Here is a 57,671-nt window from a genome sequence, read left to right on the forward strand (position 1 = left end):
ATGTCGATTGGCGGCACGAATACCCACAAACAAATCAATATCGCCATCTTGGTCGAAATCAGCAGGCTTTATACAAGCTGAGTTTTCAAACTTAATTGTTGGTAAAAACTGGAATGATTTTGTAAAATTCCCTTTGCCATCATTAAAATACAATCGGTCGCTTAGTTCATTACTTTGCTCGCCTGCCTCACTCCCACCGCTTGCCACGTACAAATCCAAATCATGGTCTTGGTCGGCATCAAAGAAAACAGCATCTACATCTTCTGCATTTTTGTCTATTTCCCAAAGCTTTTGATTGGTCTGTACAAAACTGCCATCTGCTTTTTGTTGCAATAATTTAGCAGGAAAACCTTTCCCAGTACCTATAAAAACATCTTCCAAACCATCGCCATTGACATCTGCTACTGCCAAATGTGGCCCTTCGGTCGAAAGCATTTGAAAGAGTAAAGGCACATCGTCAAAATCGCTATATGTATTTTCTTGATGCGAAAAATCTTCTGAAAAATCCATAGAAATGTCTTTCCAGAAAGTACTATTTTGCTTGTTTGGTTCTGGTTTTTGCGGAACAGTTGAAGCTGTTTTTTCATCAAAAACTAGGGTTTGGTTTACTTTCACTTGATACATTTTAGTAAACAAACCTCTTGGCCAACGAATCAGCAAGGAGTCAATTTTAGCATTTTTTCCCACACCAATTTGTAAGATATTACTTACCGAAGATTGAAAACCACGAGACGGAATTTGCTCTACCATATACTGTTTTCCTGCCGAAAAGGCTATTACTTTTGCTCCAATCGCTGCGGTATTGGCATCTTTTCCGTTGAGTTGTATTTTCAGAAAATTGCCTTTTTCTGGCACTGTATTACTTTCATTTCTATACACAAAAGCAGGCATATTGACATTGTTTACGACTAAATCTAAATCGCCATCGTTGTCTAAATCGCCATAAGCCGAGCCATTTGAAAAACTGGGCTTATTCAGTCCCCAAGCTTTGGTTTTGTCTTCAAAAGCTAAATCTGCTTTACCTGCAAAAACATAGTTTTCAATGGGTTTCGACGGAATAATATCAATTAATTTCTTGTAATCCACGCCATCTTTTGAGATAACAGTTTTGGCAAAAGCATCACTTGAAATGAATTTCAAATAATCTTGATTCAAAATATCTTTATAAATACCGTTACTCACATAAATATCTCGCCAACCGTCATTATCAAAATCTACCATCAAAGCACCCCAACTCCAGTCGGTCGCTTCTACGCCTGCAAATCTACCAATTTCACTAAATGAGCCTTTTGAAAGCTCGTTTGTTCCATTGTTGAGCTGCAACATATTGCGTGTAAATTGCTGATGATAGCCATACTTTTGGTTGTATTGATACTTATTCCAGTTCTCGAAAGTCATAGAAGTTTTCAGCCTTTCTTCGTCTTTGGGCAACATTTCTGTTACAAACAATTCGGGCAAAGCATCATGGTTTAAATCGGCGGCATCTGCACCCATACTTGCCTGAGAAATGGAAGGCATTTGCTGAGTAAGTTCTTCGGAAAAAGTACCATCGTGCTGATTGATGTAGAGATAATCTCGTTCAAAAAAATCGTTACAAACATACATATCCAACCAACCATCGTTATTGAAATCGGAAACAACCAAGCCCAAACCAAAGCCAATCGCACTGCCATAAATATGTGCTTCCTGACTAACGTCTTTAAATTTCCCGTCATCATTTCTGTACAATTTATCGCCTCCTAATTCATCTCTTGTATCTCTATCAATGGTTGCCAAATTGAATGAACCTATCGGACGATAGGAATTATTCAGAATATATACATCCAAATCGCCATCTTGGTCATAGTCAAAAAAAGAAGCGTGCGTCGATAAACCCTTGTCTGCCAAGCCATATTCTTCGGCTTTTTCGCTAAAAGTACCGTTTTGATTATTGATAAAAAGTTCGTTTTGTTTGTCGTCGCCTTTTACATCGCCAGAATTACAGACATAAATATCTAACCAACCATCGCCATTTATATCTGCCATCGTCACGCCAGTTGACCATGCTTTTGTGCCTTCTACGCCTGCTTTTTTAGCTATATCTTCAAATTTTCCATTGCCTTTGTTCAAGTATAATTTGTTTTTCCCCATGTTGGCAGTGAAATAAATATCTTGCCAACCATCGTTGTTGATGTCACCAATGGCTACGCCACCGCCATTATAAAAATTTCGGTAAGTATAAATATTGAACTCTTTGGTGTCAGTCACGGTATTCTGAAAATCAATACCTGTTTCGGCGGCCGACAATTCGGTAAACAAAGGTTTTTCACTTTGATTCCACTGACAAGCCCAACCAATAAATGATAGCATCAGAACCCCTATATTTCTTTTCAAACCTTGCATAAACTACTGTTTTGGGGCTAATAAATCAATAAATCTTACATTGATGACATTGCTTTGGGCTTCTTCCGAAACTACCACCCTACAATTGCCCCGAACCGTAACAAAAACATCATTTTTAAAAAAGTAAGGACTATTTATCTTGATAAATTTTCGTTGATACCACGATTCTAAAAGCTGTATGACATCGCTCAAAAGTTTATCATTACTTGCTCCAACTTTCCAAGCTACGGCATCCTGATAATAGAAAGCTGCATTTACTTCGGCTATTTTTTGGGCTTTAAAGGTTGGAAAAAAGTTGATTTCTAAGGTTTTGTGATTGGGTGATTTTATTTTTGTTGTAATCCAAGCACTATTTTTTTGTCCGCCCTGAAAAAAATCTTTATGAATGTTTTTCTTCAAACAAAAATCAAAAAAAGTAGAATCTTTCATGCCCAAGTAAAGTCCTTTAAAGAGTTTATCATAGCGAACTTTTGTTGCTAATTCTTCCGACTCTAAGCTTAGATATTGTTCTTCTGGCGTTTGTTTACAAGCTCCCAAAAGCAATACAAACAGCAAAGACAAAATATATAATTGATTGATTTTCATAAATTTCCCTATTACAAAGTATGCTTGATAATACTTATTTTTTCGTTCTTCTTAGCAATTAGCCAATGTACTTTTCCTTTGACGGCTATTTTGTTGATACTTCTAATCTCTCCTTTGATACACAAACCAGACTTTGCCATTGAATAAACTTTGAAATGTCCTTTGCCATCGCCTTTTAATAATTGTCCAACGCTGGCATCGTAAATACCGATTTCTGGCTTGGCGGTATGTAAATTTCCGCCACAGAGTATATCTAATTGTTTATCACCGTCAAAATCATTGATAACTAAAGCATAAATCGGGGCTGTTTGGGCTTCAATCGGTAAAGCTTTTGCGATAAATTTCCCTCGCTGATTGATAAAACAAGTAGATGCCGCTGTAAACACAGAAAACTTTTGGGCTTGATGTAAAATATTTTCATCCAATAAATCTTCTATTTTGGCATGAGCATAATCTTTTGATAAAGGCAATTTGTGTTTTAGCGAAGGGAGTTCCGCCAATAAATCTTTACGAGTTGCCAAAGGATAGGCTTCTTTGCCATTATATGCTGTAATGATTTGTTCGTTTTTGCCATTCTGGTCAAAATCGTAGGCGTACATGGTCAACGGTTTGTCTAATGAGGCTTTCAAGCGGGTATTTTCGCCTAAATTTCCTGCTACAATATCTGGAAAGCCGTCTTGGTTTATATCAGCTACCGCAAGACAATTCCAAAAACCATTACTATTTTCAAAACCTAATACTTTACTTTTTTCGGTAAATTTCCCTTTGTTATTTTCAAATAATTTGATGCCCATCCATTCGCCTACGAGTACAAAATCCAAATCATGGTCTTGGTCATAATCCAGCCAAGCGGCATCGGTCACCATACCAATTTCTTGTAAAGCAGGGGCAATTTGCTTACTTACTTCCCTGAAATTTCCTTTGCCATCATTTTGTAAAAGATGTGCATTCACAGGAAATCCATAATAAAAAGCTTTCGCTCTTGTGCAGACCAGCAAATCTTCGTCGCCGTCTTGGTCAAAATCACCTGCTTTTACGCAAGAAGTATTTTCTAAAATATTCGGTAAAGCATTTTCTACCAATTGAAAATTTCCTTTTCCATCATTGATAAAAAGTCTATCTTTCAATTCGGGAGCATTATCAATAAATGCCGTTCCGCCACTGGCAATGTATAAATCTGGAAAAGTATCGCCATTGGCATCAAAGAAAAGTATGGCGGTATCTTCATGAAATTGAGCTTTTTCAAAACAAGTTTGTGCTGATACTTCAAATTTCCCTACTTTGGTTTGGAGGTATAATTGTCCCGCTTTTCCGAAAGAGCCAGCCACAAAAAAGTCGTCTAAACCATCGCCATTTACGTCTGCCACTGCCGTCTGAGCACTCTTATTTTCTATGCCATGAAAAAGTAATGGTTCACGATTGAAATCAATAAAAGTACTTTTTTGATGCTGATAATTCAGCCTAAAACTCTTGGTAACGTCTTGGAAAATTGTATTTCCAACTATCTGTTTCTGAGCTTGAATAGATTTAGATACTTCTTGCTTAATCGTTAAAAACTGATTCGTTTTTACTTTTTTCAGTACTTGCGACCTCTGATTTTCCCAAAGAATTTGGATAGAATCTACTTCTTGAATATCGCCTAAACCAAAATGCAGTCTGTTATCTACGGTAGATTGATAGCCTCGCATGGGTGCTAATTCTTGGTAAAAACTTTTCCCTTGTTCGTAAACCGTTACTTGTGTGCCTAAAGCAGCGGTGTTTTTTCCTAAACCTTTGAGTTTGATACTTAAAAAATGTTGGTTAGGATTTACCGCTCTGGCATTATTTCGCAAAACCATTGCGGGCATATTTACATTATTGATGACCAAATCTAAATCACCATCATTGTCTAAATCTCCATAAGCCGAACCATTTGAAAAGCTTGGAATATCCAAACCCCAATCTTTGGCAACATTACTAAACTGAAAAGCTGAAGCTTTATTTCCTTGATTATGAAACACATAATTTGGCAAAGCATTGGAAGGAATAGCATCAATCAATTCCTTTAAAAACTTCCCTTTTTCCTTCATCAATCTTTTAATGGTAATAGGGTCGGCGTAATAATTGATATAATCTAAATCGGTTAAATCTTTGAAAATGCCATTTGCTACATAAATATCTTTGAACCCATCGTTGTCTAAATCTACCATCAAAGCCCCCCAACTCCAGTCGGTGGCACTTACGCCTGCCAATCGAGAAATCTCGCTAAATGCCATTTCGCCTGTTTGGTTTTGCCCTAAACTGAGCTGTAATACATTGCGAGGGAATTGCTTGTAATAGCCCGTTGCGATATTACTTTGGTATTTGTTCCAATCTTCAAAAGCTGTTTTTGTTTTAATTCGCTCGTTACTTTCGGGCAACATTTCGGTGACAAATACATCTGGATAGGTATCGTTGTTAATATCTGCCATGTCTGCTCCCATCGAGCCGAGACTAATTTCGCCCATATACTGTTCTAAGGACTCTGAAAAAGTACCGTCTTTTTGATTGATATAGAGGTAATCTTTTTCAAAGAAATCGTTTGAAACATAAATGTCTTGCCAGCCGTCTTTATTAATATCGCCAATGGTTACGCCCAAACCAAACCCAATAGCACTGCCATAAATTCCTGCTTGTTCGCTAACATCCTCAAAAGTATTTCCATTGTTTCGGTAGAGTTTATTTGCTCCTTTGGGGTCACGAATCTTACGTTGGTCTTTGATTAAATCATAAATACCAACCGTTCTGATAGAGTTATTGAGCAAATACATATCCAAATCCCCATCTTTATCATAATCAAAAAAGGCTGCGTGGGTCGATAACCCATAATCTGCAATGCCGTATTCTGTAGCCTTATCTGTAAAAGTGGGAATATTTGTTCCTGCTTTTACGCCGTTGTTGATGTATAATGAATTTTTACGTTCAGCTCCGCCTGGTTTTCCCGATTTACAAACATAAATATCTAACCAACCATCGCCATTTACATCTGCCATGCTTACTCCTGTTGACCATACATCTTGGGTAGTTAAGCCTGCATTTTGGGTAATGTCTTCAAAACTTAAATCGCCTTGATTGAGGTACAATTTGTTGCTGACCATATTACCACAGAAAAAAACATCAGGCAAACCATCATTATTCAAATCGCCAATGGCTACACCGCCGCCATTATAAAAATTTCGATAGGTATAAGTATTAAATGCTTCGGTATAAGTAAGGTTATTTTCAAAATCAATGTGGGTTTCAGAAGCGGGTAAATTGCTAAACATCTTTTGTTTGCCAAAAAAGGATGGCATTTTTTCGCAAGAAAAAAACAAGCACCAAAGTGGAATCAGCCAACAAAATCGTTTTTGAACAAACATGTATTTCTTTGTTTTGGTATTTTGACAATCTCTTGTCATTACTTGTGTCTTCACAAGCAATTTATAAATTATGTTAGAACGCATTGTCACCCGTGACAACACAGGCAAGGGCATAAGGGTAAATCCATCTTTAGGATAGGAAATCTCATTTTTTATATAGCTCAATCCATCTCGGAGATAGAAGAACCTATCATTTTGATGGCTTGTCCCATCCCTGAGATAGCTTGTTGATTCATCATTGCGGTTTTTTGCGTGAAAAAGATAGAAAATCCTATCTCGGAGATAGGTTAACCTATTTTTTTTCACGCAACTTCCCGTGTAAAAAATGAAGAAGACCGCAAATGCACAATGAAAGTAAGTTGTGAATTGTGAATGAGTGAATCAAAATTGAATAAATAGGAATACACAATTCTCTAAATCACAATTCTCTAAATCATAATTCACTAAATCACAATTCACTAAATCACAATTCTCTAAATCACAATTCTCTAAATCATAATTCACTAAATCACAATTCTCTAAATCACAATTCTCTAAATCATAATTCACTAAATCACAATTCTCTAAATCATAATTCTCTAAATCACAATTCACTAAATCACTCAATATCAATACCCTGTATTCTGCTTAAAGTTTGGATTACCATTCAGCTGACTTGTTGGAACAGGAAAAACAGTCTTATTAGGCGTAGACTCTGGTTTTTCCCAACGAGCTCTTGTAAATCTTCCAAAGCGAATAGCATTCGTTCTTGAATGACCTTCATAAGCCATTTCACGCATGATTTCTTTGTAAAGATTATCTTCGTTCAAAGGTGTTAAAGCTGGCAATGAAGCTCTGCTACGAATTTGGTTAATCAAAGTAGCAGCTTCGACACTATTATTATCCAAACGCCAAAGTGCTTCGGCACGCATTAAAATTACGTCAGCGAATCTCAATATTGGGAAATCATTATCCATGTTGGTTTGAATACCTTTTTGGAATTCAAATTTTCCTAACCTTGCCCCCGACTGACTGAAACATTTGGGTGTAAGCTCATTGATATATGGCGTAAAAATCAGTGGTGTTCCATCGGGGTCTTTAGCACCTCTTGAATCCACCTCAATTGCTCCATTCGGGTCTTGAATAGGCTTACCATCAGAAGTATATTGTTGCCCAACGATAAATTGTTTTTTACGAGCATCATTGTCAGGAAATGAATTATAAAATTCTTCCAAAGCCGTAAAACCATTCCAAGGCCCAGAAGCGAAATTATAAGTATCCTTATTCAATGGGTGCAATGTTTGCATGTGCAAACTGAAGCCGTTGGCATTTCCATTTTCGTAAGGAATGATAAAAATGTTTTCACGAGAAGCATTATTTTGTACAATGAAGTTATTGAAATAATTGCCCTCCAAAGCATATTTGTTACCATCAATTACTTGCTTTGCCGTTGAGGCAGCCAAAGCCCATTCTGTTTTGCCAGTATAAACGCCCGCATTCAAATAGAGTTTTGTCAGGATTGTTAATGCACTCCATTTGTTGATACGTCCATAAGTAGTAGCATTAACAGCTTCAGGCAACTTAGGGATAATTTCATTCAACTCCTTTACAATAAAAGCATACACTTCAGCACGTGGCTTTCTGGCTGGATTGGCCTCGGCCGCCGAAAAAGAAGTAATAAGCGGTGCATCACCAAACATATCTATCATCAAGAAATAATAGAATGCTCTTAATGCTCTTAATTCTGCCACAAAGGCGGCTGATTTATCAGGCGGAGCCAAAGCGGTGAGTTGTTCAATCAAACGGTTACAAGTAGAAATTCCACCAAAACCCATGTTCCAAGCCGTATTAAAAGCCCCAAAGTTAGGATTGAATTGATGTCTGTGTAAGGCTGCCCACACACCGCCATCGTCCCAAGGGCCAAACTTTGCTGGAGCAGCACTGGTTTCTGAACTCAGCTCTTGGATTGTCCAAGGGTCGCCTGCATAAGAATACAGTGGCGTGTACGCAGTACCAAGTGCGGCCACAAATTGGTCATCATTCTTAAAGAAATTGTTTGGCGTAAGTTCACTATATAATTTTGAGTCTAAATCAGTACACGACAAGCATAAAAATGCAAGTATTGGCATGACTGAAGCTTTATACCATCTTTTCATAATACAATTTTTTAAAGTTCTTAGAATCCGATATTTATACCAAAAGTGAACGTTTTAGTTCTGAAATATGAAGTACGTTGATCAATACCTGGTGCCAATGGAGACCCTGTTGTTCCTCCTTCGTTGTAGTGTACCTCAGGATCGACACCCGTGTAGCCTGAAATAACAAATAGATTTTGTCCAGAAGCATAAAATCTAATTTTCTTGAAAGCTGATTTTTTGCTTAAATTCACATTATACCCCAATGTGATGTTATCAAGCTTTACAAAATCTGCTTTTTCTACGTAATAGCTATTCCAAGATTCTCCCTGTTTTAGGTTAGGTAAATAGTATTTCGTTCTTACAGGATTATAGTTATTGGATGCCGCTGGACTTTCATAGTAAGCTCTGTTGATATTTACTAAACTATGTCCAAATGCACCACGGATTAAGAAATTCAAATCGAAATTTTTGTATTCAAGGCTGTTGTTCCAAGCTAACTCAAACTTAGGCAAACCATTTCCGACTACCACATAGTCCGCTCTGGTGATTTGTCCATCGCCATTTTGGTCTTTGATAATTCTTGCTCCCTTGTCATCTACTCCTTCAAAAATAGGTGCCATAATATCTCCTATTTTCTCTCCTTCTTTCAAGCGAACAACCAAAGTTCCATTCAAGCCTGGAGGGCCTAGGTTGGCCAAATAAATCTCAGACTGTTTGCCATCAAAACTCACAAGCTGAGTATTGTAAGTAGAATAAACCAAACCAGTATTATAAACCAAACCTTTGATTTCTTTAGGCATTACGGCATAATTCAGTCCTACTTCCAAGCCATTACTTTTTAATTTTCCGATATTCAATAAAGATGTTCCGAAGAAATTGGGTGGCACAGAAACGCTTACAGTTTGCAATACGTCTTTGGTATTACGAACATAATAATCAACCGAACCTGTTAATCTATTGTCGATTAAGCCGAAGTCTAAACCAATGTTTGTTTCTGCCTTTTGTTCCCATTTCAAATCTGGATTGGGGTTTGAAGCTACCGCAACACTTGGCACAAAATTTCCTTCAAACAAAAATCTTGGACCAGTTCCCAAACGTTGTAAATACTCATAATTTTGGTTTGGTAAAGCTCCCGTTACACCATAACCTGCTCTTAGTTTAAGCGTAGTTAATGCCGAAATTTTCAAGGCTTTCAATAAATCTGCCCCACCACTTACTGAATAAAAATTTCCCCATCTATGATTCGGGCCAAATTTAGAAGAACCTTCATGCCTTAATGCCGCCGATAAAAAGTAACTATCTTTAAAATTCAACATTGCTCTACCAAAAAAAGCCACTAACCTAGACTCTTCTTTAGCACTTCCTACGCTGGCTAATTTATTGGCAATGTCAAGACCCAAACCTAAGTTATTGTAGGACAAATCGTCGGTAATAAAGTTGCCATTAGCCGCACTTACATTTTCAAAAGAAAGGGTCTGTCTTGAATATCCTCCTACTAAATTTATCTTTAAATCGTTAAATGTTTTTTTGTAAGAAGTGGTCATTTCAAACAATTCGTTATTACCGTCTTGCGAAAACTTAGTTGCTAAACCACCTCGTCCACTTGCAGTACCATATCTAATTTTTGAGCTCAGATAAGTGGATGCCATATTGTTATCAATTTGATTTGAATAGAACGCTCCTACATTCCAGCCATCCAACACTTCAAAATCAGCTCTGATACTTCCTACTAGTGTTTTAATTTTTCCGTCTGAAGTAGCTTCTTTGGCAATAGCTACTGGATTATGAAATTCTGGACTATTGGGTTCTAAATATCCTTGAGCAGGGTCATTATTGATATACACAGGAGCAGTTGGGTTAGCAATAATAGCAAAACGAAGACCATCGGTAAAACCATAACTTGCCGCACGATTAGTAACCCCAACATTGAATGATAACGTTAAACGGTCGTTGATGGCTCTTTGTGTCAAATTCAAGCGAGCATTAATTTGCTTGAAACCTGTTCCAATATAAATCCCTTCAACATTTCTGTAGTTGATAGACCCCGTATAACTTGTTGAACCAGAAGAGTTTGAAAATGACAAATTGTGTACATTCGAAATACCTTTTCTTGTTACTAAATCTAACCAATTAGTTTTGAAACCAAGGTCTTGTCCACCTGCTTCTACAAATTGCTCAGGCGTTGAGTTTTGAACAAACCTTGCTACTTCTTCGCTAGAAACATAAGTGTTGTATTCGATACTTGCTTTACCATCGGTTGTTCCTCTTTTTGTGGTTACGATAATTACCCCCGACGAACCCCTTGTACCATAAATTGCTGCAGCAGAAGCATCTTTTAGTACCTCAATAGATTTAATATCATTAGGGTCTAAGGCATTCAATGACCCACCAATTACTCCGTCGATTACAATCAAAGGCTGAGAGTTCGCTCCAAAAGTAGAAAGCCCTCTTAATCTGATACTAAAATCTTCGTTGGGGTTACCGCCTGGTCTTACAATTGATAAACCCGCCACTTTTCCTTGTAATAATTGTGCAGGATTGTTTACGTTTCCTCTATTGAAATTTTTAGCATCAATTTTGGCAACAGAACTGGTTAATTCTTTTCTTTCAACTGTTCCATAACCAATTACCACTACTTCATTGAGTTGTGTATTATCATCTTCAAGAACAATATTGAATACTTTCTGTGAGCCAACTGCGGCCTGAAAAGGTTTATAGCCTACAGATGTAAATATCAATACTGATTTTTCATTTTTTACAGCAATCGTATATTTTCCACTTGCATCCGACACTACCCCATTTCCTGTTCCTTCTTCTCTGATGCTTACTCCTGGAATGGTCTCTCCTTTACTGTTAGTAACTGTTCCAGTTACTTCGGTCAATATAGGAGTATTTTCTATTGTATTATCAGCGGGGTCTTCGTTTTTTGGCGACTCAGAGACTTCGTTTGAACTTAATAAAATTCTCTTTTTACTTACTTCATAACTAATTTTGAGAGGTAAAAGAAGTCTATCTAATACTTCAGAAAGTTTCTCGTTTCTCGCCGAAAACGATACTTTCCTCTTTGCCTGAATTACTTCGGCACTATACATAAACTTGACATCCGTCAGTTTTTCTACCTGTGTTAAAATTGTTTTGATATCTCGATTCTCAATAGTCAAAGAAATTTGCTGATTGAGTACCTCTTGTGCATGAGAATCCCGAGCAAAAACAAAGCTCGTGAATAAAACAACCATGCAAATTTGAATCAACGTCACCTTCATAATTCTCAATAGTAATCGTTGTAAATTGTGCTTTTTTTTCATACTTTTGACTGTTTTGTACGGTTTTTAGACATATCTGGACAAAATATTCCCTTGAGGTTTTGTGCAAAAAAACCTCGAATTTCAAATCCGTTTGGGGGGAGACGTAATGGAATGGAGTCGGTAGTGGTGCAAACACTATCGGCTTTTTCAAGTAAAGTAAACTTATGTCTTCATAATTAATTGGGGGGTTTAAGGTTTGTATTTATTAATGGTATTGAAAAATAATTCAGCTTGTAAATTGCCAAAAATAAGTAACGTTTCTTTTATACGTTATTGTTATTCCAGATATTCATCATTCTGCAATTTTGTTTTCTATTGCTCGCCTAAGGTATCTGCTATTTCTTACAACTCTTCACATTCATGACAATCTGTCCGTCAATCATTTCATAGTTGCCATGAATAATTTTACTGATAAGATTGAGTTTTTCAATCAAAGGCTCATCCGATAAAGTAGCAGTAAGCGTACAATTGGCTACTTGATTTTCATCAACCACGATTTTGATACCGTAAGCCTTCTCCAATTTTTCAAAAACATCTATCAATGGCGTTTCCTCAAAAGTAAAATCATTTTCAGAAAGGACAGGATTGATAATGGCTGGGCTATCAACTAATTTCTTTTCAAACTTGGCCGTTTCTTTAAGATACTCTACTTTTTGATTGGCTGTAATGATTACCCCATGAACAGCAGGATTGATATTATCTTTTAGTTTTTGCCATTCATTATTTTCAAAAACTGATACTTTCCCTGTTTTTACCAAAACCTGCATTTTGTTATCTCCCTTGGGTGCTCTAATAGTAAAACTAGTTCCTAATACTTTGACAACCAGCTCGTTAAAATGCACAATAAAAGGCTGATCTGGATTACGTACTACATCAAAAAAAGCTTCTCCTACTAAACTTACTTCTCTTAATTCTTTATCAAATTTTTCTGGATAACTCACCGAGCTATTAGGTTCAAGTGTTACCTCCGAGCCATCGGGCAAAAGTACCTTCATACTTGTTGTTCCCTTATTGGCTTTTTCTACTTGGTCTGACGACTCATTGTTTATAAATAATTCAGCAATTAAGCTATTCACACTTCGCTCTCTATTGGGTAGCCAAACCCATATCAGACCTATAATTAAGCAAACTGATGCTGCCGCCACAAGCCAATCTACAACTCGATATTTCTTTGTTGGTTCAGAATCCTCAATATTCAAGTTTTTTTCTTCTGCTTTTTTCCAAAAATCTTGTATTTTATCTTCTATGTATTCTTCCGAAATGTCAGGTTGTATATTATGAATATTCAATAGATATATTCTCGCTTTTTCTACTTCATGATGATTATTTTTGCTAGTTGACAACCAAAGCAATAAATCATTATTAGCATCAAATTCTTTGTTGAATACCCAAGCCCTAAATGCTTGATGATTTACAAAGTCAATTGCCTTGAAATTATCATAGTTATTCATATATAAATCAAAATTTGTACTTGTTTACTTAGATTAGAAAAAGGAAGAGCCGAGATACTCGTTTTTTGACAAAAAAAACGACAAATAATTATAAAAAATAATAATCGACTGAATATCAATCTATTAAACTCAATAAAAATATTGAAGCTAACCAGTTATTTCTAAGAATAACGATACTTTGTTGAAGAAGATTAGAAACCGACTGTTTGTTAATATCCATAATAACAGATATTTCCTCATGGCTGAGGTTCTCGTAGTATCGTAAATACAAGGCTTCTTTCTGGCGTTTGGTCAGTAATTTGAAGTATTCATTAAATTTAGAGAGCAATTCGTTCAGATTATCTTCTTGCAAAAGCATGAACTCGATGTTTTCAAATTCAATCATTTGCTCATCATCTTCTTCAAGCAAATCAGTCGATAAATTACTTTTATTGACTGCCCTAATTAAATTATTACGAAGTGCTTTAAATAAATAGTTTTTTACAGAAGCAGGCGTAGAAAGGTAGTCTTTACGTTCTAATAATTCTAAGAATAAATCTTGAATTGTATCTTCAATCAACGATTTATTCTTAGTGAATTTTGTACCATATTGCAAAAGAGAGCGAAAGTATCTTCTCATCAACTCGCTCAGGGCATCTCCATCTCCATTTTTGAAATTAAGCCATAAAAGGCTATCTGAAACATGCTCCTTTGTATGTAATGTTACAATTTTCATATTCAAATGATTCTTGGATGCTCAAACACAAAGGGCATCTGTAAATACCTACAGTTGCTCTGTTGTTTTTTTATACATTGAAAAGTTTAAATGTGTTTGATTGACACAAAACTATAAGTTTTTTTACAATTATAATACTTTTATCCAAAAATATATTTGTATAGTTAAATATCCTTTCAAAGAAACACATTCGATACTTTTGTACCGATATAGATGCTCAGTTATAATACAACAGAATCTATGTATTCATTCACCTCTTTTTATCTATCAAAGCGTGTGTTTTATTCAACTCAACAGTTACTCTGCCTTTATTTGTTTATTTTTTTCTCTAAACAAATTTACATTACAGCCTTTTATATGGAGGACTTTCTCTTTTAAATAGGTTTATCTAGCTCACAGCCAGTATCTACAATATTTTATAATTCTTATATTCTCCTATTCTCCAGCCTGTGGTTTGTTCTATCCACATCTTTATTTGGTTTTTCAGGTTGAGTTTTTTCTCTTGAATATCAAAATCAAATAGCCAATTCATTTTATCTACCCGAGCTTGCATTACTTTGGGGTGTGTGCCATTAAAGAGCGTCAAAGAATCTATTTCCGAATAATCAAAAGCTTCTAACTGTTGGGCTATTTTCTGCACTTTGTTTTCGTCATGCCAAAAACGACTCGAACTTTTAATTTTCTCTTTTTGAATCTCTGGAGGCTTTACCCAACCATAATGATACATATAAGCATCTATGAGTTTTACTTTTAGTTTTTGGTTATCGGCTGTCCTAAACCCCTGAGCATCACGATACGATACAACTTTGCCTGTATTCCGAACTACCCGAATTTCACGACGATACCAACGATGAGCATTGCCAACATAACGATAAGAACCATAAAAATGTAGGTATTTGAATAACAGCCCTTCTACCTCCTTATTGTTGAGGTTTTCTTGCATAGCTTTTTTTATCACAGGCAAATACTGCTCGTGTACCACCTCGTCGCCCTGAATATAAAAACACCAGTCTACATCGGGCGAAACAGCGGCCAATGCCTTATCGGTTTCAACAGCCAGAACCCTCCCTCCTTCACGCAACGAATCGTCCCAGATAGTTTCAATAATCTTGATTTTAGGTGAGTTTATGCTTTTTATCAAACCCAAAGTATCGTCTTCCGAATTACCCACGGCCACCACTACCTCGTCGCAAATAGGCAAAATAGAAGTAATAGCTTCTATAATTGGATAATCAAACTTAATGGCATTACGAACAAATGTAAATCCAGCTATTTTCATGAATCAAATAAAATTTTTAGTCTTTTAAAATACGCCACAACCTTTATAGTCAGCACATTATATACAAAAAAAGGACATTGAGCAATTATTCTGTAAAATCTCATACTCGGCATATCATTGATGCCTTAGAATTTGAGTATCTTTTATCAAGCTTCAAAAGGTAAATATTTAGGATAATTATATAGTGCCTTTGGAGCAATACTATTAATGGTTTTGCCCGATAACACTACCTCATAATACTCCAAATATTTTTGCATCATCTGCTTTGCCGAGAAGCTATCTTGTACATATTCATGGCAAATTTTGGGGTCAAATTGTTCGGTATTTTTGAGTTGTTCGGCCAAATCATTGGCATTGTCCGACAAAAATCCGACCTCAGGTATAATTAGTTCGGGCAGCGAACCATACGGCGTAGCCAATACACAACACCCCATATACAGACTTTCGATGATAGCAATACCAAAAGGCTCGTGCCAAAGTACAGGAAATAATAGTGCTTTTGAGCGGTGAATAAGGTCTAATTTGATTTTGCCCCCTACCATACCATAAAACCTTACATGGCGGTCGGGCGTAAACCGAAAGCCCATTTTAAAGTTTATTCTATGCCCGCCCATTACTACCAATTGCTGTTGGGCTTTTTTGGCTATTTGAATTGCCCCTTTTACATTTTTCACTTTCCAAGAAGCGTTTCCCAAAAAATGGGTATGTCGTCTTTCGTGGCTGTATGAGGGCTTAGGGTAATCTTCAAAATCAATACCATTGTACACAAATGCCTCTGAATTATGCCTTTCTGCATGATTTTTAGAAACAAATACAGAATTCAAATCCAATACTTCATCTGAACGAGGGTTGCCATGAATTGTAAGGACGTAAGGTTTGGAAAAATCATTGGGAGGACGTACACTCAGATGTGCCACATCAATATATGCGGGTACTTGTAGGCTCAACGCAACTGAAGGGTTATAAATCAGTACTTCGGCAAAAGGACAAACCGACCCCTCTGCCACCAGAAAACTCACTTTGTGTCCAGCCTTGACTAGCTCTTTGCCTAGCCACCAAATCATTCGCTCTGTACCACCATACTCAAGAGCAGGAATTATGGCATTATGTGCAATTAATACGTGCATATCTTCGAAAAACAGAGACTAATATCCCATTTATTAACAATTAAAACCAAATATCTCCGTTGGAGGCTAGGTATACATTCAAGTATTATTTATAACTTTAGGACTAATTTTAAACTTAATTACTCAAGCACATGCTTAATTATCTCAAGAAAAAATACACCAAATTTATTGCCAAAAGAAAATTCAGCGAATATGATAATGAAACCATTGTCATCAATATTCCGAATGTCGGCTCTATCAATTTTACTCGCTGGCTCAATCCACTCGAAAAAGAAAAAACCATTAGTAGTAGCCAAATCAACTTTTACAAAAAATTCCTCAAAAAAGGGGATTTTGTCATAGATATTGGTGCTCATATTGGCGATACCACTTTACCGATGGCTCTTGCTGTAGGAGCAGAAGGAACGGTTTTGGCCTTTGACCCAAACCCTTTGGTATTTAAAATTCTTCAGAAAAATGCCGACCTCAATCGTAGCATTTCCAATATTATTCCTATTCCTTATGCTATTGCTGTAGAAGAAGGCGAATATTCGTATAGCTCGTCTGAGGCTAGCTTCAATAACGGAGGAATCAGTGGAAAAAATGGCAAATTTGGCCTTGAGCAAAAAGTAAAAGGCGTTAACTTACAAAAATTTATCCATACCGAATACCCTAATACCAACAAAATATCGCTTATCAAGGTAGACGCAGAAGGATATGACATCCAAATTCTCCAATCAATCAGTGCTTTGATAGACCAGTACAAACCTAATCTTATTTTTGAATGTTTCAAAGATTTGCCCAAAGAAGAGCGTTTTGCGCTGTACGATTATATCGCTAATAAAGGATACCAAATCAATAAAATGGATGATTTTGAAGAAGATGCTGCTATTACGCCTCTCAAAAAAGAGAATATGATAGATTGGAAACACTTCGACATTATAGCATATCCTATTTAGGAAAATATACTCTGCCATGCTATCAGAGCGAGTTGTTCTAATAGCATGGCAACTTTTTAGTCAATCAATGCTTCATTTTTCATACTCAGCATATCCCAATGTACCCTTAGCCAAACCAATAACATCGGGAAAATCATAAGGGCATATTTACGAAGGTACTCGTTTCTTATAAATTTGGGCATGAGGTCGGTAGGGCCAAAACTGGTTACGACTAAGGCAAATATAAACAGGGCTTTTTCTACTGAACCTTGTTGGCTTTGCTGATACCAAATAATTACCCCAACAAATCCTATCAAAAGCGTAGAAGCTTCTGTACCCGAACTTGCCAAAACTACCATCATCAAAGCCGAAGACAACATCAATAATTGATAACGGATATTACTAAACAAGGGATAACGAGTATATCCCAAAGCAAAAATCAATACCGCAGGCAATACAAAATATAGGTTAGAAATAGTGGCATCGCTCATAATTCGGCGTACCATACCCATAACCGATAAATCTTGGTAAGGATTGTCTAGTACTACATTAATGGCGTTTTTCTTCACCAATATAGCCAACCATTCTTGATAACTCTGTAATACATAAGCTGGCGAACTAAAAGCCATTGGCAAAACAAACAATACCGCAATCCAAAACAAACCCGAAGCAATTAGTTTGAGTTTATTTTTTGAGAAAAAGAAGAACGCTAGCCCTACTACACCATAAAGCTTGGTCATTGTACCAAGCACAATACACAATGCCGCCCAAAAGTCTTTTTCTTTCTTGATAAAAATATATGAAAACAAAATCAGGGCAGTAACTATACCATGAAATTGTACATTGATAAGGCTAGTAATACTGCTATTGAGACAAAGCCACGATATAATAGCCTTTGTTTTGTCATCAAAAAATGGCAATTCAAATAAGGCATATACCAACAACACCGAGTTGGCAACGTTCCATAACACCACACCCGATAGCGTTGGTACTATAGCAAAAGGTGCTATCATAACTGTAAACGGGGGGCCATACAAAAACAAATCGACATACTCATTGGGATGATAATCGTAGAGGTGTTTTTGTTGGAGCAGATGATAAAAACTGGTTTTAAAAATAATGAAGTTGTTGATATGGGCGTGTGGGTTGTCACCTGCGAAATATTGTTTCATGGCCATTGCAACGCCCACGATGGCCCAGATAATATAAATGTTTCGCTTGTTCAAAAAAAACTCGAACTTACTATTTTTCATTTTGGTTAGGTATTTATTGTTTTGAAACTTGTTGAAGATATTCCTTCATGGTAATAAACTCTACGCCCAAACTTTTCAGCCAAAGAATATATTCTTCCAAACGTTGTAGCAGTACTTGGTCTGAATGCTTTTTTACATAATTGGGTATCTTATCATATTGCGACAAATCGGTAAACTCCCAAGGGTGAAAGTACAGATTAATAGCTCCGTAGGCATTCAAGGCATTTTTAGAAAATATTTTATACAAACCCAATGGAAGATTTTTAAAACTCAACCAAAACATCGGAAACCGAAGTGTTGGCGATACCGTAGCGGGAATCTGCCATAAATTATCTTGTAAAAAAGGCACTTTGGGTTTGTCTAAGTGATTATAACGACCTGGCAAAAAAGTAGGATTCAACGAGGCATTATACACGTATCCTGCTGTTAGTATATCTTGATTTTCTACGGGCATCATTCTGGCCATTCTAAAGCCATCTATCGACTGACCCGTAATTTCGGACAATAGTTGCTTCGACTTCAACAAATCTACTTTGGGGTCAAAGCTACTATGATACATACCATGCGATGCAATTTCATGATTTTCACCCAATTGCCTCAACAACTCTGGCTGTAACTGAGCATATTGACCTGTACAAAAAATAGTACTTTTTACCTGGTATTTTTCTAATAATGCCTTCAACAACAATGTTCCTTTGGTAGAAACTTCTATTTGTTCAGCCAGAGGAATAATTTGTCCATATTCGAGTGGTACATCAAATTCTTCTACATCAAAAGTTAATATTGCCTTGAACATCTGTGATTTGTTGATTTGAAAATATTTTATACATTAATTATCTACTCACTAGCTTAGTGTACATACTCCAAATAAATACCTACCTGACTACCAAACACTTACCAATCATTTCATTCGGCTACAGACAAGCTATTATTGCCTTTTTACCTGCAAAAAGCTTAGTAGTTCTTGTCGAATAGTTTTCCAGCTCATCGACGAAAAACTTATTCCATCACGCACATGCACCAATATTTTGGCCAAACGCAAATCTTTTCTTCTCGATGCCAATACCACAAATTCCATGTCAAAAAGAAAAGAGTTGATTTGAGTTTTCAAAAACACTTCTTTCCCTCGTTGGTTAAATCCTTTTAAGCCCGACTGTGTATCTTTCACAAACATATTAGGAAAGAAAATATGGTTCATGCTTCGAAGCGATAGCGAAAACACTTTTCTCAAAAAAGGTAACTGGCTGTAATAATGCTCGTCACGAACACCCAATACCACATCAAATTTTTCTTGGTACAAAAGTCGAAACATTTCCCAAGCATTTTCCATCCGATACGGATAATCGGCATCGGTATAAATCACCAAATCGCCTTTGGTTTGGGCAATGGCTGTCCTCAGAGCAAAGCCTTTACCACGATTTTGGGCATAAGTGATATACTGGAAAGAGGGTATGTTTTCATGGAGGAAATTGATATTTTCCTTGGTAACTCCCCGAAGTGAGCCATCATCGACAAGATAGAGATTGACCGCTACCTCTTGGGGTAACTTAGTCACGAAGATTTTAAAATAGTGTACCAGCTCTTGTTCCCAACCCTGATGGGGATTATAACAAGGATGCACTATATCCAATACAATTGTTCGATTCACTGTTTAAAGAGAGCATAAAAAATAAAGATGCAAGTTAGGCTTTTTCTTTCTGATTCATTTCATATAATTTCATGTATTTGAAAAAAGCTCCTTGAGCATTACAATATGAAATCAAATAACCTTCATAACCATACAAAAAACCTTTCTTGATAATGAAGTAATTCCAAAAATGAAAAGTTTTTTTCAGGTAAGCAATAATAGGATGTGTTTGCTTGAGATGCTGGTTTTGTTCGGCAAAAAGTGTGGAATAGTGGTTCATTTTGGCCAAAAGCTGGGTTGCATTTTCATAAGAATAATGATGAATTACGCCCAAGACATCTACCACCTGTAACCCGCTGGTTATTAATCCTTCATGTACATCTTTGTCGTTGAAAGAAGTACTATTTTTATTGAATAATCGGATTACCTTATCATTGCCCCAGCCTGCTCCGTTGATATACTTACCATGATAATATTGTTTTCGCAAAAAACGATACAATTGATGGGGATTTAATGGAAGCGACTCGACAGTATCGAGCAAGGCTTTGTCCAGAACCTCATCGGAATCTACCCACAAAATCCAGTCATTTTTACAAAAGCTCACCGACATATTTCGCATTTTTCCAAAGCCCAAAAAAGGATGCTCATAAATCTGAACATTGGTATACTCACGAGCAATAGCGAGGGTATTGTCGCTAGAACCGTTGTCTAAAATAACAACCTCGTCAAATCCTTGCAGAGCGTCTAGGCACTGGCGAAGTCTTGACGCACTATTTTTGGTAAGAATAGTGACCGATATATTTGAAAAATTTTGCATAAAAACAGCGATTAAGTTCTTTAATATACTTGAATTACGCTACCCTGTTCGGGGTCATTATATACATTAATATAGCGGTCGATTTCCTGCTGTAAATCTTCAACGTGCGAAATTACACCTACTATTCTATTTTCTTTCCTAAGCGATTTTAGGGTATCAAATACCTCTACCAAAGCATCTTTATCGAGCGAACCAAAGCCTTCGTCCAAAAAGAAAAAGTTATGTTGCGATTGCGTCTGAGCATGAATATTGTCGGCCAAGGCCAAAGCCAACGACAAAGCCACCTGGAATTTTTGCCCTCCTGAAAGGGTCTTAACGGCTCTGGTACGTCCTTCGTTGAGTAAATCACGTACTTGGAAGTCGTATTCGGCGGGGCGTACCTCATATATCTCTAATTGTAGCTGCTGACGAGTCATTTTGCTAAAACGCACATTGGCCTGATTACAAAGGTTTTGTAGGTACATAGCCGACACAAAGCTGACAAATCCTGAGCTTTTAAACAACTTTGCGAGGGTATCAATATCGGCTTTGCGGAGTTCTAAAGCCTCTTTTTGTTTGAGCAATTCGGCTTGGTCGGCTAGATCTTTTTTGAGTTTTTCTACCAAATTCCTTAAACCTCCCTCTTCCTTTCGCAAAGCATTCAGTTCTTCGCCAAGCAGGGCTATTTCTTGTTGGAGTTGTGTATGAATAGACTCGTCATAACGCAAGCCTTGGGTTTCGGCTTTCAACTCTTGCAGCCTTGTCCTGTTGGTATTTAGGTCAAGTTTGAAAGTATCAATAGCCGCTTGTTCTTGTTCTACAGCCAAATTGAGTGTTAGTACCGCTTGTACTTCTGCCAAATCCAAGAATGACGAAGCTCGTAACTGCTCTGTTATTTGCTGTTCGAGCGTATCGAGCGAAGTTTGATGTTGGGCAATATTTTTCTGTAAAGCCGTTATTTCGCCTTGCAAAATATGTTGCTGGTCTCGCTGCTGTTGGATTTGTACTTGCAAGGTTTCAAACTCTTTTGAAATTTGCTCATATTTCAGCAATACATTTTTGATTTGGGTTTCTATGGCATCATTAGTTTGATACTCAAAATCGGCCAAGGCAAACTGCTTTATTTGTTGTTCTGCCGTTTTCAACTCAGTATCTTTACTGGCTATTTCCAATGCAATTTTCTGTAAAGTAGCAATAATTTTTTCTTCCAGTTCTACCTGTGCCAGATTAATAGCTTGGTCTTTACTTACCAGACTTTCCTCAATTTGTTTAATTTGTTCGGCTTGATTTTTGGCCAAATCAAAGGCTTTTTGAACCGACTCTTCATCATCTTTTGCAAAATCCGACCACACAAAACCCTGCTCGTGTTCTTGCAATTGAGCCTGTACTGTTTTGTATTGAGCCAAATATTTAGTACGTTCGGCTACCCAAGAAGCAATATTTTCTTCCCAATGCAAACATTTGGTTTTGATAGCCTCTATTTTTTCAGCCTGTTGCTGCCATTGCTTTTGTAGGTTTTTCTCTTGTGCAATTTTTAGGGTAAAATCCTCCTCAGAAGTTAACTTAGCAGGATGATGCACCGCCCCACAAAGCGGACAAGGTTCGTTGTCGATAAGGGCTTGGGCATAGGCTTGTAATGCCTTTTGGGTTTCTAAATAGGATATATGCTGCTGTTGGAGTTCGGCTTTTGATACATAATCGGCCTTCAATTCGTGGAGAAAAGCTACCTTTTCGGCATTTGTGAGCAAGGTTTTGAGCTGTTCCTGTACTGCTTGTAATTCGTCGGAAAGCCACAAATCCTGTATTTGTTTTTCAAATTGGTCGATTTTCAGCTTGCAATCTTTGCCCGACTCTATGATAGTTGTTTGCTGATGCTGTATTTGTTTTTTTTGCGAAAACCAATTGGCAACCAACGACACCCGCTGCACATCTATCAGCTCTTTTTTAATTTTGGCCAAAGATTCGTCTAATACAATACGCTCGTTTTTAAGGGCTTGTATTTTTTGTTTTTGTAATTCTTCTGTTTTTTTACCCTTTTCACTTCTAACTTCAAGGGCTATTTTTTGCGTTTTATATTCCTTCCATTTCAGCACCCACTGCAACTCATCAGCCTCTTTTTTCAGGTTTTCACGGTGATTAAATACAGGTGTAAGAGCCAGCAAACGACTTTCTTCAGCCTGAATTTGGGTCAATGCCTCAGCCTGTTGTTGGATTTTGTGGGCGTATACCTGCTCGTCACGCTGTTTTTCGGCCAAACGGGTTTGTTGCTGCGAAAACAGCGGTTTGAAATGCAACAAACAAGCTTGGTATTGCTTCAAACGGTTTTCTTTATCCTGAAAATGAGGAGCTTGTTGTTCTAAAACCGACAGCCGTACAGTGGTTTCTTCTAACGACCTGAACAACTTAGCCAAAATATCAAGGTTTTTTTCATCAGCAACTTTCTCAGCCAAAGCACTATCCTTGATTTTGACAAGGGTCAAGTTAGCCTGCAACTCATTCTCTCGTTGAGCCAGTTGTTCGGGAGTACTTAGCCCCAACTGAGTGAGTTTTCCTGCCAGATTTTCTAACTGTTTTTCATTTTGTTCTTTGAGTACTTTTACTTTTGGTGCCAAGTCGTATTTACCTAGCTGAAAAATATCGTTCATCATTTGTGCCCGTTTCGACAAAGGCAAATCAATAAACTCTTGAAAACGACCTTGCGGAATAATAATAGTTCTTTTGAAGTTTTCGTAAGAAAGACCAATGATTTTTTCGGCCGAATCCTCCACCTCAATAGGAGCCCAATCGTTGATTTCGGACATCCATTGGTAAGATTTACGTTCAAAAGTTTTTACATCCGAAAACTTCTTGCTATTTCTACGCCCCTTTACAGTAAAGCGGTAAGTATTATTTTCTTTTCCAGCCTGACATACATAGTCTATCAACAACTCATCCGAACGCAGGTTCATCATGTTATAATTACGGTCGTCGCCCGACTTGTTCATGCGTTCGGTATCGCCATAAAGGGCAAACGTAATAGCCTCTAAAATAGACGATTTTCCAGAACCCACTTTTCCAAAAATACCGAAAATAGACGCTTCGGTAAGTTGGGTAAAATCAATAACCTGCGTTTCTCGATAAGAGTATAATCCTTTGAGGGACAACTTGATAGGTATCATAAGTAGCGTAATGAGTATTAAAGCAAATATTATTCTAAGCGTTTTATCTTAACAATTATTGGATAATCAAACTTCTAATCACTCAAGTATCAATACACTTATTTGCTTCATAGCTTTTCTATATTCATTTATTGTCTTTCTATATTGATGTAAAGTTAAAAATTTAAGAAGTTCTTCTGTCGGTCACGCGTTTTTTTAATATTACACCCTACATAGAAACATTGCCAAAAACCAACCCTCAATACTTTTCTAACATCAAATCAGGTGCAAATTAGTGCTAAAAAAGGAATAATAGGAATTATTGTTTTGACAATAAAATCAAAAAATAAGAGTCGACAGGGCAAAAGCAAGGTAGTTTTGAGTATAAAAGTATCTACCTTTAACTTGATAATAGAAATATTCACCCAAATTTTCTAATCCATGAAAAAAGTACTTTTAATGTTTTTGAGCCTCACTTGTTTTACAAATCTCAATGCTCAAAATCGCTATCCGATTATTCCTTTACCGAGCCATTTAGCACCACAAAAAGGGCAATTCAAGCTCAATGCAAAGGTAGGAATACAGGATTTGACCCACAACCCTATTACCCAAATCGCCCTCAAACCGCTCGTTGAAAAATGCCAATTGGCGGCTGGAATTTCGTTGAAAAAAGCCCCAAATGGAGCATCTAGCAACATTATTCGGATTACATTCGACAAGCACATTGACAATCCTGAAGGGTATCTACTACAGGTAAGTCCAACCAAAATAGAAATTAAAGCCAAAGAACCTGCGGGGGTATTTTATGCGGTACAAAGTATTTTGCAACTTTTGCCACCGAGTATCGAGCAAAAAGAAAAAGTAGTATCGACCCGTTGGGATATTCCTTGTGTAAAAATTGAGGATTCACCACGCTTTGGTTACAGAGGCATAATGCTCGATGTGTCGCGTCATTATATGCCATTTGATTTTTTGAAGAAATATATCGACGAGTTGGCAAGCCTCAAAATCAACCGTTTTCATTGGCACTTGACCGACGGTCAGGCATTTCGTTTTGAAAGTAAAAAATATCCGCTTTTGCACACCGCCAAGTCGCCACAATGGCCAACCAACGAAGGCTATTATTCGCAAGATGAAATGCGAGCATTGGTTAAATATGCACAAGACCGCTTCATTACTATTATTCCCGAAATAGACGTTCCTGCCCATTCAAATGCGGCCTTGGTAGCCTATCCGCAGTATGCTTGTCAGGATAGTACAGGCAAGCAACTGTTGTATCAAGGCGAATTTTGTCCGAAAGAAGAATCAGTAGCTTTTGTGAACGATATTATCGACGAAGTTATTAGTATTTTTCCAAGTGAATACATCCATATTGGAGGCGACGAAGCCAGTAAGCAAGCTTGGAAAAAATGCCCTAATTGTCAAAAAAGGATCAAGGAAAGAGGCTTGAAAAGTATTGAAGAATTACAGAGTGACTTTGTGGCTAACCTAGAAAAGCACATTAACGAGAAAGGACGTAAAATGATTGGCTGGGACGAAATATTGGAAGGTGGACTTGCTCCTAATGCTACCGTTATGGCGTGGCGAAGCTTGGAAAGTGGCGTTGAAGCTGCCAAAATGAAGCATAATGCCATTATGTCACCTACATCGCATTGTTATTTAGACTATTATCAGTCTGAAGACCCCAACGAACCCATTGCTTTTGCAGGTTTTATCAATCTACCTCGTATTTATAGCTTTGAACCCGTACCCGATGGCCTAACAGCCGAAGAAGAAAGCTATATTTTAGGCCCACAAGCCAACCTTTGGACCGAGCAAGTACCTGTTGGCTCGCATGCCGAATATATGACTTTTCCAAGGGGTGTTGCATTGGCAGAAGTAGGCTGGTCAAAAAAAGAGGCTCGTAATTACACAAATTTCCTCGACCGTTTGGGGAGCTACCTCACCCGCATGGACTACCGACAAGTGAATTATGCCAAGCATTTTTTTGAGATAAAAACCTCGACGACACGAGCAGCCGACCAAAGTATCCAGTTGGCTTTGCTTTGCGACAACAACAATGCTCCTATTTATTATACCCTAGACGGTAGCACACCAACCGTACAATCGTTTCGCTATGAGTCGCCAATTCCTATTAAGCAAAACACCAATATCAAGGTGGCTACCGTAATGAAAGATAGGATTGTCGATGAAATCAGCCGAACAATTACTTTTAATAAAGCTACAGGATTGCTTATGCAACTGACTACACCACCAAGCAAACGTTATCAGCGAGGGGGTATTGCAGCACTTACCAACGGAATGTTTGGGGGCAATGGTCGCTTCAACGACGAAGAGTGGCTTGGCTGGAACAACCAAGATTTTGAAGGAGTACTGACATGGCCTAATCAACAGTCTTTTAGCAAAATATCGCTTCGCTTTTTTCACAAACCCTCAAGCTGGGTGTGGATACCACGTTTGGTAGCCGTTTGGGGCTCGAACGACGGGCAAAACTTTGAACTTATCCACGAACAAAATGTGGCAGTTCCTAGTCAAGAAGGCGTACTAACGCTTGATTTGAATGTTGGGCAAAAGAGCTTTAAATACCTTAAATTTAAGGCCAATGTATACGGAACCATTCCTGCCAATTATACAGGTGCAGGCGACCCTGCATGGTTATTTGTGGATGAAATAGTGGTAGAGTAACCTAATCCCCCTTGCAGGTTTTTTTACGCTGCAAGGGGATTTATCTTTAAGCCACAATCTGAATAATCTTTACGGGACAAGCCTCCAAAGCTTGTTGATTTTCAGGAAATTCGTCTTCAGAAAGGGTTATTTGGTAAATCCCTTTCTTTTCAGTAGCTCCTAATAAAACAGCCTTTCCATCCTTTTTCGACATTCGCCAACGCTGAAAAGCTATTTCAACGCAAGCGTTGCAACCAATACAACGATTACGATAATGAATAAGCTTAAACATGAGCTGATACAATTTTATAAAGTTTATCAGAGGGCCTAATTTTTTCCTGAATAGGAATCGACACGGTATTGCCCTTTGCGGCCTTTTCAACCGAAATCCCCGACGCTATTCTGATTTCATGAGCTGTAGTTGCTACATAACCCGTTGTAGGCCCTGTTATAATCAGCTTGTCGCCCAGCATAATTTCGTTGCTTTCTAGTAAAAACTCGCCAACACCAATTTTTTCAAAATACTTTAGCCCCTTGCCCAAATACACCTTTTTTTGAGTAGCTACTGAGCCATATTGATTACTCCATTCACCCATTTTACGCCCCAAATAATACCCATCCCAAAAACCTCTATTATATACCTTGGTGAGTTCTTCTTGCCAGGCTGCTATTTTATCGGGTGTATAAGTACCTGTTTTTATGGCATCTACGGCCTCACGATAGCATTTTGTTGTACTATAGACATAGTCGGCGGCACGCCCACGACCTTCTATTTTGAGAACACTAACACCAGCTTCGACAATCTTATCCAAGAAATCAATGGTACACAAATCTTTGGCCGACATAATGTACTCGTTGTCGATTTCTAGCTCAATTCCCTCCTCTTTATCAATAACCGTATATTCTCGGCGACAATTCTGGATACATGCCCCCCGATTAGCCGAAGCGTTGTGCGAATGTAAACTCAGGTAACATTTGCCCGAAACCGCCATACATAAAGCCCCATGAGCAAAAATTTCGACTTCGACCAAACGCCCCGAAGGCCCTGTTATTTGATTTCGACGAATCGTTTTAACTATATCGCCTACCTGTTTGAGGGTAAGCTCACGAGCCAATACCACAACATCGGCATAATCTGCAAAAAGCTCGACAGTTTCTATATTGGTAATATTTGACTGGGTAGAAATATGCAACTCCATACCCCTTTTACGACAATAGTTCATCACCGCCAAATCTGAGGCAATCACAGCCGTAATACCAGCCTCTTTGGCTTGGTCGATAATCCGACGCATCAAAGATATATCGTGGTCATAAATAATGGTATTGAGGGTAATATAGCTTTTCACCCCCTTTTCTGAGCAAATACGAGCTACTTCGGGTAGGTCATCAACCGTAAAATTATTGGTTTGTCTGGCTCGCATATTCAATTGTTCTACACCAAAATATACAGAATTTGCTCCGGCCTTGATAGCTGCCATCATGGCCTCCCAAGAGCCCGCAGGAGCCATGATTTCGATGGTTGATTTTGTCATTTTTCAGATACTGATTTAAGGCAAAGCCTTTTGAGAAAGTCAGTTTTACCACTGATTTACCTTTTTAAAAACTTGCAAAAATATCTCAATCATCATTTTAGAAAAATAAGTTATACACAGCCTATACAATGATATTTATCAATCTTGTTTTTACCTCAATAACCCTTTTGGGTTATTTCCTCGTCATCAAAAATCAATAACGCACTTATTTACAATCATTTGGCACACCTATCAGGTAATTGTGGAAGCCTTGCATTTGGTCTAACTTTACGGTATGCCTTGTGACAGTAATAGTAATACCTTTAACAGCCGATATGTATGAAATCTCTTTCCATCCTTCCTTTATGTTTATTGCTTGTATTCATAGCTGCATGTAGCAAAAAAGTAGTCGAGAACCCTACCCCAACCGCCCAAGATATAGTGGGAGTACAAAGTGCAAAAAGCTATCTTTTTGAAAATAAAAATAGTACCGTAGGGCTTATAGTTATCAACAAAGAGGCTGGCTACACTTTTGTCATTTCGGGCAACAAAACCAACAGTGGGCGGCTCAAAAGTATAAAAGGCGTTATGGCAATTAGGCAGGCCGACCAACGCAAAATTTTGTATTGGCTCGATAACGAATATAGGCTTAGCAACATTATTTATAGCACTGGCGAACGCCTTGTTTTTAGTAATTATAACCTAGCCAAAAGCACAGTCGACCTACAATTTTATGGGTATAGTAATGCCCAATACGGTTTATTGGCACAAAAACAAGGCTTTGCTCTTACATCCGACTACTTCCAACTGGCTCTTTCCTACAAACAAATCACTACGATGGGTGTCAATAACTTTCCGAGTGGCAGAATTGCCGCACCCAATACCTGTAACGATGCCGTGTACAATGCTGTAGCAGGAGCATATATTGCCGCTGGGCTTGAGAGTTGTGCAGGTAATTTGAGTTCGGCTTTTGGGGGTGCTGTTGGTACAATTTTGGGTAAAAAGGAGGTTATTGATGCACTAAAAGGCGTTGGCTCTGATTGTGGCAAATTGGCAGTAGCCTTGGGGCGTGCAGCCGACGGCAAGCCAGCAATTGCCTGTGGTGGTAGCTCGGAGGCCTCGCCACCGCCTTGTGTTGACAACGCTTTTAACTTGGCCGAACAGGCCGTTAATGGGGTTGTTCCTTCGGATCCAGAAATGGCTAAAAAATTAGTCAATGCTCTCCAAGAAAACTGTGATACAGGTGGCGGTGCTATGGATGCCTTGGCCGACGCAGCTTGTCAATGCAATCCCGACGACAAGGATATACCAGAAGAAAACAAACCCGCCAATAGTGCTGGCGACCCACACATCAGAACTTTGGATGGCCTTGGTTATAGCTTTCAGGGATTTGGGGAGTTTATTGCAACGAAGGCTTCTAATGATAATTTAGAAATACAGGTACGCCAACAACCTTGGCAAAATAGTACCAATACCCTAGCAACTGTCAATACAGCCCTAGCAATTCGCCTCAATAACGATATTGTTTCGGTATATGTCAATCCTGCCAAAATCATTGTCAATGGCCAAGTATTAGACAATTCTTTTACCACAAAAACCCTAACCAACAAAGCCTATATTGCCAAAAATAGCTACGAAATCCATATTGTAACTGGCAATAAAGACGAAGTCGTGATTAGGCCCTACACCTATCACCTCGACTATCTGGTATCGCTTAATAGTACTCGGAAAGGCAAAGTAAATGGTATTTTGGGCAATTTTGATGGCAATACCACCAACGACCTACAATTGTCGAACGGCAAGGCTATTAGCTATTCTTTTGGCGAGTTGTATCCTAGCTATGCCGACAGTTGGCGTATTCAACAAAGCAATTCACTGTTTGTGTATGATGCTGGCAAAAATACCGATTCTTATACCAATAAGGCTTTTCCACAAGCTCCACCTAGCTTTTTGGCCAGCCAACAGCAGCAAGCTACCAATACTTGTAAAGCCGCAGGAATTTCAGAAGAGCCTTTTCTTAGCTATTGTGTCTATGATGTTCTGGTTACAGGCGACAACAGCCTCGTAAAATCTGCCAAATGGGCTATGGAAATAGAACCAACGGTTGTTTCGGCGATAAGTACCGATTTAACTCTATTCCAAAATGTTAGAATAGAAACGGGTAGTTCTCAGAAAGACACCGATGCCCTTTGTGCTTTGGATTTAGATAATGGAAAAGTCTACAGCCTTGCTACAGGTGTTGGGCAGAGTAAAAATATAGATTTGCTTGTTGTACCTAACTGTAATAGCAACTTGATGATGAGTATTTATCCCAAAACATGTGGTAGTTCATGCGGAACATCGGTTATTAACCAAACCTTACAATCGCTCAATTGGCAAGCCTACAAAACAGGACAAATTCGCTATTTAGATACCTCCAACCCTGCCAATACCTTAGCTCTAAGCCAATGGAACAATATTCATTCGCCAACAGATATTAGCAACTTAGTAAAGGTGTCGCTCAATGCTTCCGAAACCTTTACCAATACCAGCGTATTTCTGGATGCCTCCACGCAGGGCAATGCGTGCAAACCAAGCATTTTACAAAATCAATACTTATATGCCTTTATTACCCAAGAAGGGAAAAAAGGTGTATTCAGAATTACAGGCACGGGCGATGTGGCAGGCAAAACAGGAGCAAGATGGTTTATGTTAGATATTAAAATTCAAAAATAGCTTGTGAATCAATGCAATAAAATCCCCCCCTATTATCACGGTTTATTTATTAGTTGTAAAAACACTATGGAGATGCTAAATCACTACCTATTCCTATCTGTAAAATCAACTATTGAAGTACATTGAATACAAAAAATGTTCATTACATTTCGCTGATTTTGGCAGATTTCTTAAAAGAATAATTGCAACAACTTAAACCGTGATAATGTATCAATGGGGTTCTCAAAGCTTTTACCTACGCTCTCTTTATTTCTATTTACTATTTACCTTATCCACTCAGCCCTATTTTACATTGGCCCATTGTAAACATACTGGCATAGACACTTCAACCGACGTTCCTGTATAGGTAAATTTCCCTGTGGCTTTATCTCTTTTGAATATAGTAATATTATCGCTGTCTTGGTTGGCTACCAAAATATAGTTTCCTGTTGGGTCTATCGCAAAGTTTCGTGGGGTTTTGCCTGCTACATTGGTGTTATCAACCCAAGTAAGTTGACCTGTTTTGGTATTAATGGCATATACGGTAATACTTTCATGAGAACGATTAGAGGCATATAAAAACTTGCCATCGGGCGAAATATGAATATCAGCACACCATTTTTTGCCTGTATAGTCGGCTGGCAAAGTAGAAATCGTTTGAGTAGCCTTCAAGCCTCCTTTCTGATAACGATAGGCTGTAACGGTAGCCGAAAGCTCTTCGATGACATAAGCCCATTTGCCATTAGGATGAAAGGTAAAATGACGTGGCCCCGAGCCTGCTATAGAACTTGTATAAGCGGGTTTACCTTCATTCAAGAGTCCTTTTTGCGTATCTAATGAATAAGTATAGATTTTGTCGACACCTAGGTCTGGTACAAAAACATCTTGATTGTTGGGAGCTACGTTGATAGAATGAACGTGAGGTTTTTCTTGGCGACTTGCGTTGACCGAGTGCCCTGTATGTTGAATCGTTTGGGTAGCTTTTCCGACTGTACCATTGCCCAAAATTGGCAAAATACTCAAACTACCTCCGCCATAATTACCCGCTATTACCCATTTGCCTGTACGGTCGGTGGTAATATGGCAAGGCCCAGCCCCACCAGCAGACTCGCTATTGAGGAAAGATAAACTTCCAGACTGTTTGTCAAAACTAAAGGCATTGACAGTACCATCGCCATCGGTTTCGCCTACCGAATAGGCAAATTTTTGATTGGGCGAAAGCGTAATAAAAGAAGGGTTTTTAACGCCACTTACCACACTCGAAAACTGTAGTTCGCCTGTAGCTGTATTAAACTTATATACATAAATACCTTTACTAGCTTTGGAAGTGTAAGTGCCTACCAAAACATAAAACTCTTGAGGTGCTTGAGCCAATATAGCCGACGACCAAACCAAAAATAGGCTTAATAAAATTGATATTTTTTTCACTGGATAGTTGGGGGGTTAGCATGATTATAAATACCCAACTAAGTTAGTATGCTATTGGTAAAAAATGGTATTTTATTACAGAAAAAACCACGTTCTATTTTTAGAACGTGGCTGAATATTGTTTTTATAGAATGGCTTTCGCCCAAAAATCAATGACCTTTGCCTTTGCCCTTCCCTTTGCCACGGCCACCGTTCATTGGCGGTACATCGGCAACCTTCGAGAATGTACCTGTGGTATCAAATACCAAAACTTTTCTATCTGTTCCATTATTGATAGATACATACAATGTACCATCGGTAGCCGTACCGGCATGCTTAATGGTATACCCTGCATAATTGGTAGTAATATAGCTTGTTACCGACGTAGCCAAAGTTGTAATATCTACCTCTGTAAGCTTGGCTTTGCGACCATAATGAGCCAAAGTTTGTTTGAATATGCCGCTGGCATCGAACAACAACCCTGTATGAACTTTATTCAATAAAACACCCACAACATACTGACCTAATGAATCGGTTGCTGCAAATTTTACTTGAGCACCAGCATAATTTGTATTGATATAGGTAATTATAGCACTCGGTAATGCAGTAGAGTCGATTGGCGTAAGTTTTCCTTTACATTTTTGCTTGGTTACAGTATCGGCATCGGCGGCAGTACGAGCAGCCGAAACCTGAATTGCTTCTAAATCGCCATCGGTATTGTCAGAAGGTGACACTTCTTGCGACTGACAACTAATTACAAATAGGCCTGCAATAGCCATCATTAATAATAACAATTGTTTTTTCATCTGTACTTGGGTTTAACTATTCTACAATATGGGAAAGTGAAACGTTTCATTAGTACATGACTGTATGTCGACAAAAAGCGTTGCTTGCTCTACAATAATTATTCATAAATATCTAAAGATTGTATTTCCTTGAATAAATTCATAACCGAATCGCTGGGGGTTTGTCCTTTACCCTCTTTGCTATTTTTGAAGTATTCGATAAACAATTCTTCCATCGACTGGAATTTTTCGTCTAGCAAAACCATCTTACTATTTTGGGCATCTAAGTGCTGTTTGTTTTGTTTTACTTCTGGTACAATTGGCAACATCATGGCATGAGCATCCATCAATCGTTTTTTATCGCCCGACTCCAAATAGTTATCTGTTACCATTGTGATTTGTACAATGGCCTCTTGATGAACCTCTAACCAAGCCAAGGCATCGTCGACAGCCGTAAATTTGGCACGCATCAGTTTTTTCCCTTTTTCTAGGGCAATAGGCATAGTTACCACCTCTGTGGCTGGTTCGGCTTCTATCAATACCACATATTTGGTTTGGTTGGCTTCCGAAAAGCTATAGGCCAACGGGCTACTCGAATACACAATCGGACACGGCGATGTATCTACGGTTTGATACCGATGCAAATGCCCCAAAGCTACATATTGGGTTTGGGAAGGGATATTTTCAGAATAAATAACAGATGCCCCTCCAACATGCAAAATAGGCTTTTCGTCGTCGGGTTCTTCGGGTTGTTCACCTCCTTTTTTCATCATAAACAAATGTGTCGCCAAGATATTGACACCTTGCTCGTCGAAATACCGATTGGCCAAATCCTGCCAATGTTGCTGAAGGTGTTCTCGTAGGCCACTGTCGGTATTGTCTACCCCCAGATACGTTTTTAGCCTTAGTTCGTTGGCATAAGGCGTTAATATTAATCGTAAAGGTACTTTTTGATTAGGTAGCTGAATTTCGACAAAACCCTTGTCGGCCTTTGTAATAACCAAGCCCGCTTGTGTAGCAAATGGCTGAATAGCCGTATTGGGATAGCCCACAAAAATAATTCCGCAAGCCCGTGCCAGTGCGTCGGGTACTTCAATGCGTTCGGGCGAATCATGATTGCCTGCAATAGCAATTACGGCCCTAGTGCCATTGTGCGAAAGCCGATGCAAGGTACTGTATAACAACTCGGTAGCCTCGGCAGATGGATTAAAGTTGTCGAACAAATCGCCTGCAACTATCACTGCGTCTACTTGTTGCTGTTCGGCAATTTCACAAATTTCGGTGAGTACTTCTTTTTGTTCTTCTAGCCGTGAAAAGTTATCTAAACGTTTTCCTAAATGCCAATCGGCAGTATGTAATATTTTCATGATTGTTCCTTTTAAATACTAAGGCACTAAATTGCTCAAAAAAGGTAAGTGAATATGATGCTTGGAATACAACCCAAACAGAAAACCCCCTATGCCCGAAATAAGGCCAATACAAACTGCCGTAGCCAATATCACCAAAAAAGCCTTACCGATACCTCGCCAAATGTTTTTTTCTTCAAAAAATTGAATATAAGCCCAAATAATATAGGCACTCGTTAGTAAAGATGCTACGATACCATGTACAATTAAGAGGATTAAATGGGCTTTCCCGAATATCTGAAAAGGAAACAACAGCAATTTAATGAGTTCGGCATGAGACAGTAGAAAAAGGTTGAGGACAACACCTTCCGTAAAATTGTATCGACTATTACCCAAAATTCTACTCGAAAAAAAACCATACATAATAATACTAATCATTAGCTGATAGGTATAGTTTTCAAAGGCAAAGTGTAAAATTTTTTCTACAAAAGGTAACACCATTTTCCTATCTTGGGCAGTCATTGGGCCTACTAAAGATTTTATATCAAAAAAGTTACCCCAAAAGGTTATATAAATCCAAGTACTAAGCCCTCCTATCATTAACAAATAATTGACAGGATGAAAATGTACCACTCTTTTACCCTCAACATATTCACGGATACTATGCCCAGGGCGTAAAGTAAGCTCTTTGATAGTAAACAGTATTCCTCTGTTTAGGTAAGTAAAGGCATTGAGTAATTCCGAAAATATGTCATTAAAATGGAGTCGTTTGGTTTTGGCTTTTTGTCCACAATTGGGGCAATAATGCCCATGAAACTCATTTTTACAATTTTTACACTGAATAGCAGTATGGGTATGACTCATAGAATAGGTTATTAGCCGGTTTAGCTTGCAAGATAATTAGTTCATCAGGTTTTAGAAAGAAAGATGGGCTATTTTATCCTATACGATTCTCTGAATTATCTCCTCAATTCATTTATTCAGGAGGTGTTTTATCGTCTAAACTTTCTTATCTTCACCCTAGCAACTCAGCCTAATACCATAACACTTATGAAAACGATAATCTACTTATTATTAATGGTTTGCACGCATATTTCTTTTGCCCAAACCATTATTTTTGTACAGGCCAATGCTCCTGCTGGAGGCAATGGCACAATAGCTAGGCCTTTCAACAAAATTGCAGATGCCCTCTATACCGCCCCCAACGGCCAGCCTACTACGATTTATTTGAGGGCTGGAACTTTCAAAGAAGCCGTCTTTATTTTCAAGTCGGGCAATATTTCGGGGTTTCTATCAATTGAACCCTACCAAAATGAAACTGTTATTTTGGATGGAACAGAAGTAAGCAATTCGCCCAAAGAAGGTGTCGTAATTGTCAATCAGTCGTATGTAAGAATCAAGGGTTTAAAAATCAGGAATTATATTGGTAATTACTCAAAAGGTATTGCTATTATTGAAGCCTCGCATCATATCGAAATTCTGAATAATGAAATAGAGCAGATTCATTTTTCGAGTAATGATGTTTCTCCTTTACAAAATTACTCGCTCAATACCAATCCTATTGTAGTACGAAATATCAACACAATACCAGCTCATACGTTTTTGATAAAGGGCAATAGAGTACACGATTGCCGAACAGGATATAGCGAGGGGATTCAGGTAAGCGGCAATGTCGATAATTTTGTTATTGAAGAAAATATCGTATACAATATCAAGAATATAGGTATTGTGGCAGGTGGTTTTCATGGTTTAAATACCTATGCTCGTCGGGGCAAAATCTTCAATAATGTGGTTTATAACTGTAAAAGTCCTGTAGCTTTGGCGGCGGGGATTTATATTGATGGAGCTAGGAATATTACCGCCGAGCGGAATAAAGTATACAACTGCCAAAGGGGCTTTGCTATTAACTGCGAAACGCCTAATCAATATGCCTCAAGAGATACCCTCAGAAATAACATAGCCTACAACAATACTAGGGCGGGCTTTAGTATGGGCGGGCTTAATAGTGCCTACGGAGGGTGGGTTGATAGCTCGGCTATTGTTTATAATACCTCTTACAACAATTTTCAAAATACCCTAGAACCCGAAGAAACAAGCCCTACCGACTTTGGCGAGATCACCTTGGATTTTTCTAAAAATTCGGTCGTCAAAAACAATATCTTTCACAATGGCAACCGTTCTCGAATTCTTAATTCATATAGTTCTTATATCAACTTACAACTAAATCATAACCTTTGGTTTTCGGACGGAAGCCTGTCAAACTTACTATTTGTTTATAATTCAACCCCTTATTATGCTTTTAGCAATTATCAAAACGCTACAAATCAAGACCGCCAGTCGGTTGTTGGCCAACCAAGCTTTATGAATGCTGCATTGGGAGATTTCAGGTTATTGTGTAATTCTAAGGCCATCGGAATTGCCGATTTGGCAGTGAACCGAGGCAATACTGACTTTGGTGGAGGAAGCCGCCTATACGGAACATACCCTGATGCGGGTGCCGACGAATACGAAAACACCATTATCAAAAGTATATCTTCGGGGGCTTGGCACAGTACTACTACTTGGGACTGCAACTGTATACCTATTGCTTGCGATACCGTAATGATTCAAAATAGCCACATAATTAGTATCCAAAGCCTTGCTAGAGCCAAGCAAGTATTCAATTATGGACAAGTCAATATCGTAGCCAATGGCAATCTGGTATTAGGTTTATGATTTTGTATACTCAGCCTCTATTTTTGGCAAAACCCATATTTTTATTTATTTAAAAAACCTTATCGAAATAGCCAGTATTTTAACAAAACAGCAATACAAAAGGCATTTATTTATTATTTTTCTAAAAAAATAAACTGATTGTTAATTATTTAAAAAAAAGTTAGCTTCACAAAACAACATCAAGTAATTTTGTACAATTTTTGGAGGTATTGATACAATCTCAAGCCTCAACATACTTTTTCATAATCCGAAATAACAAAAACAATGTCTGTCGAATTATTATCAAGTCGAATCAACGCATTAGAAGAGTCGGCTACGTTGGGAATGACCAAAAAAGCTCGTGAATTAGCAGCACAAGGTCATAAAGTTATCAGCCTTTCTGTAGGTGAGCCAGATTTTAAAACACCCAAGCATATTTGTGATGCAGCCAAGGATGCTATCGATGCTGGCTTTCATGGTTATTCACCAGTAGCTGGTTATCCTGATTTGCGTAAAGCAATTGCTGATAAACTCAAACGTGACAATAACCTTGAATGGGGTGCTGAAAATATTGTAGTTTCAACAGGAGCTAAACACGCATTGGCTAATGCTATTTCGGTATTGGTTAATCCAGGTGAAGAGGTAATCATTTTTGCACCGTACTGGGTATCGTACTCAGAAATGGTAAAATTGGCCGAAGGTACTTCGGTAATTGTAGAGGGTTCTTTTGAAAACAACTTCAAAGTTACTCCTGAGCAATTTGAAGCAGCGATTACACCAAAAACAAAGTTGGTGATGTTTGCTTCGCCAAATAACCCAACAGGGTCGGTTTATACAGAAGAAGAACTAAGAGCTATTGCAGCTATCGTTGAAAAACACCCTAATATCTTTGTTTTGGCTGATGAGATTTACGAATACATCAACTTTACAGAAGGTGGGCATTTCTCGATTGGTTCGATTCCTGCTATCAAAGACCGTGTTATTACTGTAAACGGTGTTGCCAAAGGTCATGCTATGACAGGTTGGAGAATCGGCTTTACGGCTTCTGCCAAATGGATTGCCGAAGGTTTAGAGAAATTACAAGGGCAGGTTACTTCAGGTACATGCTCGATTGCCCAAAAAGCAGCCGTAGCAGCATTCAATGGCCCTTTAGACGAAGCTTACAAAATGAAAGAAGCTTATGACCGTCGTCGTAAGTTGGTAGTAGGCTTATTGCGTGAAATTCCTGGTTTTAAAGTAAATATGCCCGACGGAGCATTCTACGCATTCCCAGATATTAGCTATTATTTTGGCAAAACCGATGGCGTTACTACCATCAACAACTCAGATGATTTCTGTTTGTGGTTATTGGCCGAGGCGTTTGTAGCTACTGTAGCAGGTTCGGGCTTTGGTGCACCTAACTGTATGCGTATTTCTACGGCTGCTGCCGACGAACAGTTGGCTGAAGCTTGCGAAAGAATTAAAGTAGCTGTTGCTAAATTGAAATAATCACTCTTTTAGAGAATTACCAATAGAAGTCCTTGCCAGCCTAGTGTTGGCAAGGACTTTGCTTTTCTAAGCTCTTTCGCTTTTATTTGTCTATTGGTTGATAATCAAAACTCATTCCTATGTTACTTTCTATCATTCTTATCTTTGTGATTGGCTATCTTGCTATAGCCCTCGAACACCCTATCAAAATCAACAAAACAGCTACGGCTTTGCTAACAGGAGTACTTTGCTGGACGGTCTATGCTATTGGTAGTCAGCATGAGGTCGACAACGTCGTAGCCGATTTATCGCACCATTTGGGCAGTGTATCCGAAATCCTTTTCTTTTTGTTAGGAGCTATGACCATCGTCGAGCTTGTCGATGCTCATCATGGTTTTAAGCTTATTACCGACCGTATCACAAGTAAAAATAAGATTACATTACTCTGGATTGTGAGCGTTATTACCTTCTTTTTGTCTGCGGCCCTCGACAATCTTACTACGGCAATCGTTATGATTTCGGTAGTACGTAAACTTATCAAAGACCCAGAAACACGCCGACTTTTTGCTGGTGTTGTTATTATTGCCGCCAATTCAGGAGGAGCTTGGTCGCCTATTGGTGATGTAACTACTACTATGCTTTGGATTGGCGGTCAGATTACGCCAAGCCATATTATTAAAGGGTTATTTTTCCCTAGTCTAATATCGTTACTTATTCCTTTAGTGATTATTTCGGCTCGTTTGAAAGGGACTATAAAGAGGTTACCTCAAGATGATTTTGTTGAAGAAAACAAGCATCAACTTGTGCTAAAAACCCAAAATTCTATCATTATGTTAGTAGTAGGTTTGGGAACGCTTTTGTTTGTACCTATTTTCAAGACGGTTACTCATTTACCTCCTTATATGGGTATTTTGTTGGGTTTAGGGGTTGTTTGGATAGTGTCTGAAATACTTCATAGTGGCAAAGATGAAGAAGAACGCAAGCCTTTTTCGGTGGCTTATGCTTTGAGCAAAATAGATACCTCTAGTATTTTATTTTTTCTTGGTATTTTAATTGCTATCGGGGCTCTTGAGTCTACACATTTGTTGAATAACTTAGCTGTTTGGATGGACAAAACCATTGGTAATCAAGATATTATTGTAATTGCCATTGGATTAGCTTCGGCGGTTATCGACAATGTGCCATTGGTAGCGGCATCGATGGGAATGTACGATTTAGCTCACTTTCCTACAGATTCTAAAATTTGGGAGTTTTTGGCTTATTGTGCTGGTACAGGTGGAAGTATTTTGATTATTGGTTCGGCAGCGGGTGTTGCAGTAATGGGTATGGAAAAAATAGATTTTATCTGGTATGTTCGCAAAATCAGCTTACCTGCTCTTATTGGCTATTTTGCTGGTATTGGAGTTTATTTACTTTTTAGCTGAAGTGAGCTAGTGAATTAGTGGTTATTTTTGACTATGATTTTCACTAGTGGAGATCCAATGCTTTGTGGCTAAAGATGTGTCATGCTGACATTTAATATAAAAAGGCGTTCGAAATCAGTTTTTCGAACGCCTTTTTCATGAATAGTAGCTCAATCTTTCTTATTTGAGCAAAGGCTAAGCCTCATCAAAGTCCACTTGACAACCTCATGAATCCCTGTCAACACAAATAGGGGGTCTCTTTTACTATACCTAAAATTTAGGATGACTTATGTTTATAAGCTTAAAATTAAATAATATTATTTTTTTGTTTAATTAATTGTTGGAATAATTCTATATTTGGGTGTTTTTATAATAGTCTATCATATTGTATTACCGCCAAATAGCTTATTGTAAAGAACACTTGAACCCATAAATATTATTCCATCAAACCTCAATGAAACAAGTAGTAAAGTATTTAACTATGACAGGATTCCTGTTTTTAGGGCTATCCTTCTGTGCCCTTGCACAAATCAAAACCCGCTCCAACAAAGAAATTCTCTTCACGATTCAAGTCAACGAGGGTAACCGTGCGGTTCTTACATGGGTTACTAGCGAAGGCCATAGGCCAGCTCGGTTTATTGTTCAACGAAGTAAAGACAATGAAACTTTTTTCGACATCCGAGAAATAGAAGTAAAAGAGTCAATAGCTGATGAGCGACTCCAATTTACTTTTATAGACTCTAAAGCCATGCGAAACACCGAAAATTATCGTATTGTAGAGTACGAAAGCGATGGGAAGTTTTATGTGTATGCACCTTTACAAGCCAAACCCAATAGTCCTGTTTCGGTACTTAAACAAAGCGATAGGGATATTATTAGTGTAGCTGTAGACAATAATACCAATATAACTGCTTTGGTAGGTACAGAGTCGGGCTTGGGTGTTCCTTGTGAGTTGGAGCTTACCAACGATAATAATGTAGTTTTAAAACCCCTTTATACCCTTACGAGTGGAAGTTATGTAGTAAAATTGCGTTCTCCTTCGGGCGAAAAAATGTATAAGTTTTCCGTAAAAAGTGATGATATATTGTCGCAGTAGAGATTGAATTGTGAATGGGTGATTTAGTGATTTTTTAGAAAAAAAGTTAGTATTTGAAAAACTCAACATATTGAGATAGCCTTGGGCCTATTCACTAAATCACAAATCACTAAATTTGGGATAACTTATGTTGTAGTCTTTTTAAAGGTAGCCAATACCTTAATCCATTATTGAATCTCAGAAAATAATACTTATCATTGAGCACTTCAATTTAGCTCTTTGTATTAGTATTTTTATTTTAAGACACAATACCTCTATTTTTTCTGTCTTTGTATTTTCACATATTCGGGTTTGATAGCCGATGCCGTGTTGCCAAAGCTACTTCGTACATACGTCAGTACTTCGGCAATTTGTTTATCGGTTAGAAAGTCATGAGCAGGCATTTCATTTGAATAACTATCGCCATTGATTTCTTCACCTTTTAGCCCCTTCAATACCACATTGATTAATCGTGCTGAATCGCCCAAAACCCAGTCGGTTTTTATCAGAGGAGGGTTCATATTGGGTACACCACTGCCATCTTCCTGATGGCATACCAGGCAATATGTTTCGTAAATAGCCTTTCCTGAGTCAGCCATTGCATACTGATACTGTGTTTTGGCACTAGGAATGGGGGTTGTTTTTGGAGAAATCATTGCAGTACTTATCAAGCAAAGCAACAATCCTAATGTAAAAAGTGATTTCATGATTGAACTGAAAATAAGAATATAGAAAGCAATTGAGCGATTAAAATTACATTTAACCGCTCAATAAGAATTTTAGATCACTACTTGTTGTATATAACTCGCCACACCTTCCCTTTTACCGAGTCGCTGATATAAATAGAGCCATCGGCACCTTGTGCCAAGCCTACAGGACGAGCCTTGGCATCGCCAGGATTTTTTATTTCAGCACCACCCGCAAAGCCTTCTGCAAATACTTCGTATTCGCCCGAAGGTTTTCCATTTTTACCAAAAGGAACAAATGCTACAAAATAGCCTCCTTGCTTTAATGGGGCACGATTCCATGAACCATGAAAACAAATAAATGCTCCGTTTTTGTATTTGGCTGGAAACATATTCCCTGTATAAAACATCAAAGCATTGGGAGCCCAGTGAGCAGGAAAAGCCATAATAGGTTGGTCTTTTCCTTCACAACGCTCTTGAATTTTGCCATCGCCACCATATTCGGGTGCTAACACTTTTTTGTTCTGAAAACGGTCATGATAACAATATGGCCAGCCAAAATCAGAACCTTTTTTTACCAACAAGAATTCCTCAGAAGGCAATTCAGCACTTTGCTCGGCATTGTACAAATTAGGATACAAAGTAGTAAGTTGGTCACGACCGTGCTGCATAGCATACAATTCGCCTGTTTGTTTGTTCCAATCAAGTCCTACTACATTTCTCAATCCTGTGGCATAACGCAATCCATCGGCTTGTTTTTGGTTCTTTTTGTTGGCATCAAACTGCCAAATTCCACCATGCCAATCTAAAATAGGACAAGGGTCCATGCCCTTAGAGCCTTTCTGACGATTTTTTTCTTGACAAGCGTTTGATGGTGCACCAAAAGTTACATACAAATGTCCTTTATCGTCTAGTTCAATTGACTTAGTACCATGTTCGCTGTAAAGTTCCAAACCTGTAACGATGGTTTCGGGAGTTTTTTCGTCAACTTTTCCATTTTTTATCGGATACCTCACTACCGACGAGTCTGAAGAGGCATACAAATACCCATTGCCAATAACCACACCTGTACCTGTAAAATTACCAAAAGTAGTAGTTTCGTCGGCCTTACCGTCGCCGTTGGTATCTTTTAGCAATACTGTACCGTTTCCTCCGCTTAGCTTGCTCAAACGTACATAAATATCGCCATTGCTATTTACCGTTAAATGACGGGCTTTTCCTACACCTTCGGTTACTACCAATGCACCAAAGCCTTTGGGCAACAACAAGCCTCCATTATCAACATCGGCCTTTATTTTTGCCACTTTTGTTGTTTTTTTAGGGCCTGTTTCCGCTTGAATATTGATAGATGCTAATAAGCTAAGCAAGGAAACTACAAGAATAGATTTTTTCATACTGAATTTAGTTAGTGTTTGTTCTAAAGGATCTTTAATTGGATTGTACCTAAGTAATCGAAATTTGTATTTCGTAATCGTTTAATATTCCTTTTCAAAACTACAAATTTGCCTAGATTGTTCTATTCTTTTTTATTGGTTAAAATAAAAACAGGTATTATCTACCCAAAACCTTTCTATTTGGGTCTTATTTTATTTTCAAAAATAAAACTAATCCAAACACCGATACCACCAATACACCCAATGCAGAAATTAGCGTTACCATGTCTCGAATATCTTTGCCAGCCCATTCCATCAAAAAATATTTATGCAATACCGCAAAACTCAACCCTTCTCGGCGGTCACTATTCTCTACTTTAGTAGCCAAACGGCCTGTAGCTGTTTCGATATAATAGGTTGTATTGTCGGGCGTATTGTAGGCCAGTTTTACAACAGGTAATCTTTTATTGACAAAACCATATTCACGGTCAAACTTGGTTAGATAGTCGGTTTTGAGCAAATTTGCCTCATTAATAGCAACATTAGGAACATCGGCTGTAGGCTCGCAGCAGTCAATACTTGCATCCGACTCTAGGGGTTTTGCCATGTTAGAAAACTTGTTGGCTAAGTATTTGGCATATTCGATGGTTGCCCCTTTGAGTTCTGTTCCTGTGGTAGCATTAACAAAAATAGGCTGAGGGGTATTGTCGTCCTCTTTTTTGAAAAATACCTGATAATATACTTGGTCTTTGAGTTTGGCTAGTGAAAGGTTTACCACTTTTTCCCAAGGTAAATTTAGCCCTAACGAAGCCTGTTGTATTTGTTCTGTTTTAAAGATAGGGTCATAAACAAACTTTAGACGCTCGTCGGGAGTATATTTTTTGGTAGCATGATACGCTCCAGAAAAAGCAAAAGTAAAGGTAACAAAGCTTACCCAAAGCCCAATTTGTCGGTGATATTTACGAAGAATACCCACTTGGTCTTGTGTGTTGCGAGGCTTTTTGAACTTTCCCCACATAAACCCATAAATAACCAAACCCGAAAGTGTCGAGATAATAATAATGCTTAATAGTAATATCATGACGGTGATACGTACCCAATTGTTGGCAATAGCCTCTAAAAATGACCAATTATGAAATACATCAAAAATCCAGATAAAGGTTTTTCGGGCATTGGTATTGAAGGTGGCCATTCGGGTAGATTCTGTTTCTACAAATACATCAAGGCCATCGGCACGTTCAAATTGTACTTTATACACAGGTAATAAACGATTGACAAATTTGTACTGATTATCAAATTCGCTTTGAACAGTAATAGCCTTTATTGTAGATGTAGAATCTTGCGAAAGTTCACGAGCCATCCATTCGGCATATACCAAATCGCCATTGGGTAATTCACGACCAGTAGTGGCATTCAAATAAATCAGCTTATCGGTTACACGCTTAATTTGATAATAGGTTTGATGCTTAAAGGATACCAAGCGAAAGTTTTTGAGCTGAGTAATACCATTTTGCTGAAGTACCTCTTGCAAAGACAATTTGATGGCCTCTTTACGAATAGGTCTGGCAAGGATAAACTCTTTGGCAATTTTGGGCTTAAACCAGTGTGACATAAATGGGTGCATAAGCCCCGACAATGTCCAGAATATCACAGGAATAACCGTTATAAGTCCGATAATTCTGTGCCACTGATACATATTTCGTTGAACTACTTTTTTGAAGCCTCCTTTTGGGGCTAATTTTTGTTCAAGCGTTGTTTCCATGATTGATTGTGTTATTTGGGGTCTGCTCGTACAAAATAGCTTTGTACGAGCAGACACTTTATTAATGTTTTCCTGTAAAGTTGTATTGAATACCCCACACAAATGTTCGTGGAGCAGAAGCCGTGAAGGTAGTACGGTCGGTAGCATTATTGCCTCGGCTAGCGCTATAGGCATACAGCTCGTCGGTTAGGTTCATGATATTGGTAAATACCTCGATACCCTTCCATTGGTAGCCCGCACGGAAGTTGAATATTCCATATCCTTCATACGAAACAGTATTGATTTGGTTTTGAAACCAAGAAGAAACCTTTTGATACTCTAAGCCCACACGTAATCCTTTTACATAACGAGGTTTGTAAATCACTTCGGTATTAGCTATCCATTTAGGAGCTTGTGGCATATCAAAGCCATCTACGTTTTTCACCAAATCGGTAGCTCTAGTACTGAGGGTAAACTGTACAAAACGGTGAATAGCATTGGTACCGCCAAATCTTACATTCCATTCGGCATTAGGCTTGTAGGTAATACTGTATTCTAAACCTTTGTGCAAGGTTTTTCCTGCACTTTGGTAATCGGTAGAGTTGTCGGGTTGGCGAATATTCAATAGCTCGTTGCGACCGTCCATTTGGTAGGCTGCCCAGTCGATATACACTTTGTTGTTGAACAGCGAAGCCCAGCCTCCTATTTCATAGTTGTCGAACGAAGCAGGTTCGAGGTTATAATAAAACTGTGAGCCATCGGGTGCTGGCGTTGGACGTTTAGTAAAAATAGACGTTAGTCCTGGAGGAGAAAAGCCCTTTGAATAATTGGCATATACACCTATTCCTTTACCCAAATCGTACGTTGCCCCAATTTTTGGGGTAAATTGGTGATAACTTTTGCTACCATTGGTATTGGCCAAATAGTTGTTGTAATCGAACGACATATTATCGAAGCGACCACCCAATACCAATTTTAATGCTGCAATAGGGTTCAGTTCAAGCTGAGCATACACTGCCGAGTTATATAAATTGGCATCGTAGTTGGCCAAATAAATATCTGGTCGTTCTTTGAGCAAGGTGTATTTCTCAACCGATTTTTTGTCGGCACGAAGCTGTGCCTGGAGGTCTATTTGATAAGCCCAATAAGTGGTTGGTGAATAATCATAGCTTGTGCCTAACAATAATTTGGCATTGGCAAAATCAAACTTCTTGGTATGTTGTGCCACAAAACCATAAGATTTAAAGCTATTTTCATTGATTTGTCCAGTAGCGGTACTAGCTCCCGATGTCCAACGAATACTATACGATGGGTTTTGCCCAACGGCATTATCACGATAAAAGGCTGTCAAAAACGACTCATTTTGGCTATTCCATTGGTGTTGGAGCTTGAGAGAAGCTCTTGTAGCTTTTACTTTTCGGTAGGTAAAATCTGTTTGACTTGTGTACGCTCGGTTATAAAAAGCAATACTATCGACACTGCCCCCTGTTTGTGAATTGTAGTCGTTATGGCTAAGTGTTCCAATAAGTTTGGTTTTATCCGAAAAGTTATAATCTGCTCTGAAGTTCAACGAAAACTTATCATAGTCTGAGCGAGTTTGCCAGCCATTGCGTTGTTTGGCCACAAAACCACCAACAAAAACCCCTAACTTATTGGTAATCATACCACCTGCAGCATATTGTACACGCTTATAACCATAATTATCGGCCTGAACGCCAATTCTGGCTACAGGTACGGCTGTTGGCTTTTGAGTTATTACATTCACAGCTCCGCCCACTGCTTCGGGGCCATACAACGACGAAGCAGGCCCTTTCATTACTTCGATACTACTTACCGAAAACACATTGGTTTCGATTAAAGCATTATGGTTAAATACACCCATCGGACGCAGTGGTAGGCCATCTTCCAAATACAAAAAATAAGCGTTGGTAGTAAACGGCTGGCGAATAGCCATTTGGTGCTGTTCGTTGTTGAGGTTGACCATCATTACTCCAGGCACTTTGTTCAGTAGTTCAAACATCAGCGTAGATTTAGCATCGGCTATTTGTAGTGGGGTTAGCTTGGCAATAGCCACAGGAGCATCTGTACGTAGGCTGGCTTCACGGTTAGCGGTTACTACAACTTGCTGTAAATCATTAGATTGCTGCTCTAGGCCAATCCTAAGGGCTTTATTTCCTCCAACGGTCATTGTATTCCTTTTAAAACCTACGAATGAAACCGTAAGGGTAGAAGGTGTACTTTTCAAGCTAAAATTACCGTTGATGTCGGTGGTTGTTCCTACACTGCCCGCCTCGATAGTAGCCCCTACGAGGGGTTCTTTGGTGAGGCTATCAAATACTTTACCAGTAACTTGGGCATGCAATATGGCAGAGGCTGTGCATAAAAGCATAGCCATGAAAATGCGTAATAATTTCATGAAATGATATATCTTTAAAATGGAAAATTGCAAACCTAATTAATTAGGTTTTGTAATAGAAAATACGGTCAGGTATGGACACAATGATTCATGCCTGATTTTTGATTAGGTAATAATAAAAGGAGGAAATTATACCGCTGGAGGGCGAAAATGAGAAGAGGAATATTCTGATGAATAAATAATAGAGTAATTAGGTAATTGTGGTGTGATAGATTCTGGATAAAAATCAAACTTAACGACTGATTTTGCAGGAATATAATAAGGTATTTCAAAAAGAATATGAGCAAAGGCTGCTCCCTTTTCGGTAGTTTCTCGCTGTTCCGATAAGGCTATTCTTTTGGCCAAATAACATTTACCATTACAATTCATTTGGGGTTTTAGGCGGTTTTCACAAAGGTTTTGTACAATATAGTCTTTGCGAAGGTTATAATCTAAATACAACAAAGGAATAGCCATCATCCTGATTACCAGCATAAAAGCCATTATTAAAGCTGCTATATTTATTCGACTGCTCACCTAAAAATACAAATTTGACTACAAAGATAATGAGCTTCTATATTCCCAACCTATATTTCTTTGATTTTTTATCAGTCAGTCACTTCGTCTTCTAAGGCCATAAAATTGACCAATTCGTATGATTTATTGAACATCGGGAAAATTTTGATACGGCATTTATACGCATCGCCATTTTTGCGATAGTTGGTCAGTATAGCTTCTACTGGAACTTTCTTTTGGATATGTTCTTTTAGTACAGCTCGGATATGACTTTCGGTATCTTTTCCTTGCAAAAACTTGGGCGTTTTTCCTCTAGCAAACTTGGGCGTATAGCCTGTCATGCGTTCAAAACCTGCACTGGCCAAAAGAATTGTTTGGTGTACGTCTGTGACAACAACAGCGTTATTGATACCCTTTAGATGAGCCCGAAAGTCGGCCCATTGAATCCAGCCTTGACGAATAGCGTATTTGCAAAGTAGGTCGTAGTCGCTTTGGGCCTCTTCTGAAAGCTGAATACGAGGACTCATAAACTCGTTTCCTATAAGTAATGGGTGAATTAAGTCAATATTGGCAAATGTGTCGGAAGTTACCTTAGACGAATGGTCAAACATAAACTATTTTGTTTAAGAAGTGCGTATCTTTTAGAGACAAAAATGGCAGAATTAATGTATTTATCTTCAGATTGTTGTAGTATTTTGTTATTTAGCTTAAACAAGCAATAAAAACACAACATACTGACTATCAAATCATTAAAACATAAATATATAAAATTTGTGGCTTAATAAACAAATTTGACACAACGCTTTTGGAAAAATCCTCCAAAAAAAAAGTCGTACAATAATACCTACTGTACGACTTTTATACTCCTTTATTTGGAGTTAATATTTGATACTCAATGTGTTATTCTAGCTTATAGAATAGCCTTAAAGTACAAATAATCTATACGTAAAATACTTTTTATTCTACAATAGTAACAATCTTACTTAAATGCTTCCAGAAGCTTGGGTACGATTTCACAACAACATCTGGCTCTTCGATAATTACCTCTTCGACCAATGCCAACGGAGCAAAAGCCATAGCCATACGGTGGTCGTCGTAGGTATGAATCGACACAGGTGCAGGCAAGCGTTCTACGGCATTGGGTGTTAATAGGTACTTATGGTTGGTTTCTACTTCTTGTAATGTTGCTCCCAATTTGATTAACTCATTTTGTAAAGCCATAATACGGTCGGTTTCTTTTACTTTCAACGATTCTATACCTGTTAAGGTTAAAGAAATATTTTTGGCAGCGGCCACCACACAGATGGTTTGTGCTAGATCAGGACAGTTGGTGAAGTCCCATGCTAAAGAAGCCTCAGCAGGGATTTTGCTCAATTTAAAGCCACGACCTGTATATTCAGATTTTACGCCCAGATGGCTCATAATGTCGGTTACAACCGAGTCGCCTTGTAGGGAGTTTTCTTTCAAACCCAACAGTTCTAAAGACGCATCCTCGTTGTCGGAAAGAGCTACCACCGAAAACCAATAGCTAGCACCCGACCAGTCAGATTCTACTGCATACGGAATAGGCTGATAGCTTTGTGGCAATACAGTAATGATTTTAGTGTTCCAATCGGCCTGAGCTACAACACCAAATGCCTCCATTTGCTTGAGGGTCATTTCGATATATGGCTTTGAACCCAATTCGCCTGTAATTTCCAAAACCAAACCTTCAGGCAACAAAGGTGCTACCATTAACAATGCCGAAATATATTGCGAACTAACATCGCCACGAATCGCCAAATGCTTATTTCCTGCAAAATGAAATCCATTTAATTGCAAGGGAGGGTATCCTTCGTTGTTAAGATAGGTAATGTCTACCCCTAAAGCACGCAAAGCATCGACCAAAATACCAATTGGACGCTCGCACATACGAGGCGTACCAGTCATGGTTTTGTTTTGCCCCGATACCGCAAAGTAAGCTGTCAAAAAACGCATGGTTGTACCAGCATCAATAACATCGGCAACGGTATCGTTTGAAGCCAACAAACGCATCATGGTTTGGGTATCTCTAGCTTCTGCAAGATTAGATAAGTTATCCACACCTTTTGCCAAAGCGTTGATAATCAAGGCACGATTTGACTCTGATTTGGAAGATGGCAGTGGTATTTCCGTTTGGAAAGACTTTTGAACTTTTTGAAGTAATAGCTTTTTCAAGGTCGAATATCAGATTGTGGATTTCAGAAAATACTTCCTACATCACATTTTGGTTAATTACCATAATCTATGCAAAGTGTATAAATTATGGTGAAAATATTTTTCAGAAGAAAGACAAAATTAAGCCATGAGAAGAAGGTTTCAATAAGATTTCGACATTTTGTTATAAGAAGCGTATTTTTAGGGGATGTTTTTGATTGATTCGATAACTTGGGCTTGACAACTTATTCCCCAAAATACCAATGCCTATCGAAGCAATACTAATACCTACCAGCACGGGGCTTACTTGTACGGTTGTATTGCGTTGTACCTGATTGAGGACATCGATACCCGTAAGTACAATACCCGCCAAGGCAATCTGGCTAGCTCCTTGTGTTAAGAAAGGGATATAGCGTTTGCCCGCATATACTTTGCTTATATTACTTAGCTGTATTTCCTGTGTTTCGAGGGTGTTGGCATCGGTAAAAAAAAACGAACTATCCCTAATACTTTCTATTTTGCCTTGGTACTTTGTTTTGCTGTTTTTTAATCGAAAAGCAATCGTAGATTCTTCAAAAAAGCGTAATCGCTGAGCATATCCAGTTTTGCCAGCAATAGCCAAAAACTTAATGGGCGTATATTTTCGCTGAGTGGAGTCGTGTTGGCCAAACGTCAATTGATAGCAACAGCAATACAGAAATACAATAAAAATAAGCTTCATGATGAAAAAGGAGGTTTTCGTACAACAATCCTAATCAGAAATGTTGTACGAAAGTACCATTGAATTACCTTCCAATGAAAAATAGCCGCTATTATTTAAGTTTTTTTAACTTTTAGGCTACTGGTCAATAGTATTATTGGCTTTGCTTATGATATAACAGGTTTTCTGGATAAACATTGCTATTCTTGGGTAAGTTGTGTAGGAATCCACTTATTAAGAATATAGCGAATGAGGTTATAAATGAGTTATCAATAGAAAACCCATGTCTCCTAGTTATTTATTGTGGAAACTGCGATTTATCTAATCCTGGAATAATTTTCAAAGCATTTTTGTAATATACTTTTTTCAGCACCTCATCCGACAAGCCCAAGCCGTACATTCGCCAAAAGGCATGGTATTTTTTATGATATGGAAAATACTCGTCGTTGGTTTCTAATACCCTAAAATAGGTGGCATATTCGGCAGGAACCCACGAGTCTTTACCAAATAAAATACGGTCTTGGCGTTTTTCAAAAAAACGTTTGGCAGTATGAGGCTGACGGCCAAGCTCGGCAATAACTGCACCAATTTCGACATACATATTAGGCATTTGGTCGAGTAGGCTGTCTAGCTTGGGTAAGTTATTGGGATACCACCCCATGTGAGCTGCAATAAAGGTAGTTTTAGGATGCTTTTTAAAAACGTTGTGCTGTTGTTCTATAAGCTGTTCCCAAGTATATTCGTTGCTATTGGGTGCTGAGGCATTGCGTTTACGATCGGGGTGTAATTTCAGTTCTAACCAACGCTCATTAAACTGGTCGATAGGTCGCCAGAATGGTTCTGGGTCGGCGGTATGAATCAATACAGGAATACCCAATTGTCCAGCTTTTGCCCAAACGGGGTCTAGTCGGGGGTCATCTACTTTTACTAATTTGTTTCCATCCTTTACCGAAAAGCCTAGGTTTTTATAAATTTTCAGTCCTTTTGCTCCCCTCAACTTCACGTCATCTTCTAGGGTTTTTACGGCTTTTTCTGTCCAGCCTTTTTCGGCTATATTTTCAAAATCCAAATTGGTAAATACCACAAATCGATTAGGATAATACTGTTTGATTTGTGCAATTTGCTTGGTAAGAGTTTGAGTACTTTTAGCCTCATCGCTTGTCCACCCACGACCACTCAGATTGACCATCATACCCATATTCAAGGCATTCATAGCCGCAACAAGTTTATCGAGGTTGTCTTTTTCTTCGTGCAAATTCCACTGATGATTATGTACATCTATAAAAGGGAACTTGGCTTTTGTGGTAGGGTGTTCGGGTACAGTGAGTGTGGATTTGGGTTCGTATTCTTCAAAGTTTACGGTGATTTGCTGGGCTTTGGCCATACCAACACTTAGTACCAAAGCAGTAAATAATAAGCCTGACTTCATAGTTTTTTATTGAGAGATGATAAAGGTAGTTGTATAAACTACAGGCTGCCCGTAGTTTATAGAAGTGAAACGGTATTTCTAAGAAGAAAGTTCTGACTCATCGTCGGGTAAAATCACCGCCGTACCGTGTCTGAATCGCCCTTGGTAGATTTCTAGTAGGTGTTCGAGCTGCCAAGCACTAATAGCCAACTGGGCCAAAGGGATTTCTTGAATACGACCATTATTGACAAACACCAAGGTTTCGGTATAAGTATCTTTTTTTACATCGGGACGAATCTGTAGTGAATGAACCAAAGCCCACGATACAAATGGCTGCCCTACCAGCTGAATACCTTCCAAACTCAGAATCAACTTAGGGCGAGGACTCGACTGCTTCATATAACGAACAGTAAGCCATGTTGCCAAAATCAACAATACCAGCCCTACCCAATAGTTGGCTTGATTGAAAAAATAAACCACGTATATCAACGAACCTAACGCACCAAGCAACAACACGAGGTTTTCGCTCGATTTGGCTTGAATAATGGTAAGCTCTGGTACAGCAGGGTCGTCTTCAAAAATCAGTTGCTCGTTCGGGTCTATCATTGTGTATGTTTTAGTGGGCTTAGGCTATGGCAAATAGTTATGACAGGCAAAACCTCATGGTTACTACTTAATTTAAGCGTGGGTCGGTTGGATAATTGGCCATTACCTTAAAATCCCCCCCCATTTTCTTGAGAATATTTCGCCAAAAGTCCTGAATAGGAGTATCAAAAATCAGCTCGGACGTAGCGGGCGACACAATCCATGAATCCTGTTTGAGTTCACCGTCGAGCTGTCCTCCACTCCACCCCGAATAACCAATAAAACAACGAATATCATTGGGACTTAATACGCCATTGTTCAACAAAACTTTTACCTGCTTGAAATTACCTCCCCATATTAGCCCTTTTACAAGCTCTTGTCCGCCATCGATCAAATCGGGGCGGCGATGCACATAGTGCAGGGTATTTTGCTGAACAGGGCCACCTACATACAACGGAATGTCGGGATAAATGTTATCGTCTAAAACATCCGCTAGCAAAAGGTTGGATTCTTGGTTGAGTACCAAACCAAAAGAACCATGTAAGTTATCGTGTTCGCAAATAAGCACAACACTTCTTTCAAAATTAGGGTCTCCTAAAAAAGGCTCAGAGATGAGCAAATTTCCACTTCGTACATTCCTATTCTTCATAATTAATCAATGATTGAGAGCCCAACTTGATAGATTCTTGTGATACATATCTTAATTTTGTAGCAAAATTTGGGAATACTGTAATGATTCTGTTTTTGAACAAAAGACACAAAATGATTTAAAATTTTATCGTTAGTGAGTGGTAAAATCTTAAAAAATTTATGGTAAGACTAGTTTAATACCTTTTTGATTGGTCTTGTATACTTACGTTGTGTGACTCAAAAAAGACTCGAAACCCGCAATATATCATTCTCAATTCGCAATCATACTTTAATCAAATCGTAAAAGGTGTAATATCCTCTTTTTTGTTAGCTAAGAGGCAAAACAACATTTTCATCTATTACTAAAAATAATATGCAAGAGCCAAAACTCCAAACCGTTTATTTGTCATTAGGCTCAAATTTGGGCAAAAGAGAAGAAAATCTTCAAAAAGCAATCTATAAAATAGAAGAAAAAATAGGCTCAATCATTTCTATCTCAAATATTTATGAAACAGCTCCTTGGGGCAACTTAAATCAAGCAGGTTTTTTAAATTTAATATTGAGTGTTACCTTACAAAATGCCAATCCTATTGATATTTTGGCAGATTTACAAAAAATAGAACATGATTTGGGAAGAATCAGAACTGAAAAATGGGGAGAACGAATTATTGATATTGATATTATTTATTGGGATAGCCTTCTGCTCAATCACCCACGGCTTACTATTCCACATCCTTTTATGCACGACCGCAAGTTTGTGCTTGTTCCTTTGGCCGATATTGCCCCCGCTTTCAAGCACCCAGTTTTTGGCAAAACAACCTTAGAGCTTCTAACCTTGTGCACAGATACAGGTGAAGTACTCCTAAAACAAGCAAGATTATAAGGCTTTAAACATGAGTCATCCCGAATTTTGGGATAATTTACAATAAAGACCTCTTGTTTGCATTTATTGGCTATTAATCAAACAAGGCGGTCGAAAAACTAATTTCGACCGCCTTGTTTGTTCTAAATACTCGGGATGACTTATGTTTGTATAACTGCTTACAAATTTTCAGATACTTTTGATTTATCCATCGTGTCCATTGTTCCAAAAACATAATCCCACAAAGGAGACGAAACACCAAATACAGCATTACCGTCTTTGTAATGATGTACAGCATGATTAATCCAAAGCTGTTTCAAAAAGTTTTTAGGTGGAGCATACGCATGTACAGCATAGTGTACCAATAAATAGCTAGCATATCCCCAAATAAATCCAGGGAAAAACGCATAAGCAGCTTCGCCCATCAAAACAAAAAACAAAGAAAAAAGCGTTAGGGCAGCAATCACCGCAATTACAGGAGGCATAGCCAAACGGCTTTTATCTTTTGGGTATTCGTGGTGAACACCATGAGCTATATACTGAAACTTGGCACGGCCTTCGGTAGTTGGCTCAATATGGTAAATACTTCTATGAACCCAATATTCGATAAAGGTAAAGGTGGTTGCCCCTACTAAAAATAATAATCCAATTAGCCCATTTGAAAGTTCGGTATAAGTAAAGGCATACCACCCCAATACTGCTCCTGATACAAAGAACATTGATACAGGAATGGCAATATGTGTTCTGGAAAGTTTTTCTAGTATTGGGTTGTCAAACAGCTGCTTTGTACCACTGTTTTTGGGTCTCATTTTTTTCTGATTCGCTTCCATTATTCTTTATTCTTGATGAGTTGTCCGTTAATTTTGTTTTAGATTAAAATTGCACTTAAACAATAAAATAGTTCTTTTAGAGGTATATCCGTTGAATTATAGCAACAAAGATACAAAGTTTTGAGGTTTGGAATTTGTAAACCTCGTTGATTTTTATCATAATTTTCTAAAATTTTGAAGAAAGCCTCATCTTCTCTTCCTCAAAATCAATCGGTTGTCTTTGGCGACTTCTGTTTGATTATTAATCTAAGCGACTGGTCATAGGTAATGTAGTTCCAGAGCCAGTTAATAAATATCAATAGCCTATTTTTTACTCCTACTATCGACATCAAGTGTACAAACATCCAAGTAAGCCAAGCAAAAAATCCTTGAAAACGCCAAAATGGCAAATCCACCACAGCCAAATTGCGTCCTACGGTAGCCATTGAGCCTAGGTCTTTATACGAAAACTCCTTCATAGGATTTCCTCTCAATAAACTCGGGAGGTTTTTTGAAAGCAATCTTGCTTGCTGAATAGCGGGCTGGGCTACTTGTGGGTGTCCGTTGGGGTATTTTTCTTCGCTCATTAGGGCTACATCGCCAATAGCAAAAACATTATCGTAGCCCTCTACCTGATTATAACGGTTTACTTTTAAACGACCACCCCTTACGAGTGTGTCGGGATTGAGCCCTTCGATAAAATTAGCCTTGATACCTGCCGCCCAAACAAGATTGTTGGTTCTGATTTGCTGGCCGTTGTTGAGATAAGCATATTTCCCATCAAAATCAGTCACTCTTGTATTCAACATGACCTTGACACCTAATTGTTCCAGATACTCCTTTGATTTAATTTGAGCATTTTTTGACATAGGCCCCAAAAGCTCCGCTCCCGACTCTACGATATACACTTTCATCAGGTCAAAGTCTAGCTCAGGATAATCTTTTGGCAACACATGGCGTTTCATTTCGGCTAGTGTTCCTGACACCTCCACGCCTGTAGGGCCACCTCCTACTACGAGTACAGTCATCAAACCTTGGCGTTCGTCATCACTGTCAGACACAAGGGCTTTTTCAAAGTTTTCTAATAGCCTATTCCTCAACCCCAGAGCCTCGCCTACCGATTTCATAGGAAGGGCTTTTTCTTGGATATTTTTTTGTCCGAAAAAGTTGGTATCCGCCCCTATAGCCAAAATCAAATAATCATAAGCAATATACCCCAATTGCGTTTCGATGGTTTGGTTTTGGGTATCTAGCTTGGTTACTTCGGTAATTCTTACATGAGCATCTTTATAGTCATGAAAAGCTAGCCTCAATGGAAACGAAATAGCTGAAGGCTCTAAACCCGCTGTAGCTACTTGATAAAACAATGGCTGAAATTGATGATAATTGTTTTTATCTATCAACACTACTTGAAAATCTTCGCTATCGGCAAGGCTACGTGCTATTTGTAAGCCTCCAAAACCAGCACCAATAATCACTACTCGCTTTTTGTCCGTTTCAGGAATATTTGGGGTCATAATTATATATTTATTATTGGAAATTAGCGATTGAATTAACTGAAAAAGAGCGAATTACAAATAAGTAATCATACATTTAAGATTATGCCATTAGGCTAACAACTACAAAAAATGATTACTAGCATATTAGCCATAAAACACATACACCTAGTTGTATTATTTTAATGAACGAATATAACAATACCCACCTCACAAGTCACTAATTCAATCTACAAATACCTTTTCAGGAAACTTCCAACTTTTTGAGGTGATTTGCTCGTAGTAGCGCTCGTACATCGGCAAGATATTGGCAATATCAAACTCTTTTGCACGATTGAGAGCATTCACTTTGAATTTGGCCAAACGCTCGTCACTTTCCAATATATGAATCGTATTGCGAGCCATATCATCAATATCACCAATATTGCTCACAAATCCTGTTACACCGTTGATATTTACTTCTGGAATTCCCCCTGCATTGGAAGAGATCACTGGTACTTCGCAGGCCATTGCCTCCAAGGCGGCCAAGCCAAAACTTTCTTTTTCAGATAATAGTAAAAAGACATCCGCCAAAGAAAGAACCTCCTCGATTACATCAAGTTTACCCAAAAAGCGAACATCGTTTTGTACGCCCAATTCTCGACAAAGCATTTCTATACTGGTTCTTTCGGGGCCATCGCCTACCAGCAAAAGTTTGCTCGGAATCTGTTGGTTTACCAAATGAAATACCTTTACTACATCTTCAATCCGTTTTACTTTTCTAAAATTGGATGTGTGCATCAATAGCTTTTCGCCATTAGGACAAATCGCTATTTTGAAATGGTCTTTTCTAAGCTTTTTAAATCTTTCTAAATCAATAAAATTAGGAATCACCTCTATTTTACTGATAATTTCAAACTCATCGTAAGTATCATTACGTAAGCTTTCAGATACGGCCGTCACCCCGTCCGACTCGTTGATAGAGAATGTAACAACGGGCTCAAAGGATGGGTCTTTGCCCACCAAGGTTATATCAGTACCATGAAGCGTTGTAATAAATGGAATATGTACCCCTTTCGATTTCAGAATTTGTTTGGCCAAAAATGCCGCCGACGCATGCGGAATAGCATAGTGGACATGCAACAAATCAAGCTTTTCGTTCAATACAACATTGACAATCTTGCTAGCCAATGCCGACTCGT

At 38.3% G+C, this 57,671-nt stretch carries 43 protein-coding genes (2 of these 43 only partly in view); 8 read left to right on the plus strand and 35 right to left on the minus strand.

What is annotated here, in order from left to right; translation table 11 throughout:
• From FLEMA_RS0123085 to FLEMA_RS0123165, 10 genes are all read right to left on the minus strand, one after another.
• Nucleotides 1-2,382, minus strand: partial view of a VCBS repeat-containing protein gene (locus FLEMA_RS0123085; RefSeq protein WP_044171890.1) — the 5' portion only. The gene continues 957 nt to the left of window position 1, outside the view; the window shows 2,382 of its 3,339 coding nt (coding positions 1-2,382); the start codon lies at nt 2,380-2,382; its stop codon lies beyond the left edge, outside the window.
• Between the two features lie 3 nt (nt 2,383-2,385).
• Nucleotides 2,386-2,967: a hypothetical protein gene (locus tag FLEMA_RS0123090; RefSeq protein WP_026996049.1), complete on the minus strand. Its 582-nt coding sequence runs from the start codon at nt 2,965-2,967 to the stop codon at nt 2,386-2,388.
• 11 nt (nt 2,968-2,978) lie between these two features.
• Nucleotides 2,979-6,251 (minus strand): VCBS repeat-containing protein, encoded by a 3,273-nt coding sequence (locus FLEMA_RS0123095; RefSeq protein WP_159102692.1) that lies wholly within the window; start codon nt 6,249-6,251, stop codon nt 2,979-2,981.
• Between the two features lie 474 nt (nt 6,252-6,725).
• On the minus strand, nt 6,726-6,938 hold the full coding sequence (locus FLEMA_RS77365; RefSeq protein ID WP_374755631.1) for a pentapeptide repeat-containing protein: 213 nt from the start codon (nt 6,936-6,938) through the stop codon (nt 6,726-6,728).
• 14 nt (nt 6,939-6,952) lie between these two features.
• Nucleotides 6,953-8,452: a RagB/SusD family nutrient uptake outer membrane protein gene (locus tag FLEMA_RS0123110; protein ID WP_052354108.1), complete on the minus strand. Its 1,500-nt coding sequence runs from the start codon at nt 8,450-8,452 to the stop codon at nt 6,953-6,955.
• Nucleotides 8,453-8,499: 47 nt separating this feature from the next.
• Nucleotides 8,500-11,766, minus strand: a complete 3,267-nt coding sequence (locus tag FLEMA_RS0123115) for a SusC/RagA family TonB-linked outer membrane protein (protein ID WP_081681327.1) — start codon at nt 11,764-11,766, stop codon at nt 8,500-8,502.
• A 335-nt stretch (nt 11,767-12,101) separates the two neighbouring features.
• A complete protein-coding gene (locus tag FLEMA_RS0123125; RefSeq protein ID WP_026996053.1) occupies nt 12,102-13,217 on the minus strand; it encodes a FecR family protein in 1,116 nt (371 codons plus the stop codon).
• Nucleotides 13,218-13,332: 115 nt separating this feature from the next.
• Nucleotides 13,333-13,932 carry an RNA polymerase sigma factor gene (locus FLEMA_RS0123135; RefSeq protein ID WP_026997795.1) on the minus strand — a complete coding sequence of 200 codons (600 nt, stop codon included), beginning with the start codon at nt 13,930-13,932 and terminating at the stop codon, nt 13,333-13,335.
• A 406-nt stretch (nt 13,933-14,338) separates the two neighbouring features.
• The gene (locus FLEMA_RS0123150; RefSeq protein ID WP_026996054.1) at nt 14,339-15,211 is read right to left on the minus strand and encodes a glycosyltransferase family protein; all 873 of its coding nucleotides are present in this window, start codon (nt 15,209-15,211) and stop codon (nt 14,339-14,341) included.
• A gap of 146 nt (nt 15,212-15,357) precedes the next feature.
• On the minus strand, nt 15,358-16,338 hold the full coding sequence (locus FLEMA_RS0123165) for a glycosyltransferase (protein WP_026997796.1): 981 nt from the start codon (nt 16,336-16,338) through the stop codon (nt 15,358-15,360).
• A gap of 131 nt (nt 16,339-16,469) precedes the next feature.
• Here FLEMA_RS0123165 and FLEMA_RS69710 point away from each other — a divergent pair, with 131 nt between their 5' ends.
• Nucleotides 16,470-17,276 (plus strand): FkbM family methyltransferase, encoded by an 807-nt coding sequence (locus FLEMA_RS69710; protein ID WP_044171892.1) that lies wholly within the window; start codon nt 16,470-16,472, stop codon nt 17,274-17,276.
• A gap of 56 nt (nt 17,277-17,332) precedes the next feature.
• Here the strand turns inward: FLEMA_RS69710 and FLEMA_RS0123200 are convergent, their stop codons facing one another.
• The 5 genes from FLEMA_RS0123200 to FLEMA_RS0123235 form a co-directional block, all read right to left on the minus strand.
• Nucleotides 17,333-18,508, minus strand: coding sequence for a glycosyltransferase family 87 protein (locus FLEMA_RS0123200; RefSeq protein ID WP_044171893.1), 1,176 nt, complete (start codon nt 18,506-18,508; stop codon nt 17,333-17,335).
• 13 nt (nt 18,509-18,521) lie between these two features.
• Nucleotides 18,522-19,304: a polysaccharide deacetylase family protein gene (locus tag FLEMA_RS0123210; protein ID WP_044171894.1), complete on the minus strand. Its 783-nt coding sequence runs from the start codon at nt 19,302-19,304 to the stop codon at nt 18,522-18,524.
• Nucleotides 19,305-19,436: 132 nt separating this feature from the next.
• Nucleotides 19,437-20,156 (minus strand): glycosyltransferase family 2 protein, encoded by a 720-nt coding sequence (locus tag FLEMA_RS0123220; RefSeq protein ID WP_026997799.1) that lies wholly within the window; start codon nt 20,154-20,156, stop codon nt 19,437-19,439.
• A gap of 34 nt (nt 20,157-20,190) precedes the next feature.
• Nucleotides 20,191-20,952, minus strand: a complete 762-nt coding sequence (locus FLEMA_RS0123230; protein WP_026996058.1) for a glycosyltransferase family 2 protein — start codon at nt 20,950-20,952, stop codon at nt 20,191-20,193.
• Nucleotides 20,953-20,972: 20 nt separating this feature from the next.
• Nucleotides 20,973-24,089 carry an SbcC/MukB-like Walker B domain-containing protein gene (locus FLEMA_RS0123235; protein ID WP_026996059.1) on the minus strand — a complete coding sequence of 1,039 codons (3,117 nt, stop codon included), beginning with the start codon at nt 24,087-24,089 and terminating at the stop codon, nt 20,973-20,975.
• Between the two features lie 420 nt (nt 24,090-24,509).
• Here FLEMA_RS0123235 and FLEMA_RS69715 point away from each other — a divergent pair, with 420 nt between their 5' ends.
• The gene (locus FLEMA_RS69715) at nt 24,510-26,753 is read left to right on the plus strand and encodes a beta-N-acetylhexosaminidase (protein ID WP_044171895.1); all 2,244 of its coding nucleotides are present in this window, start codon (nt 24,510-24,512) and stop codon (nt 26,751-26,753) included.
• Nucleotides 26,754-26,799: 46 nt separating this feature from the next.
• Here the strand turns inward: FLEMA_RS69715 and FLEMA_RS0123305 are convergent, their stop codons facing one another.
• Complete coding sequence (locus FLEMA_RS0123305; RefSeq protein ID WP_026996065.1) at nt 26,800-27,024, minus strand: ferredoxin; 225 nt, start codon at nt 27,022-27,024, stop codon at nt 26,800-26,802.
• Nucleotides 27,017-28,264 (minus strand): peptidase U32 family protein, encoded by a 1,248-nt coding sequence (locus FLEMA_RS0123310; RefSeq protein WP_026997800.1) that lies wholly within the window; start codon nt 28,262-28,264, stop codon nt 27,017-27,019. The genes FLEMA_RS0123305 and FLEMA_RS0123310 overlap by 8 nt, the downstream gene beginning before the upstream one ends.
• Nucleotides 28,265-28,582: 318 nt before the next feature.
• Between FLEMA_RS0123310 and FLEMA_RS69720 the strand changes: the two genes are divergently transcribed.
• Entirely contained in the window at nt 28,583-30,958 is a 2,376-nt protein-coding gene (locus FLEMA_RS69720) for a VWD domain-containing protein (protein ID WP_044171896.1), read from the plus strand.
• A gap of 282 nt (nt 30,959-31,240) precedes the next feature.
• Here FLEMA_RS69720 and FLEMA_RS0123400 read toward each other — a convergent pair whose 3' ends face one another.
• The 4 genes from FLEMA_RS0123400 to FLEMA_RS69725 form a co-directional block, all read right to left on the minus strand.
• Nucleotides 31,241-32,365, minus strand: coding sequence for a lactonase family protein (locus FLEMA_RS0123400; RefSeq protein ID WP_044171897.1), 1,125 nt, complete (start codon nt 32,363-32,365; stop codon nt 31,241-31,243).
• A 149-nt stretch (nt 32,366-32,514) separates the two neighbouring features.
• Entirely contained in the window at nt 32,515-33,150 is a 636-nt protein-coding gene (locus FLEMA_RS0123410; RefSeq protein ID WP_026996069.1) for a hypothetical protein, read from the minus strand.
• 98 nt (nt 33,151-33,248) lie between these two features.
• Nucleotides 33,249-34,496 carry a metallophosphoesterase family protein gene (locus FLEMA_RS0123415; RefSeq protein ID WP_026997802.1) on the minus strand — a complete coding sequence of 416 codons (1,248 nt, stop codon included), beginning with the start codon at nt 34,494-34,496 and terminating at the stop codon, nt 33,249-33,251.
• Between the two features lie 18 nt (nt 34,497-34,514).
• Complete coding sequence (locus FLEMA_RS69725; protein WP_044171898.1) at nt 34,515-35,339, minus strand: DUF3667 domain-containing protein; 825 nt, start codon at nt 35,337-35,339, stop codon at nt 34,515-34,517.
• Nucleotides 35,340-35,525: 186 nt separating this feature from the next.
• On the opposite strand from FLEMA_RS69725, the gene FLEMA_RS69730 reads away from it, so the two are divergent.
• From FLEMA_RS69730 to FLEMA_RS69745, 4 genes are all read left to right on the plus strand, one after another.
• A complete protein-coding gene (locus FLEMA_RS69730) occupies nt 35,526-37,190 on the plus strand; it encodes a right-handed parallel beta-helix repeat-containing protein (protein ID WP_159102694.1) in 1,665 nt (554 codons plus the stop codon).
• 264 nt (nt 37,191-37,454) lie between these two features.
• On the plus strand, nt 37,455-38,657 hold the full coding sequence (locus FLEMA_RS69735; RefSeq protein ID WP_174395951.1) for a pyridoxal phosphate-dependent aminotransferase: 1,203 nt from the start codon (nt 37,455-37,457) through the stop codon (nt 38,655-38,657).
• A 119-nt stretch (nt 38,658-38,776) separates the two neighbouring features.
• Entirely contained in the window at nt 38,777-40,060 is a 1,284-nt protein-coding gene (gene nhaD, locus FLEMA_RS69740; RefSeq protein WP_044171901.1) for a sodium:proton antiporter NhaD, read from the plus strand.
• 433 nt (nt 40,061-40,493) lie between these two features.
• Nucleotides 40,494-41,135, plus strand: coding sequence for a hypothetical protein (locus FLEMA_RS69745; protein WP_044171902.1), 642 nt, complete (start codon nt 40,494-40,496; stop codon nt 41,133-41,135).
• Between the two features lie 254 nt (nt 41,136-41,389).
• Here FLEMA_RS69745 and FLEMA_RS0123570 read toward each other — a convergent pair whose 3' ends face one another.
• The 11 genes from FLEMA_RS0123570 to FLEMA_RS0123680 all read right to left on the minus strand — a co-directional run bounded on the left by FLEMA_RS0123570 (nt 41,390) and on the right by FLEMA_RS0123680 (nt 53,342).
• Nucleotides 41,390-41,821 carry a c-type cytochrome gene (locus FLEMA_RS0123570; RefSeq protein WP_026997803.1) on the minus strand — a complete coding sequence of 144 codons (432 nt, stop codon included), beginning with the start codon at nt 41,819-41,821 and terminating at the stop codon, nt 41,390-41,392.
• An 80-nt stretch (nt 41,822-41,901) separates the two neighbouring features.
• On the minus strand, nt 41,902-43,194 hold the full coding sequence (locus FLEMA_RS0123580; protein WP_026997804.1) for a PQQ-dependent sugar dehydrogenase: 1,293 nt from the start codon (nt 43,192-43,194) through the stop codon (nt 41,902-41,904).
• A 187-nt stretch (nt 43,195-43,381) separates the two neighbouring features.
• Nucleotides 43,382-44,935, minus strand: coding sequence for a PepSY domain-containing protein (locus FLEMA_RS0123590; RefSeq protein WP_026996074.1), 1,554 nt, complete (start codon nt 44,933-44,935; stop codon nt 43,382-43,384).
• A 61-nt stretch (nt 44,936-44,996) separates the two neighbouring features.
• Complete coding sequence (locus FLEMA_RS0123595; protein ID WP_026996075.1) at nt 44,997-47,330, minus strand: TonB-dependent receptor; 2,334 nt, start codon at nt 47,328-47,330, stop codon at nt 44,997-44,999.
• Nucleotides 47,331-47,459: 129 nt separating this feature from the next.
• A complete protein-coding gene (locus FLEMA_RS69750) occupies nt 47,460-47,813 on the minus strand; it encodes a hypothetical protein (protein WP_044171903.1) in 354 nt (117 codons plus the stop codon).
• 104 nt (nt 47,814-47,917) lie between these two features.
• A complete protein-coding gene (locus tag FLEMA_RS76155) occupies nt 47,918-48,436 on the minus strand; it encodes a PAS domain-containing protein (RefSeq protein ID WP_052354110.1) in 519 nt (172 codons plus the stop codon).
• Nucleotides 48,437-48,782: 346 nt separating this feature from the next.
• Nucleotides 48,783-50,021 (minus strand): 3-phosphoshikimate 1-carboxyvinyltransferase, encoded by a 1,239-nt coding sequence (locus FLEMA_RS0123620; protein ID WP_026996076.1) that lies wholly within the window; start codon nt 50,019-50,021, stop codon nt 48,783-48,785.
• A gap of 163 nt (nt 50,022-50,184) precedes the next feature.
• Nucleotides 50,185-50,721, minus strand: coding sequence for a hypothetical protein (locus tag FLEMA_RS0123630; RefSeq protein ID WP_044171904.1), 537 nt, complete (start codon nt 50,719-50,721; stop codon nt 50,185-50,187).
• Between the two features lie 277 nt (nt 50,722-50,998).
• Nucleotides 50,999-52,129 carry an amidohydrolase family protein gene (locus FLEMA_RS0123645; protein ID WP_026997805.1) on the minus strand — a complete coding sequence of 377 codons (1,131 nt, stop codon included), beginning with the start codon at nt 52,127-52,129 and terminating at the stop codon, nt 50,999-51,001.
• Nucleotides 52,130-52,207: 78 nt separating this feature from the next.
• Complete coding sequence (locus tag FLEMA_RS69760) at nt 52,208-52,714, minus strand: hypothetical protein (RefSeq protein ID WP_044171905.1); 507 nt, start codon at nt 52,712-52,714, stop codon at nt 52,208-52,210.
• Nucleotides 52,715-52,781: 67 nt separating this feature from the next.
• Complete coding sequence (locus FLEMA_RS0123680; protein WP_026997806.1) at nt 52,782-53,342, minus strand: YqgE/AlgH family protein; 561 nt, start codon at nt 53,340-53,342, stop codon at nt 52,782-52,784.
• A 354-nt stretch (nt 53,343-53,696) separates the two neighbouring features.
• Here FLEMA_RS0123680 and folK point away from each other — a divergent pair, with 354 nt between their 5' ends.
• On the plus strand, nt 53,697-54,206 hold the full coding sequence (gene folK, locus FLEMA_RS69765; RefSeq protein WP_044171906.1) for a 2-amino-4-hydroxy-6-hydroxymethyldihydropteridine diphosphokinase: 510 nt from the start codon (nt 53,697-53,699) through the stop codon (nt 54,204-54,206).
• Nucleotides 54,207-54,364: 158 nt separating this feature from the next.
• Here folK and FLEMA_RS0123710 read toward each other — a convergent pair whose 3' ends face one another.
• From FLEMA_RS0123710 to bshA, 3 genes are all read right to left on the minus strand, one after another.
• On the minus strand, nt 54,365-54,994 hold the full coding sequence (locus FLEMA_RS0123710; RefSeq protein WP_229359442.1) for a sterol desaturase family protein: 630 nt from the start codon (nt 54,992-54,994) through the stop codon (nt 54,365-54,367).
• Between the two features lie 227 nt (nt 54,995-55,221).
• Nucleotides 55,222-56,511 carry an NAD(P)/FAD-dependent oxidoreductase gene (locus FLEMA_RS0123725; RefSeq protein ID WP_026996079.1) on the minus strand — a complete coding sequence of 430 codons (1,290 nt, stop codon included), beginning with the start codon at nt 56,509-56,511 and terminating at the stop codon, nt 55,222-55,224.
• A 204-nt stretch (nt 56,512-56,715) separates the two neighbouring features.
• Nucleotides 56,716-57,671, minus strand: the 3' portion of a protein-coding gene (gene bshA, locus FLEMA_RS0123730; protein ID WP_026997808.1) for an N-acetyl-alpha-D-glucosaminyl L-malate synthase BshA. The gene runs 202 nt beyond the window's last position; the window shows 956 of its 1,158 coding nt (coding positions 203-1,158); its start codon lies beyond the right edge, outside the window; the stop codon is at nt 56,716-56,718.

Source organism: Flectobacillus major DSM 103 (genome assembly GCF_000427405.1).
Classification (GTDB): domain Bacteria; phylum Bacteroidota; class Bacteroidia; order Cytophagales; family Spirosomataceae; genus Flectobacillus; species Flectobacillus major.

Excerpts from the sequence above, each read along its gene's own strand:
- FLEMA_RS0123090 (WP_026996049.1), bottom strand. The coding sequence starts at position 2,967 with ATGAAAATCAATCAATTATATATTTTGTCTTTGCTGTTTGTATTGCTT.
- FLEMA_RS0123095 (WP_159102692.1), bottom strand. The coding sequence starts at position 6,251 with ATGTTTAGCAATTTACCCGCTTCTGAAACCCACATTGATTTTGAAAAT.
- FLEMA_RS0123110 (WP_052354108.1), bottom strand. The coding sequence starts at position 8,452 with ATGCCAATACTTGCATTTTTATGCTTGTCGTGTACTGATTTAGACTCA.
- FLEMA_RS0123115 (WP_081681327.1), bottom strand. The coding sequence starts at position 11,766 with ATGAAAAAAAAGCACAATTTACAACGATTACTATTGAGAATTATGAAG.
- FLEMA_RS0123125 (WP_026996053.1), bottom strand. The coding sequence starts at position 13,217 with ATGAATAACTATGATAATTTCAAGGCAATTGACTTTGTAAATCATCAA.
- FLEMA_RS0123135 (WP_026997795.1), bottom strand. The coding sequence starts at position 13,932 with ATGAAAATTGTAACATTACATACAAAGGAGCATGTTTCAGATAGCCTT.
- FLEMA_RS0123150 (WP_026996054.1), bottom strand. The coding sequence starts at position 15,211 with ATGAAAATAGCTGGATTTACATTTGTTCGTAATGCCATTAAGTTTGAT.
- FLEMA_RS0123165 (WP_026997796.1), bottom strand. The coding sequence starts at position 16,338 with ATGCACGTATTAATTGCACATAATGCCATAATTCCTGCTCTTGAGTAT.
- FLEMA_RS69710 (WP_044171892.1), top strand. The coding sequence starts at position 16,470 with ATGCTTAATTATCTCAAGAAAAAATACACCAAATTTATTGCCAAAAGA.
- FLEMA_RS0123200 (WP_044171893.1), bottom strand. The coding sequence starts at position 18,508 with ATGAAAAATAGTAAGTTCGAGTTTTTTTTGAACAAGCGAAACATTTAT.
- FLEMA_RS0123210 (WP_044171894.1), bottom strand. The coding sequence starts at position 19,304 with ATGTTCAAGGCAATATTAACTTTTGATGTAGAAGAATTTGATGTACCA.
- FLEMA_RS0123230 (WP_026996058.1), bottom strand. The coding sequence starts at position 20,952 with ATGCAAAATTTTTCAAATATATCGGTCACTATTCTTACCAAAAATAGT.
- FLEMA_RS0123235 (WP_026996059.1), bottom strand. The coding sequence starts at position 24,089 with ATGATACCTATCAAGTTGTCCCTCAAAGGATTATACTCTTATCGAGAA.
- FLEMA_RS69715 (WP_044171895.1), top strand. The coding sequence starts at position 24,510 with ATGAAAAAAGTACTTTTAATGTTTTTGAGCCTCACTTGTTTTACAAAT.
- FLEMA_RS0123305 (WP_026996065.1), bottom strand. The coding sequence starts at position 27,024 with ATGTTTAAGCTTATTCATTATCGTAATCGTTGTATTGGTTGCAACGCT.
- FLEMA_RS0123310 (WP_026997800.1), bottom strand. The coding sequence starts at position 28,264 with ATGACAAAATCAACCATCGAAATCATGGCTCCTGCGGGCTCTTGGGAG.
- FLEMA_RS69720 (WP_044171896.1), top strand. The coding sequence starts at position 28,583 with ATGAAATCTCTTTCCATCCTTCCTTTATGTTTATTGCTTGTATTCATA.
- FLEMA_RS0123410 (WP_026996069.1), bottom strand. The coding sequence starts at position 33,150 with ATGAAAAAACAATTGTTATTATTAATGATGGCTATTGCAGGCCTATTT.
- FLEMA_RS0123415 (WP_026997802.1), bottom strand. The coding sequence starts at position 34,496 with ATGAAAATATTACATACTGCCGATTGGCATTTAGGAAAACGTTTAGAT.
- FLEMA_RS69725 (WP_044171898.1), bottom strand. The coding sequence starts at position 35,339 with ATGAGTCATACCCATACTGCTATTCAGTGTAAAAATTGTAAAAATGAG.
- FLEMA_RS69730 (WP_159102694.1), top strand. The coding sequence starts at position 35,526 with ATGAAAACGATAATCTACTTATTATTAATGGTTTGCACGCATATTTCT.
- FLEMA_RS69735 (WP_174395951.1), top strand. The coding sequence starts at position 37,455 with ATGTCTGTCGAATTATTATCAAGTCGAATCAACGCATTAGAAGAGTCG.
- nhaD (WP_044171901.1), top strand. The coding sequence starts at position 38,777 with ATGTTACTTTCTATCATTCTTATCTTTGTGATTGGCTATCTTGCTATA.
- FLEMA_RS69745 (WP_044171902.1), top strand. The coding sequence starts at position 40,494 with ATGAAACAAGTAGTAAAGTATTTAACTATGACAGGATTCCTGTTTTTA.
- FLEMA_RS0123570 (WP_026997803.1), bottom strand. The coding sequence starts at position 41,821 with ATGAAATCACTTTTTACATTAGGATTGTTGCTTTGCTTGATAAGTACT.
- FLEMA_RS0123580 (WP_026997804.1), bottom strand. The coding sequence starts at position 43,194 with ATGAAAAAATCTATTCTTGTAGTTTCCTTGCTTAGCTTATTAGCATCT.
- FLEMA_RS0123590 (WP_026996074.1), bottom strand. The coding sequence starts at position 44,935 with ATGGAAACAACGCTTGAACAAAAATTAGCCCCAAAAGGAGGCTTCAAA.
- FLEMA_RS0123595 (WP_026996075.1), bottom strand. The coding sequence starts at position 47,330 with ATGAAATTATTACGCATTTTCATGGCTATGCTTTTATGCACAGCCTCT.
- FLEMA_RS69750 (WP_044171903.1), bottom strand. The coding sequence starts at position 47,813 with ATGGCTTTTATGCTGGTAATCAGGATGATGGCTATTCCTTTGTTGTAT.
- FLEMA_RS76155 (WP_052354110.1), bottom strand. The coding sequence starts at position 48,436 with ATGTTTGACCATTCGTCTAAGGTAACTTCCGACACATTTGCCAATATT.
- FLEMA_RS0123630 (WP_044171904.1), bottom strand. The coding sequence starts at position 50,721 with ATGAAGCTTATTTTTATTGTATTTCTGTATTGCTGTTGCTATCAATTG.
- FLEMA_RS0123645 (WP_026997805.1), bottom strand. The coding sequence starts at position 52,129 with ATGAAGTCAGGCTTATTATTTACTGCTTTGGTACTAAGTGTTGGTATG.
- FLEMA_RS69760 (WP_044171905.1), bottom strand. The coding sequence starts at position 52,714 with ATGATAGACCCGAACGAGCAACTGATTTTTGAAGACGACCCTGCTGTA.
- FLEMA_RS0123680 (WP_026997806.1), bottom strand. The coding sequence starts at position 53,342 with ATGAAGAATAGGAATGTACGAAGTGGAAATTTGCTCATCTCTGAGCCT.
- folK (WP_044171906.1), top strand. The coding sequence starts at position 53,697 with ATGCAAGAGCCAAAACTCCAAACCGTTTATTTGTCATTAGGCTCAAAT.
- FLEMA_RS0123710 (WP_229359442.1), bottom strand. The coding sequence starts at position 54,994 with ATGAGACCCAAAAACAGTGGTACAAAGCAGCTGTTTGACAACCCAATA.
- FLEMA_RS0123725 (WP_026996079.1), bottom strand. The coding sequence starts at position 56,511 with ATGACCCCAAATATTCCTGAAACGGACAAAAAGCGAGTAGTGATTATT.